Origin of the sequence: Candidatus Nitrotoga sp. BS (assembly GCF_927797785.1) — a bacterium.
Classification (GTDB): Bacteria; Pseudomonadota; Gammaproteobacteria; order Burkholderiales; family Gallionellaceae; genus Nitrotoga.
On record NZ_CAKMLL010000089.1, the window covers coordinates 1 to 49,447 of the forward strand.

Below are 49,447 nucleotides of genomic sequence, written 5' to 3' on the forward strand. Positions count from 1 at the left end.
TTTTTTTCGAGTAACGCAGTATTGTGACGAAAATTGGATTTTTAGAGGTGCCCTTGATATAACAAGTAAGTTCAGATTGCGATCACGAAAGGCGAGTCACAATCTGAACCATTTGTTAGGCAAGCATCGGTCTGGATGAGAGTTTTTTATATTGAAATATATTTTTGATCTGCACGGTTTTCTGAGGGCGGATTTGCTTCATTCGCCACCGTCCCAAACTTTCATCGTTGCCATTGTAGCAACACCTTCATTCCGAACCATATCTGCGGACGAGTTATCCTCCTTCAATAGCTAGCCTTTTTCTCGCAAGAAAATCGTGGGCTTTCGCGTTAATAATAAGCATCGTTATATCTCAAGCATGCCGCCTTGACAGGTCTTTGCGTTCTCCAGTCGCGTCAGGGTTGGCAGCAGGTTGAGGCCAGTATTTTGTTTTAAAATTAGCGCTTGACCCTTCAGATCATTCATCGAAATGCAAATTGGTTCGCCCGCTGTGGCAAAGGCAATGGCGTTGCCGCTGTCGCAGGAAGGAAAAGCCAAGACACGGCCATCGAAAGCACTACGGATGCGTTCGACACTATTTTTGAACCCACGGCTGCGACCCAAAAGATTGACAGCCATGATGCCATTTTCGCTCAGATGGGCGCGTGCAACTTGATAGAACGGCAAGGTATCGAGCGCGCCAGCACGGGCATTGGCATCAAATCCATCCACTAGTATCAGGTCATAGGACTGCTCGCTGTTGGCTATAAATTCGGCACCATCAGCAATCACTATTTTCAATCGCTTGGGGTCTTCCGGCAGCTTGAAGAATTGCCGGGCTGCAGCGACGACCCCGGGTTCGATTTCTACCACAGTGAGTTTGGCCAGTGGTTGGTTGCGATAAAGAAATTTGGTTAGTGAGGCGGCACCGAGACCAATCAATAATACCTTGCGGGGAAAACGGGTCTCCTCGCGAAATAGTAAGCTCGCCATCATTTCTTTGGTGTAATCGAGCTCCAGGTTCCATGGACGCGCGATGCGCATCGCACCTTGGATCCACTCAGAACCAAAGTGCAGGGTGCGTACACCGGACTCCTCGCGAATATCTATAGAGAGGCTCATGCTGTTTACCGAATTTTTTGTTTTTTTCAGCTGCTTTGCGTGGATACAGGTATGTGTAATGAAGTTATTTGCTTTGTATTATCCATTGGTTTATCAGCCAGCGCGCCGATTCTGTCACTTCAGTGGCTGTCATGCCGATTGTAATTTTCTGTTTTGCCATTGCATCGCCTGCTGCGCCATGCAGATGCACTGCCAATAATAAGGCTTGATCCACATCTAATCCTTGGGCGATAAAGGCTGCGATCATGCCAGTCAGTACATCGCCCATACCGGGACTGCTCATGCCGGGGTTGCCGATTTTGTTTACATATATTTTGCCATTGCGAGTGACACACAGGCTGTGTGCTCCTTTCAATACCACGGTGCTATGAAAGCGTTTAGCCAGTTCCTGTACGGCTTCGGAGCGTGCGGCCTGCACTTCTTCAGTGGTGCAGCCGAGCAGGCGTGCGGCTTCACCAGGATGTGGGGTAATGACGCTGGCATTCTGGCGAGAAATCAATACAGTGCGCAAGTCTGGGCGGATGGCAAGAATGTTAAGTGCGTCAGCATCAAGTACCAGAGCGGTATCCAGCTGGAGTGCATCTTGCAAAACTTTCTGGGCAATGTCGTTGTGCCCCATGCCGCAGCCGATGGCTAGCGCATCCAGCTTGGGCAGACGCAATACCGTTTGTGCGTTATGCAGCATTAACTCGGGTTGCAATATATCAACGCTCAGAGCGTTTTCCGCCAGCATGCCGACATGTACGCAGCCAGCCCCCAGTTTGAGCGCCGCTCGCGCAGCCAGCAGAGGTGCGCCAACCATGCCGCTGGCCCCTCCTATGACGGCTGCTGTACCAAAGTTTCCTTTGTGGCTGTCACGCGGGCGAGGGGATAGAAAGGCTGCAACTTGTTTTTGTGTAATGGCGGGGATGCGCGGTGCGGCGGTTGGCATGAATGTATTTTCCTTCGGGTGGAAATGAGGTCGCATAGTATAATGGCAAGCTGTTTTTAACAGCCCCTGAGAACCTTTTTATGTTCCGCGTCTCCCCCGGCAAGTCCGCGCTGTCTTCCTTCCGTCTTGAAAAATTGCGTGCTGTTATCAGCAACGCCCTGCCCAATATACAGATAGCAGATGCATGCCATTGGTATTTTGTGGAGCTCAATGCGGATTTATTAGTCACTGAAGCCAGCTTGTTGGGTACATTGCTCGATTTAGAGGATGCGATAGAAGGGGAGGGAGGGCATAGTGGTGAGAACGGGTTGCAACATCTGCTAGTTGTGCCGCGCTTGGGTACCATCTCGCCGTGGTCATCTAAGGCTACTGATATTGTGCAGCATTGCAGTTTGCAAATAGTTAGGCGCATTGAGCGCGGCGTTGTGTATTCCGTCAAGACTAAGAATGGTAAAGCGCTGACGCAAGCAGAGCTTAAAGCGTTGCTGCCGCTACTGCATGACCGTATGACTGAGTCCGTGTTTGATCCTGTGGATAGTCTCAAAACAGGCTTCTATGATGTGGCAGAAAAGATTTTCCGTCAGGGTGAGCCACTGCCGCTTTCTATTGTGGACATACTGCTAGGCGGCAATGCGGCGCTAGCTGCAGCAAATATTGAGATGGGACTGGCGTTGTCCAGCGATGAGATTGATTATTTGGTGGAGAGTTTCCATCGAATAGGGCGCAATCCTACCGATGTAGAGTTAATGATGTTTGCACAGGCGAACTCCGAACATTGCCGTCACAAGATTTTCAATGCGGATTGGGTGATAGACGATGAGCAGCAGGCGATCTCGCTGTTCGGCATGATCCGCAATACCCATAAGCTTCATCCGGAAGGTACGGTGGTTGCGTATTCTGATAATTCCTCTGTGATTGAAGGCGCGCGCATTGAGCGTTTCTATCCGCGCACCGATGGTGGCTATGCCTATAGAGATGAGTTGACGCACACCTTGATGAAAGTGGAAACGCATAACCATCCCACGGCAATCTCGCCTTACGCCGGTGCTGCCACTGGAGCGGGTGGCGAGATACGCGATGAAGGTGCGACTGGTGCGGGTTCCAAACCCAAGGCAGGGCTAACTGGGTTCTCTGTGTCAAATTTGAATATTCCTGGCTTTGAACAGCCGTGGGAAATTGCCAGCGGCGCTCTCGCTAACTCTCTTCCGGGTGGAGATGGAGCTCATCCGATTTATGGCAAGCCGTCACGCATCGCTTCCGCCTTGCAGATCATGCTGGAAGGACCACTTGGTGGTGCAGCGTTCAATAATGAGTTTGGCCGTCCAAATCTTGCAGGTTATTTCCGCACCTTTGAAGAGACCGTCAACGACGAGGTGCGCGGGTACCACAAGCCCATCATGCTGGCGGGTGGGGTGGGCAGTATCGCGGCGCAGCATACTCACAAACATGCGTTACCTGTGGGCGCGCTACTGATCCAACTGGGCGGGGCAGGGATGTTGATCGGTCTGGGCGGCGGTGCAGCATCCAGTATGGATACAGGTTCCAATACGGAAAATCTGGATTTTGCTTCGGTGCAACGCGGTAATCCGGAGATGCAACGTCGCGCGCAGGAAGTGATTGATCGTTGCTGGCAGATGGGTAACAACAACATTATCTGGTCCATACACGATGTTGGTGCGGGCGGTATTTCCAATGCTTTGCCGGAACTAGTGCATGGCGGTGGACGCGGTGCTCGTTTTGAATTGCGTGCGGTTCCTTCTGAAGAACGCGGTATGTCGCCCATGCAGATTTGGAGCAACGAAGCGCAGGAGCGCTATGTACTGGCGATTGATCCGGCACGTTTAGATGAGTTCAAAGCCTTGTGCGAGCGTGAGCGCTGTCCCTTCGCAGTATTGGGGCATGCAATTACCGATGACCAATTGATCGTGCATGACGAATTATTTAAAAATAATGCGGTGGATATGCCGTTGTCAGTACTGTTGGGCAAGCCTCCTAAAATGACGCGTAATGTAAAGCGTGAGGTTGTGAAGCTTCCTGCATTTGATGTCAGCAAAATAAATCTTAAAGATGCAATTGAGCGCACGTTGCGCTTACCCTCCGTGGCCGACAAAACTTTCCTTGTCAGTATCGGTGACCGTACTGTGGGTGGCTTGACTGCACGCGACCAGATGGTGGGGCCGTGGCAAGTTCCAGTCGCGGATGTGGCAGTTACTTTGATGGGCTTCAATACGGCACTGGGCGAGGCTTTTGCTTTGGGTGAGCGCACACCGCTGGCGGTGTTGAACGCACCAGCTTCCGGGCGAATGGCTGTGGGCGAGGCAATTACCAACATTGCAGCGGCGCGCATCGAAAAAATTGGCGACATCAAGCTATCGGCCAACTGGATGGCCGCCGCTGGCCATCACGGCGAAGATGCAGCGCTGTTTGACACCGTACGTGCGGTGGGCATGGAACTGTGCCCGCAACTTGGCATTAGTATTCCAGTGGGTAAGGATTCCATGTCCATGCGTACAGCATGGCAGGAAGGCACCGAGAAGAAGGCGGTAACGGCTCCATTGTCGCTGATCGTGACAGCCTTTGCGCCGTGCATGGATGCACATTTAACAATGACGCCGCAATTGGCAGCCAATTTAGACACTGTATTGCTACTGATTGATCTGGGCGAGGGCAGAAACCGAATGGGCGGCTCGGCGCTGGCGCAAGTGTATAAGCAGGTGGGTAATATTGGGCCCGATTTGGATGATGCGGGCAAGCTGAAAATATTTTTCGACGTTATTCAGCGCCTGAATGGTGAGGGCAAGTTGCTGGCTTATCATGACCGTTCGGACGGTGGCTTGTTTACCACGCTGTGCGAAATGGCATTTGTTAGCCATATCGGTCTGACCATAAATATTGATGAATTGGCGGGAGATAACCTAAGTATATTGTTTAACGAAGAGCTGGGTGCGGTGGTGCAGGTAAATTGCCGCGATTTGCAGTATGTACTAGACGTGTGCCATAGCGCTGGGCTTGCAGCGGTACGTTCGATAGCTACACTGAATATGAGCGGCATGATAGATATCGTGCAACAAGATAAAGTATTGTTCAGCGAGGCTGGCGTAAAGCTGAGGCGTATCTGGTCGGAAACGACTTACCGGATGCAGAAACTACGTGACAACCCGGCTTGCGCCCAGCAGGAATATGACCGCGTCCTGGATGCTGCCGATCCTGGCTTGCATATGAAACTCACTTACGACCTGAACGAAAATATTACTGCGCCCGCGCTGTTGAAATTACGTCCTCCGATCGCAATTTTGCGTGAACAGGGTGTAAACGGCCATGTTGAGATGGCGGCGGCATTTGACCGAGCTGGCTTTGCTGCGGTAGACGTGCATATGAGCGACATCATCACTGGCCGCGTGAAATTGGCGAATTTTAAAGGGGTGGCGGCGTGTGGCGGTTTTTCTTATGGCGATGTACTCGGGGCGGGTAAAGGCTGGGCAAAATCCATCTTGTTCAATCCGCGCGCGCGTGATGAGTTCGAAGCCTTCTTCAATCGCGATGATACTTTTGCTCTGGGCGTGTGTAATGGCTGTCAGATGATGAGCAATTTGCATGAAATTATTCCAGGAGCAGAACATTGGGCTCATTTTGAGCGGAATGTGTCAGAGCAGTTTGAGGCGCGTTTCGTGATGGTGGAAGTGCAGCCCTCGCCCTCGATCTTGTTTGATGGCATGGCAGGGAGTCGTATGCCGATCGTGGTGGCGCACGGCGAGGGATATGCCAATTTTGGTAACGACAAACGTTTGAAGGCGGCGAAACAACTGGTCACACTACGCTATGTGAACAATTACGGTCAGCCGACAGATATTTATCCGCTTAATCCCAACGGTTCGCCACAAGGTATTACCGGACTGACCACCGCTAATGGACGATTCAGTATTATGATGCCGCACCCAGAACGGCTGTTCCGAGCCTTACAGTATTCATGGCGTCCAGCAGAATGGAAGGAGAATGGAGCATGGTTAAAAATGTTTCAGAATGCGCGCAAATGGGTTAGTTAATCGTTTGCAAATGTGCATGCAAAATAAAAAGGCGACCTAAGGTCGCCTTTTATTTTTACTTAAATCAGTTTATTCAATCTTTGCTTTGGCACGCATGTCAGCGACAGCTTTGAGTATTGCTTGTTGTTGCAAGCGTTTCAATATGTTCCCTTTTACATCCCGGTAATCAGGGAATTTGAAATCACGCACACCTTCTTGCTTAATCAGATGCCAGCCAGCCTCAGATTTTACTGGTTCACTTACCCCATCCTTTTTAAGACTTACCAGCGCATCAGCAAATGTTGGCGTGAAATTGCCTGGCAGAGCCCAACCCAGTGCACCACCATTGTCACGCGAACCCTGATCCAAGGAATGTTTTTTTGCCAGCTCTTCAAACTTTCCCTTCTTTTTTAATTGGGCGGCAATCGATTTCGCTTCACTTTCAGTTTTTACCAAAATGTGTCGTGTGTTGTATTCCTTGCCTCCAGTTGTTTTTTTGATATTTTCAAATTCTTGCTTGATCAAGTCTTCGCTAATTGGGTGATTAATAAGGTAATTCTGTAAAAATGCATTGACAAGAACAGTCTGTTTGGCTAGCTCAAATTGACTAATGGTTTCGGGTAGTTTATCGAAACCCTGCTTTACCGCTTCTTGTGCCATTATTTCACGGTTGACTAATTCCTCTTTAATTGCAGAACGCAGTTCAGGAGAATCTTCGGTTCCTTTAGAAGCGGCAGTCTTAACATGCATGTCAAGGCTAGCTTGCGAGATGATGGTGCCATTCACTACCGCGACAGGTTTGTGTTGCGCATAAGCCTGATTCACTGCAAGTGCAGAAAACAGAGTGATAGTGGCAAGTTTTGAAAATTTGAGCATCGTTCTGTCCTTAAAGTTAGAAAGTTAAATTAAAAATTATATTTCTTCTGGTGTATAGGCAGCAATTGCCAGTGCATGAATTTCATGCTTCATCATGTCTCCCAACGCGGAATATACCATACGGTGACGTGTCAAAGTTGGCATGCTGGTAAACTGTGGGGACACAATCAGAAGGCGATAATGTCCACCACCACCACGAGCGCCAACATGTCCTGCATGCTTATGACTATCATCGACAATTTCTATTTTTGTGGGTTGAAGCGCCGCAAGGAGGCTATTCATCTGCTCTATGCGGATGTTTGAGTGATCGGATGCGGGATGGTTCATATTGGAAATACTTTCTTAAACGGTTTGACCTGCATTTGAACATAAACCCCAGCGGCCATATAGGGGTCAGCCTGTGCCCATGTTTCCGCGTCCTTTAAATTAGCAAATTCCGCCACGATCAAGCTGCCGGAAAAGCCTGCAGCACCTGGGTCAACAGCATCCACAGATGGAAAAGGGCCAGCCAGAATTAAACGCCCTTCGTTTTGCAGTGCCTGTAACCTTGCTAGGTGTGCAGGTCGTGCTGCCAGACGTTTTGTTAGACTGTCAGGTACATCATGGCCAATAATGGTGTATAGCATTTAACTTCTTTCTTCCTCTTCATTCATGTATTTCGACAGCGCCATTGCTTGCAGCAATACGAATACTAGCATCATTCCAGTGGCACCGAAGAGTTTGAAATTAACCCATGCATCTGTAGAAAAATTAATTGCAATATATAAGTTTACGACGCTGAGATGGCGAAGAACAAATCCTAACCGACATAAACTGGATTTTACACTTTAAGCTGGGAGTGGAAGTTTTTCTTGCGGCAAAGTTCGCATCAAAAAGAAAACTGAAAAAACCGAAATGCCTGCGGCGCAGATTACGCTGTTATGAAAGATTGATTTTTATAAGTGATTAGTCCGAATTGCTTTAAAAACGCATCGGACTAATATTTTTGTAATGTCCAAGCAAAATACTTGTTATCGAATTTCACGCAATCGAAAATTCTGCTCAGATTCACGCCAATCGATAATTGCATTTTTACCGGCTGACGGAAAATCAGTGATTACAGCTTCTCGTTTCAGGCCACGAATAAATTCACCTGCAGGAACCACAACGGTGAAACGCGTAGGCTCGCCAATCGCTACGTCCTTCACAAAAAGCTGGAGTGTGTGCTCGCCTTCACCTAAAAGATTAAAATTAAGTAGCTGACTAAAACCCGCGTTTTGATGGCCACAGACTGATGTTACATCGCCTCTGGCTGATTCGCCCCCAACGCGTACACGCTCTCCACCATCAATGCTAATTTCAACACGGTCGGCCACACATGCCCAACCAGAGATCAGCCCCACCCCGCTCTGAGTGCTCCCTGGTGAGGGATTTTCGATAAGCGCTTTTCCGGCTTGCTCTAAGGTAAGCACAACAAATTCTTTCGTTAAGGTAGTCGTGTTCATGGACTGACCGTCTAAATTGTCACCCGGTTCTCCTACGGCGGAAAGTTTGTACACGCCTGGACCAAAATTTCCAAGGAAAATACTTTGGACGACTGGCCCTTCGTTAGCCCCTAAAAATCCACAAAGGGGCGAGAAACCATAGCGGACTCTTTTTACGACAACATTGAATCCATCGATAGTAACCAATGGAGAACCGAGAATTTTTTGCTCATCAAGTTCGGGGATTGTTGTATAGCATGTAACACGATATACCGTTGCGACAACCGCAGTACCGTCGTTGCTAACGCCTGGTTCTGTTGTGATGCTCACAGGGTATTTAGGATATATCTCTATATTGGGTTTATCACGATCAGTGAGTTTGGGTAATACACTTTGCGCATTGGCGTCAACGGTAATACAAGCCGCCAGAAGCATCACCGCTAAATAAAATCGGCTGTGTAGTTTAGTTTCCATATATTTCTACCTCTCTCCAAGCGAGCCACGAACTGCCCGTTGTATCAGATGATATTCGAACTGTAAGGCCTGCAGCCGTGCCACGTGTGCGGGGTGTGTTGCTAGATGTTTTGTTAGACTGTCAGGTACATCATGGCCGATAATGGTATATAAAATTTAACTATTTTCTTCCTCTTCATTCATGTATTTCGACAGCGCCATTGCTTGCAGCAATACGAATACTAGCATCATTCCGGTGGCACCGAAGAGTTTGAAATTAACCCAAGCATCTGTAGAAAAGTTGAATGCGACATATAAATTTACAACACCGAGTATGACAAAAAATAGACTCCAGCCCAAGTTGACTTGGTTCCATACCTTAGTTGGAAGCGTGAGTTTTTCCTGCAGTAAAGAACGCATCAGGTTCTTTTTTAAGAATAGATTGGAACCCAACAGTATGGTGGCGAACACCCAATACAAAATAGTGGGTTTAAATTTAATAAATGTCTCATCGTGAAGAATAAGTGTCGCGCCACCAAATACGGCAATGATGGCAAAGCTTACCCATAGCATGGTATCTACCTTGCCATGCCGCCATTTAACCCACCCAATTTGGGCAATAATGGCGGCAATTGCAGTACCTGTGGCAACATAAATGTTGAACATTTTGAAAGCGACAAAGAACAGAATAACGGGGAACAGGTCGAAGAATAATTTCATGGTGATAAATTATGGAGGGGAATTATTTTCGGTCTAGTGTCAGTGCGGCGGAGTTGATGCAGTAGCGTAGTCCGGTTGGTTTCGGCCCATCTTCGAATACATGACCAAGATGGGCATCACAGCGGCTGCACAACACTTCCGCGCGCTCCATGCCATGACTGTCATCTTTTTTTACAGAGATGCTGTCAGGCTGGTGCGGCTGCCAGAAACTGGGCCAGCCGCTGCCGGATTCGTATTTCACATCTGAATCGAACAGTGAGTGACCACAGCACACACAACGATACAGTCCACTGTCATGGCAATCCCAATACGTACCAGTAAATGCGGGTTCAGTGCCGCACTGGCGGCATACTTTGTATTGTTCAGGGGTAAGCTCGTCGCGCCAGATTGCGTCTGATTTTTGGATTTTTTCGCTCATTTAGGTAATCTTGAAAATAGGGAATCTGGCAAACCTTCTCCCAAACTTCTCATGTCAGTACAAGGTGTTTGGCAGGGTTGAAATTGAGTTAACGAATGATGGTTGCTCACAGCACCTCTCCGGCATGGTCAGCCAGACGTGAACGTTCCCCTCTTTGTAAGGTGACATGCCCACTGTGTTGCCAACCCTTGAAGCGATCCACTACATAAGTCAACCCGGAGCTGCCTTCGGTCAGGTAAGGTGTATCAATCTGTGCGATGTTGCCCATACATACTACCTTGGTGCCTGGGCCAGCGCGTGTGATAAGCGTTTTCATCTGTTTGGGTGTGAGGTTTTGGGCTTCATCAATGATCAGATATTTATTCAAAAAAGTTCGACCACGCATGAAGTTAAGGGACTTTATCTTGATGCGCGAACGGATCAGGTCGCGCGTGGCGGCTCGCCCCCATTCCCCGCTTTCGGCGCTAGGTTGGTTGAGTACATCCAAATTGTCATCTAGTGCGCCCATCCAGGGCGACATTTTCTCTTCCTCGGTACCGGGTAAAAAACCAATGTCTTCACCAACCGGCACGGTGACGCGGGTCATGATGATTTCTGAATACAATTTTTGTTCCAGCATTTGCTCTAATCCAGCGGCAAGAGTTAGCAGGGTCTTGCCGGTACCAGCCTGACCGAGCAGGGTGACAAAGTCAATTTCCGGATTCATCAAAAGATTGAGCACAAAGCTTTGCTCGCGATTCCGTGCCGTAATTCCCCAAATTGCATTTTTCGTATGAGTATGGTCAGTCAAAGTGCGCAACATAGCAGTGTTGTCATTCTGTTCTGTGACTACCGCATAGAAAGGATTGTTGCCGTCCTCTTGATAGACAAACTGATTTAACAGCATGTCTCGGCATAGCGGCCCTTGAATATCGTAAAAAGTGTGTTCACCTTGCGACCCGGATTTCATGTTCTTGCCATGCTTGTCCCAGAAATCCTGCGGTAACGCCAGTACGCCGGTGTAAAGCAGGTCGGTATCTTCCAGCACCTTGTCATTAAAATAATCCTGTGCATCCAGTCCCAACGCACGCGCTTTAATGCGCATGTTGATATCCTTGCTGACCAAGATTACGGAACGCTTGGGCTGCTGATTGTGGAGGAACATGACTACCCCGAGGATAGCGTTGTCGGCTTTGCCGATCGCCATATTGGCAGGCAATTCGCTGGTGATGAACTGGGTTTGTAAAAACAGGCGGCCGGTAGCGGCCTTGTTGCCTGGCGTTTGTAATGGCACGCCGACATCAATGTTTTGTGTGCTTTCGCTTATTAAAGAGTCGAGGAACCGGCTAGCCTGCCGGGCATTGCGTGCGACTTCAGTCATGCCTTTTTTATTATTGTCCAGCTCTTCCAGCACAAATATCGGTAAGTAAATGTCATGTTCCTCAAAACGAAACAGGCTGGTTGGATCGTGCATTAGCACATTGGTATCCAACACAAATAACTTGGTAGTAAGGTTTGCAGCCAATGTTTTTTTTGGGGGCATGATGTTCCTTATGTGGTTAGAGATTGCACGAATTGCAGTACTTCCTGAGCATGGCCGTCAACTTTAACACTGCGCCATTCACCGCGCAGTATGCCGTCTCGATCGAGCACAAAAGTGCTGCGCTCAATGCCTCGCACTTGTTTACCATACAGATTCTTCAGCTTGATTACGCCGAATTGTTCACATACTGTTTCGTCTGAATCGACAAGTAGAGCGAACGGCAGGCTGAACTTGGCTTTGAATTTTTCATGCGATTCTATGCTGTCGCGTGAAATACCAACTACTTCACAATCAGCTTTTTTAAAATCTGCATACAGATCGCGGAATTGCTGGCTCTCAGTCGTGCAACCCGGCGTGTCGTCCTTGGGGTAGAAATAAATCACTAGCGATTTGTCGCGTGCGGCAAAAAGTTTGAAAGTTACGCTGCCCGTGGCTGGTATTTCGAAATCGTCAATCTGTTGATTAAGCATTTAGGTAATTCCACATTTAGGAGATGCCATTGTTGACAAAATTCCCGTACAAGGCAAGCATCTCATGGACTAATGCGTGAAAAGCATATTCGTTCAGCGTGATGAAGGTCAGGTAATTGCCCCGTCCTGTTTGATTAAATCCACTTCTGAGGATGGCACGGAAGCGGGTTGGAGCTGCAGTGAGCAGATGGGATATCAATCTCGACAGGCAAAGACGGGTAATTTGAGCGGAGAACACAAGACAGGATAAATATATCCCCAAGGGCCTACCGTTTTGAGAATGCTTGATGGCCTGATATTCAAATTACATGTGCCAGCACGGAAAATTACGCAAAAAACTCTACCGCCTCACTTAAATCACGCGTGCGCTTGAATGGCGGCAAGCTCTGCCATATGCGCTTGCCGTAGGATTTTGCTATCAAACGCGGGTCACAGATCATCAGTACGCCGCGATCGGTCTCGTCTCGAATCAAGCGTCCCGCACCTTGCTTAAGATTAATTACCGTGCGGGGTAATTGATATTCCATGAAGGCGTTACGTCCCTGGCTGGTTATCAGTGCTAGGCGCGCCGCCAGCACCGGGTCATCCGGTGGAGCGAACGGCAGTTTGTCAATTACAACTAGCGAAAGAGCTTCGCCGCGCACATCTACGCCTTCCCAAAACGACTGGCTGCCCAGCAGTATGGCGTTGCCATGTTCGCGGAAGCGGCTCAACAGCTCATTACGCGAACCTTCGCCTTGCAACATCAACGGAAAGTCAAGATTCTTGCGTTCGAACTCAGCCGTTAAAATCTCATGAGCGCGCTGCATGGCGCGCAAGCTGGTGAACAGCAAAAATGCACGTCCCTTGCTGGCTTCGATCAACGGAAGAGCCGCCTGCACCACCGCTTCGGTATAGCCAAAACTATTAGGGTCTAGCATATTTTGTGGCACATATAGCAACGCCTGTTCAGGGTAGTTGAAAGGGCTATCCCAGCACGCGGTTTGAGCTTCCAATAACCCCATTTCGGATTGATAGTGCGAGAAATCCTGCTTCACTGTGATTGTGGCTGACGTGAAAATCCATGCACGTGGGTGGCCATTAATTTGCTTGGAAAATATTTCCGCTATCGACAACGGCGTTGTGTTGAGTTGCACGGATTGGTGGAATATTTCCAGCCAGCGCACCCTATCCACTTGTTCTTTGTCCTGCCACTGTAAAATTTTCTGCGCTATCACCAGCCCCCGTTGCCAGCAACTTTCCAGTCCCTCGCTACGCTCAGCTTGCTTCTCCAACAAGCTGTTAACCTGCTTAAGCTTTTCGTTCAACACGACTATAGCCTCTGCCCAGCCGGATAAATCTTCAATGGCGATGGCAGTCACGCGCCCCTCGCTCTGTTTGAACACCAGGCGCAAGTCGCGCGCGGCTTTGTCCAGCGCGTCTGTGGCGGTGGGAAGCGCGGCAAAGTCTTTAGCCGAAATCGCCGCCTCCAGCCGCGCATCTCGTGCCAGCTCGATGATTTGTGACGTCGAAATACTCTCGCCAAAAAACAAGCTGGCGGTCTCGGGCAATTGGTGTGCTTCGTCGAAAATAACCGTATTGCAGGCTGGCAGCAATTCCGCCAGACCTTCGTCGCGCAGCATCAAATCGGCGAAAAACAAATGATGGTTCACCACCACCACATCGGCCTTCATCGCCTCTTTGCGCGCTTTAAGTACAAAGCAATCTTTATGATGCGGGCACTCCTGCCCCAGGCAGTTATCGCGTGTGGAAGTCACCTGCATCCAGATAAGAGCATTCTCTGGCACATCGCTCACACCGCTCTTGTCGCCGGATTGGGTGATTTTTGCGTATTTCGCAATTTTGGCTAGATGGCGTGCATCCTCGCGCGTGGTAAAGCGGCCATCAGACTGTGTGCGTTCGAGGTGATAATGGCACAGGTAATTGGAACGACCCTTAAGCAAGGCTATCGAAACCGGTACTTTGAGCGCATCACGCACCGTGGGTAAATCGCGTTGGAACAGTTGATCTTGCAAATTTTTCGTGCCGGTGGAAATAATTACCTTGCCACCGGCGAGCAGGGCAGGGACGAGATAGGCGAAAGTCTTGCCTGTTCCTGTGCCTGCTTCTGCGATAAGTTGTCCGTTTACGGTAATTGCCTGTGCGATGGCTTGCGCCATTTCAACCTGCTGTGGACGCGCGCGAAAATTGGGGATGTGCTCTGCCAACGCACCATCAGGCGAAAATAGTAATGCGATTTTTTTATCTATCATTGTTAAAACAGTAGTCCAACGAGTCAAGCAGCGAAATGATTTGCATGGTATCACTGCATGAAAGCAACAGGTGAAGGATAACCGGGGCAGGCTGCTAGCTGCTCACCCAGAACCCGTTACCCTCTTAAACGACTATTACCGTTAATTGAGAAGGCACTGAACTTCTTCCGCCTTCGACACTCATAACTGCTACAATCTGCTAAGTTTTGTAGCAGATCATATCGAAACCGGGGGCGACTTGGCTTCGACGTGGGTTGCAAAGCAGTGTAGGGCATACCGAGGACCCGCAACCTCGTAAATCAGCTGGAAAACCAATAGTCGCAAACGACGAAAAGTACTCTTTAGCCGCGTAAGTGGTTAAACCTCACACCCTGCTGTCCGTGGAGGGGCTCAAGGTCGTAAGGCCGCGATGAGTGAGGTCATTAACACGGAATCGTGTCATGCAGGGTTACTTTGTATGGCATTAGATTTAGGTAACTCGTTTGGTAGCAGCCTGTCAGTTGGCGTCTATCAGATAAAATTAAAGAACTTGACTAAGTATGTAGAACTGCCTGTAGAGTGCTTGCGGACGCGGGTTCAATTCCCGCCGCCTCCACCAATTTAGTGTTTTAAGCCGTCCAAAGAAGTCCATAAAACCCGCACAGTCACAGGCTCTGCGGGTTTTTTTTGCCCAATCCAGTCTTAAGCCATCTATTGACATCAAGGGGCAGCTGGGGGCAACATTGGGGAATGCTGACTAATAACCGAGAGGTGTTGCCCCCATGTCTCTAACCGATACCGCTGTAAAGAACGTAAAGCCCGGCGACAAGACCGCCCGCCTGTTTGATGGTGGTGGCCTGTATCTGGAAGTTGCCCCCGCTGGGGGCAAGTGGTGGCGGCTCAAGTATCGCTATGACGGCAAGGAAAAACGGCTGTCCCTTGGCGTCTACCCTGACGTGAGCCTGAAAGATGCCAGACAACGCCGGAGTGATGCGCGCAAGTTGCTGGCTGATGGAGTAGACCCCAGCGAAAACCGCAAGGCCGTAAAAGCCGCAAAGACCGAGCGGGGAGCTAACAGCTTTGAAGTAATTGCGCGTGAATGGTTTGCGAAGAATTCCGCCACCTGGTCAGAGAATCACGGCAGCCGAATTATCCGGCGGCTGGAGCGCGATATTTTCCCGTGGATAGGCGGTAGGCCGATTGCCGAGATAAAAGCACAGGAATTGCTGGCAACCCTTCGCAGAGTCGAAGAACGCGGCGCAGTGGAAACCGCACACCGTGCGCACCAAAATTGCGGCCAAGTATTCCGCTATGCCATTGCAACTGGCCGCGCCGAACGAGACCCCTCCCCTGACCTCAAGGGCGCATTGCCCCCGGTGAAACAATCGCACCATGCGGCCATTACCGATCCTAAGGCCGTTGGCGATCTGCTACGCGCCATGGATGGCTATCAGGGTGCTTTCGTTACCAAGTGTGCCCTGCGCCTTGCCCCGCTGGTATTCGTGCGCCCCGGTGAACTGCGCAGGGCGGAGTGGACGGAAATTGACTTTGACAAGGCGGAGTGGAACATTCCCGCCGCGCGGATGAAGATGCGCGAACCGCACCTTGTTCCTCTTTCAACCCAAGCGGTGGAAATTCTGCGCGAACTTCACGCGCTGACTGGTGACGGGCGCTATGTGTTTCCGGGGGCGCGCAGCAATGGCAGGCCGATGAGTGATAATGCAGTGCTGGCCGCACTGCGGCGCATGGGCTTTGCCAAGGATGAAATGAGCGGCCACGGTTTCCGTGCAATGGCACGTACCATCCTTGACGAAGTGCTGGGGGTGCGCCCGGACTTCATCGAACACCAGCTTGCCCATGCCGTACGTGACCCGAACGGGCGCGCATACAACCGTACTGCGCACCTTGCCGAGCGCCGGAAGATGATGCAGCTATGGGCGGACTATCTGGATAAGCTAAAGGTTGGGGCGGAAGTTATACCGCTGTGCGCATAATTTAAAAGGTTTATGCGGGGCAGCATACTTGTAACACAATACTTAAAATTTTTTGAAGGTCACGCAGAAAGGCATAAAAATGCAAAAAACGCGTAAAAATGTACTAAAAAACGATAATATCTCAATAGAATATAAATAGATATGATGAATAAAATCAACACATTATAGCAAGTTAAGTGGCAGTGTCCAATTTTTTGGCGGAAAAATAGAAGTTGAGTTACCATACTCAGCTGCAATGCATCTAGTGGTACACATTGCAACAAACCACTAGGCATAGCGTAAGAGAAAGAAAAGGGTAGGTCTCAAGCTTCCCTTTTCCTTGTTACATGGCAGTAAACCGCCTTTCGGATTTCATTACGGAACTCCAAGGCGATCATAGGCTATTTAAGCACACTTGCGCAACATACCGCATATATGGTATGCGACTCAATTGGACGAGGATAGACTATAACAATCCTTCTTTGAACCTTTTTCTGGTTCTGGTGGGATTGGTTTTGCTGCCTTTCAATGATGTTATTTGAAAGGAATTAATTGAATTACTCAACAAGTAAAAACGACGCGCCAATCCATAAATCTTCCAAACTTTTTCTTCGCCTTACCGATGTCACGCAAATTATTGGCGTATCAGGCTCCAGCATTTGGGCATGGACTAAAGCTGGAAGGTTCCCGAAGCCTCACAAAATATCTGGCAACGTCACGGCATGGGCTTCTGCTGATGTAGAGCGATGGGCTGCTGAACGTATAGCTGATTCGCATAAAAAGTAATCAACCCAGATTGTCCATTCGAGCACGCATCATTGAAAATAATAAAAATTTCTAATGAATACCATTAGATTTATTTTATTGGATTCGTGCCTCTAATGGCCAATCTGGGATCAACTTGGAAGGGTAATAAAACGATTATTTTTAGTTTATATGGGAATTCACTATGGTCATTATGCAAGCCACAATGGAAAGAGGCGCTACTGAGAAGAGCGCCCCACTACAACAACATTCCAAAGAAAATTATTCATTAAAAACGCTCACATTAACTTTATGCAAGGAAGAGGCACGCTTGGACACGCGCTTACTGGCGAAGCATTTGGGCAACACGCCCAAAGCCATAATTAAATTAGTGGACAAGCACAAGCAATGTTTCAGTGAGCTTGGAAAGGTGGTATTTGAAATCTCACCTTTACCGAGTGGACAGCGTGAAAGGTATGGAGCATTAAACGAAGACCAGTGTTATTTGGTGCTTACATTTAGCCGCAACACGGCCAAAGTAAAAGATTTGAAGGTCAAAATGGTTAAAGTGTTTGGTGAGGCACGAAAAGCGCGAGAGCTACGCCATACAGAATACCTGCCAACCTACCACCAGCTTCATGACCAGATTAAAGTTTTGGCCGATGGTTCGCCAAATGAACAGCTAATTCACATGAATTTTAACAAGCTGCTTAACAAAGTTTCTGGAATCAAAGCAGGCATGCGAAGTATGGCAAATCTGCCGACACAATCACTGCTGATAGTAGCTCAATTAATGACACTACAGGCTATGCAATCAGCATCGGATCATAAAGACGGGTACGCCTTAGCAAAGGATGCAACCATGCCTCTGCTGGCGCTTACGGCTGGCAATGTGTTGCAGTTGAAGACCCCGTGATGGTTGCGCTATATGAAAACAAAATCAAACCTTAAACATCCTTACTGTGCAACTGAGCACAGGATAATAGATTCGCCTGCTTATGCTGATATGACGTTTTCCGCACGCTCCCTGCTAGTGCTAATAACCCGACAATTGACTAAGGACAACAACGGCCATTTACAAGCAACATTTACATACATGAAACAGTACGGATTCAGTGTCAACACGCTGAGCCGTGCAACGCATGAATTGATAGCGCACGGTTTTATATACAAAACAAAAAGCGGTGGATTCCATCTAGGGGCTGCGCAGTTTGCAGTAACTTGGCTGACAGTCAAAAACACTCACGGCATTTTTATGACCGGTTTTAAGTCTTGCGCGTGGCGGGACTGGCTACCGTCTGAAAAAAAAACTCGCCCCCCAAAAGTGATGGCTTATAGCCTCAAAAATGGTGAGTTGACCACGCCTACAAGCCCCAAGAGTGAGGCTAGACCGTACCCCAAAAGTGAACATAATGAATATGTACCAATAGATGGGGTTTTTATAGGGGTTAAGTCAGTGAGAAAGAAAGTAACCAGTGAGAACTGTGCAATCGAATATGTAAGAACTCCAGCCCCTGAGTATGAACCTGAATGTTTTGATGGTGAAATTATTAGCCGTGAGCATTACGCTTCTGACTGGGATTATGAACGCGGTGAATTTATCGCTAATGGTGGAACGTAAAAAACACGGTGTTAAATATTGAAATCATAGCGGCTCCAATATTTAGCACTGGAGATAGACGTTTGACCATCAAGACCGCTGAAGCTCATTATCAAGGGCTAGAGTGCGGCGGTTGTAGCAATCTTAAGCAACAAGGCACATGTTGCAATTAAAGACGGACAGCGGCTGTTCCAGTGGGCTTGCAAGGTAGGTTACAGGCAGGCCATTATGTGTAGGTTATGGATTAGAGCGGGTAATGGTTGCGCCGCCTGAATGTGAGCTAAATTAGAAAGGTGAATTATGGCAACGAATAAGAGCAAAGCAAAACCAGAGGTAAAACCTGCTGATGCCAAGCACGATTCCAACACATTAGAGGTAGCTAAAAAAACTGACGAAACCAAAGCAGAAGCTTTAGCACGAAAAGTAATTATGCCCAGCGTAACTGGCGCGGTAACAATGCAAGCCTTCAAAAAGAACTTTGGTGAAGTAGATTTAATGGCGCTTATCGAAGCAACGCAGGTTCAAATCCAAGCGGTGAAAGATGGGGATATGAAGCGCACAGAATCGATGCTGATAACTCAGGCGCATACCCTTGATACGATATTCAACGAACTGGCACGTCGGGCAGCATTGAACATGGGCGAGTATATCAACACCACTGATACCTATTTGCGCCTTGCCCTCAAAGCCCAGTCGCAATGCCGGGCAACACTTGAGACACTGGCTGAGATCAAGAATCCCCAGCCCACGGCATTCATCAAGCAACAGAATATCGGCGTTAATCAGCAAGTAAATAATGATGCCGTGCCTCTCGCGCACGGGAAAATAAAAAATCAGCCAAACGAACTATTAACAAAAGGGGTGCAACATGGCCAGACACTGGACACCAGAGCAGCGGGCGATTCAATCGGCAAAAATCCGGCAATGGCAGCCGTGGGCTAGTTCAACGGGCGCACGGACAGCGGAGGGCAAGGCCGCGTCATCACGCAATGCATACAAGGGCGGGTATAGGACAATGCTGCGGGAAATGGCTGCGTTATTGCATGAGCAGCGGGAAGGATTGAAGCGGGTTTAAACGACACTTAAAGATAGCCGTTAGTGAAAGAGCTGGCGGCTATTATGGCATAGGTGACTTTGCCACTGTCTTCCGTATTTCTTAATGCACCTACTCGCATCCTTTGAAATTTTTCTGCTTACAGTCACTTGCCATCTGCTGTGCTTCTGCGATTTGCTGGGAGGTGATCAACGTTTCAACGATGTCGCGAAGTTTTACAGCCGTTATATCGCCAGATGCAGCGGCAAGATTAAACCACATATGGGCGTGAACGAAGTCCTGCACAACACCTTTTCCTTCAAAATACAATCCGCCGAGATGAAATAATGACTTGGCATCGCCCTGTACCGCTGCCAGACGAAACCAATTCACAGCTTCTGCGTAGTTTTGCACAACACCTTGACCTTTGTAATACATCTTGCCAAGATTGTTTATCGAAGTGGCATGCCCCTGCACTGCAGCCAGACGGAACCACTTCTCCGCTTCTACATAGTTCTGTGCAACACCGTGGCCTGTGTAGTACATACTGCCAATATTGTTTTGCGCACGTACATCGCCCTGTGCTGCTGCCAGACGTAACCACTTCATGGCTTCAGCATAGTCCTGCGCAACGCCTTCACCTTTATGAAACATCACGCCAAGATTGTACTGCGACTCGGCATCACCCTGTGCTGCTGCCAGACGAAACCATTTCACAGCTTCTGCGTAGTTTTGCACAACACCTTGACCTTTGTAATACATCTTGCCAAGATTGTTTATCGAAGTGGCATGCCCCTGCACTGCAGCCAGACGGAACCACTTCTCCGCTTCTACATAGTTCTGTGCAACACCGTGGCCTGTGTAGTACATACTGCCAATATTGTTTTGCGCCTCCGCATCGCCCTGGACTGCTGCGAGTCGCGCCCTTTTAACTGCGCTTTCAAAATCATCCTCATTTATGATCAGCAATGGCATTTTCGACCTGTTTTTTCATTGCGTCCTGCTCTTGTCCGTTGAATTTATCGTCCTTAAATTCGCCTTCGTACGTAGTGCCGTCGGGTAGCGTAAGGGTGCCTTGGCCGTTGAATTTGTCGTTCTTGAACTCACCGACATATTTAGAGCCTGAGCTGTATCTATACTCTCCAAAACAATTCGTCCAAGTTGCAGTCTCGTATGTCCCAGGACAGGACGGTAGTCGGTCATACTTCACGATTGGACTAAACTTGAGGCGCAATTCACGAAAATTATTGAATAGCGCCGCATTCGGCGGCAAGGGCAACGGCTCCGATTTCTTGATGGCGCGTTCCACTGCACTGTCATATGCCGCGCTTCCACTCGGCTTAACCAATTTTGCATTTAACACCATGCCACCAGGTAGCATGGTCACTTCAAACTCCGCAATCACATCAGCTGATATATCCGGCAGCAACACGATATTGCGGCGTATCTTGGCCTGAATCTTAGCCGTATACTCATCCACCACTTTGTTTATAGCAGCTGCTCGTGCAGCGAGTGCTCTCTCTTGTTCAGCTTGTTGAGCTTGCCGCACGGCGCGCGCACGCTCCTGTTCAACTTTCGCTTGCCGCTCAGCCTGCTCCTTCTGCTCCGCCAGCCTCTTCTCCTCGGCCTGCGCCTGCGCTTTCTCTTCAGCTCGTGCCTTCTCTTCAGCTCGTGCCTTCTCCTCGACTCGTGTCTTCTCCTCGGCTAGAATTTTCTGTTCCGCCTTAGCTTTTCGTTCCTCCAATGCTTTTCTTTCCGAATTGATGCTGCGTTTGGCTAACTCTTCCACCCATTCAACGGGAACAGCGAAATTGAGGTTTTGCCCTTCGGTTATAAAAAAAGTAGTCAATCCGACTAACGCGCCGTTCTCATCGAATAGTCCGCCACCGCTGGAGCCAGGAGAGATTGCTGCGGTGATCTGGATGATGAGGTCGCCTTCAACCTCGCGCAGGCTGGAAACGATACCGTCCGAAAGCGTAAGTTCTAGGCCTTTAGGGGCGCCGATTGCAAATACCTTCGCGCCGACTTTGAGCATTTTAGTGCTGCCGACCACAACTGCCGGTGCGCCAAGACCCACGACGCGAAGAGAGCATACATCCCGAACCAAGTCAGAATATTGCAGGACAGCAGGAAACTTTTTATTGTTGCTGCGTACCTTGAGCTGGCTGGCATTTTTGATTACGTGGCAGTTGGTCACTACATCCCCGTCTGGCAGTACGACGCCGCTACCCAATGCAGCAATTCCTCCTTTATTGTTGATGTTTTCTACGACGACCGTACTTCTTGCGGCTTGTTCGTAAATTTCGCTAGCAGTCTTGGCGTGGACAGTGGAAGCCACAAAGAGGAGAACAACGGTAAACGCGGCATGTCGAAACGAGAGGCTCATTCGTTGATTCTCCCGTTGCATGGGATCGGTTAGTTGGTGTAGAGGGCAGGCTTGAACATGATGGCTCCCCTCTGATATTTATTGATCCTGATAATATAGCAGAAGAAATCGTTATTCAATCAAGCCAGGATGATACATGCAAGTATCAGGGCAATCCGCACGTTCGCGTGAAAGGGCATGACTTTTGTGAGCAACGAAATCTAATACAATTAATGAATTGCACTGCTTGGTGAGCAGCCATGCTAGTAGAGTAGTTGAAAAGTGTAGTTCGATTGAGTTGCAAATAAGCCATGAAAACGGGTTGGCGCAACTTGAGCAGCAGGCAAACTCAAGGGGCAACTTTGGGGGCAACAGGTCAAGCACGAACTGCATTTATCCAGCATTCATGCTGGTTGACGCTGTGTATTCGGTAGACGCCGCCCCAACGGGGTGCAACGCCGTCCTAGTGACGGCGTTTTTATTTTGTAATTCTGGGATTTATTGTCCTGTAATGTCTTGCTAAATCCAGCGCCATCCGAACACAGTGGGGGTATTGCACTAAATCGAACCGGAGATAAAGTTATGGCTGGGGGTATTGGGACTGGAAGGCTTACGGATAAAGGCGTCAAGGCATTCGTGGCGAATGCGGTACGCGGCAAAAAACTCGCCGACGGTGGTGGACTATATTTGTCCGAGCCCCTCGCTGCGCCAGCGCTCCAAGGTGACCTCGCTGAGATGCCAGCGCGCGGCCAGTTGCTTTTGATTGAGGTGGACGAAATCCATGCGCCAGCTTATTCACCGCAGTTTTTGCGGCGAATACCGCGATCAATCTCCGCAGGGCAGCCAACCGCACAAGATTGGGTGTAAATGGGCGTCCTAATGGGTGTCTCTCGAAATTGGGTGTAAATGGGTGTAGTATTGGTTCATGCTGAAAACCGACACCCTCCAGATCACCCCGGAGATCCTGAGCCTCATCGCCAGGATTGACGAGTTCAAGGGCGCCTGGCGCGCTTTGGGCAACCTCGCGCCCGATCGCCTGTCGGCGCTGCGTCGAGTGGCCACTATCGAGAGCGTCGGCTCCTCCACACGCATCGAGGGCAGCAAGCTGTCAGACCGGGAGGTGCAGCTGCTGCTGTCGAATCTGGAGATCAAGTCCTTCGCCACCCGCGACGAGCAGGAGGTGGCCGGCTACGCCGAGCTGATGGATTTGGTGTTCGCGTCCTGGCAGGACATCCCGTTCACCGAGAACCACATCAAGCAGTTGCACCAGATCCTGTTGTGCTACAGCGAGAAGGACACCTGGCATCGCGGCAACTACAAGACCAACTCGAACAGCGTCGCTGCCTTCGACGAAACCGGTGTGCAGATCGGCATCGTGTTCCAGACGGCGTCGCCCTTCGACACGCCCCGTCTGATGACAGAACTGGTGGCATGGGTGAACCAGGAGCGTGAGACGGCCCGTCTGCACCCGCTGCTGATCATCGCCCTGTGCGTCGTCGTGTTTCTGGAGATCCACCCCTTCCAGGACGGCAACGGGCGGCTTTCCCGCGTGCTGACCACGCTGCTGCTTCTGCAGGCCGGCTATGCCTATGTGCCGTACAGCTCGCTGGAAAGCGTGGTCGAGCAGAGCAAGGAAGCGTACTACCTCGCTTTACGGCAGACGCAAGGGACGATCCGCACCGAGGCACCGAACTGGCAGCCGTGGCTGATGTTCTTCCTGCGCTCCTTGGCCGAGCAGGTCCGGCGACTGGAGAAGAAGGTCGAGCGCGAGAAGATCGTGCTCGCGGCCATGCCGGAACTTCAGCTACAGATCGTCGAGTTCGCCCGCGAGCATGGTCGCGTCACCATCGGCGAGGCCATCAAGCTGACCGGGGCCAGCCGCAACACGCTCAAGCAGCATTTTCGGGTGCTGGTTGAGCGCGGCACGCTGGACCAGCACGGCAGTGGCCGTGGGGTCTGGTACGGCCTGCGCTGAAGGTTACGGACGCGGGTTCAATTCCGCGTTTTTGAAATGAACCGGGCCGGGAAAGCAGACGAGGTTGAACGGCCTTGCCGGTGACCAATCGCGGCGAAACCTGCTTGATTGACCGAAGCCGGACGGGGCGTCGGCGGGCTTTTCGATTGAGTTCGCAATGGTTCGCAGGAGCCCGCAGCGCTTCGATTCCGTACTTTCAATAGTCGTTTGATGCGGGGTACCATCCCACCACCAATGTTAAAGCCCCGACTATTTCAGTTGGGGCTTTTTCTTGCCCAGTCGACCAGCTTCCTTGATATGGCACGTGTACTTTTCGGATTGCGCAAGACGACTCTCAAAGGCTTCGGCTCACTCTTTGTTTACTCATGTCAGGACGCGGCCTTGTTGCCCATTGGCTCGCCTAAAATTGAGTAATGAGCGCATCCGATGCCCCATTCCTGCCCTCAGCTCATGATGCTGGTTTGCCCCCCAAGGGCAGAGGCGATTGCAGACCCGGCAGTCGTGGCTGCCAAAGCCGGTCTCTGTTAGACTGATAACGATTTAGAACGACTTTGAAGCTTCAATCTGAGCGCCAATGCCATGAATTCCGAACCGTGGGTCACTGCTATCGATGTCGCCCGTCATCTGGGCGTCGTTAAAGACACCGTCTACCGCTGGCGCGAGCGCAAAGGCCTGCCCGCGCACAAGATCGGGCGACTGTGGAAATTCCAGCTGTCCGAGGTTGACGAATGGGTGCGCACAGGCGGTGCCGATGAGGACACAGCGCAAGCTGACCCAATCGCTGCGCACCGCGGTTCAGGAGAGTAAATGGATAAGTACCTGCTCAGCGAACGCGATATCTGCACCAAGTTCATCACCCCCGCCATCCAGCAAGCGGGTTGGCAGCAGCATCAATTCCGTGAAGAAGTCTGCCTCACCGATGGCCGTGTTATGGTGCGCGGCAAACTGGCTGCTCGCATTAAAAATCCTGACGCCAAAGGTGGCCCCAAACGTGCCGACTTCGTACTCTACGCTAGGCCGAATGTTCCCATTGCCATTGTCGAAGCCAAACAGGCAAAATTTTCAGTGGGGCACGGCATGCAGCAGGCATTGGCCTATGCCGAAATGCTGGATGCCCCTTTTGCCATCAGCAGCAATGGCGATGGCTTTCTGATCCATGACCGTACTGGCCTCACCCAGCCTGTCGAACGCGAATTCCAGATTAGCGACTTTCCCTCTCTGGATGATCTTTGGCCACTGTACCAACAGTGGAAAGGGTTGGCTTCGCCCGAAGCTGTCCAACTCATCGAGCAACCTTTTTATACCGATGGCAGTGGCCGTGAGCCACGTTATTACCAGCGCGTAGCCATTAACCGTGCGGTCGAAGCCATTGCCAAAGGCCAGCAACGCGTGCTGTTGGTCATGGCCACCGGCACTGGCAAAACTTACACCGCATTCCAGATCATCTGGCGCATGTGGAAAGCCAAGGCCAAAAAACGCATCTTGTTTTTGGCCGACCGCAACATCCTCATTGACCAGACCATGCAGCAAGACTTCGCCCCCTTTGGCGAGGTCATGCACAAGGTCACCAATCGCGAGATCAAAAAGAACTACGAGATCTACCTTGCCCTTTATCAGGCGGTCACCGGCAAGGAGGAATGGAAGCAGATCTACAAGCAGTTCCCTGCGGATTTCTTCGACCTGATCGTGGTTGACGAATGCCACCGAGGCAGCGCTGCTGACGATTCGGCCTGGCGTGAAGTGCTTGACTACTTCAGCAGTGCCACTCATTTGGGCTTGACTGCCACGCCCAAAGAAACCAAAGATGTCAGCAACATCAGCTACTTTGGCGACCCGATCTACACCTACTCGCTCAATCAAGGCATCGAGGATGGTTTCCTCGCCCCATACAAGGTCATCCGCATCGCCACCGACGCCGATGCTGTGGGCTACACCCCTGAGAAGGGCAAGGTCGATAAGCTGGGCAATACCGTCGAACAACGGCAGTACAATACCAAGGACTTCGACCGCAACTTGGTGCTGGAAAAGCGCACCCAGCTGGTTGCCAGCAAGGTGTGGGAATACCTCAAAGGCACCGACCCAATGGCCAAGACCATCGTCTTTTGCGATGACCAAGATCATGCCGAACGTATGCGGCAAGAGCTGGTCAAGTTGATTCCGGCCGCTGCCAGCAATCGCCGTTACGTCATGCGCATCACCGGTGATGACAACGAAGGCAAGGCCCAGCTCTCGTACTTCATCGACAACGACGAGCTTTACCCGGTCATTGCCACCACATCCAAGCTGCTCACCACCGGTGTCGATGCCAAGACCTGCAAGCTCATCGTGCTAGACCAGAACATCAACTCGATGACCGAATTCAAGCAGATCATCGGGCGGGGCACCCGGCTGCGTGAGGACTACCAGAAGCTGTATTTCACCATCATGGACTTCAAGGGCGCCACGCGCCTGTTCGCCGACCCGGATTTCGATGGCGAGCCAGTGGTGATCTACGAACCCAAACCCGACGAACCCGTGGTGCCACCAGAAGACGAGAATCCACCGGGTATTGGCGAACGCGAAACTCCACCATATCTACCTGGCGCGACAGGTGGCGATGACACCGGCGGTAATATGGGTGGAGGAGGTGGCGGCGAACGCCGCACCAAATACGTAATCGACGACGTGAACGTACGCGTGGCCGTGGTGCGTTCGCAATACCTCGATGCCGATGGCAAGCTCATCACCGAGGACTACCGCGTTCTGCTCAAGGACGACATTAAAAAAGCGCTGCAAGCCGAGTTCGGCACCATGACCGACTTCCTGCGCCGCTGGAACAGTGCCGAGCGCAAACAGGCTGTGCTGGAAGAACTGGCCGAACACGGCGTGCCGCTCGATATCCTGCAACAGGCGGTAACCAACGGCAGCGAGCTTGATGTGTTTGATCTGGTCGCACACGTAGCTTTCGACCAAAAACCACTTACTCGCCGCGAACGCGCCAACAACGTCAAGAAGCGCGATGTATTCGGCAAGTACGGTGAGCAAGCCCGCGCTGTGCTCGAAGCCCTGCTTGACAAGTTTGCCGACCACGGTGTGCAAGACATTGAAGACGCCAAGGTACTGGAGCTGCCGCCGTTTGATCAGTTCGGCAGCAAAACCCAAATCCGGCGCGGCATTTTTGGCGGCGTCGAACAATACACACAGGCCGTACACGAGCTCGAACAAGCGCTCTACGATTTACCCGGACAAAAGCAGGCTTGACCTTTAATCACCATCAGCGCTCAGGCTGAAAAATTAAGAAAAGAATTCAATGAATTTAAGCAGCACCATCAAGTCCATTCAGGACATCATGCGCAAGGACGACGGTGTCGACGGCGATGCCCAGCGCCTGGGTCAGCTCACCTGGATGCTCTTCCTCAAAGTCTTCGATCAGCGCGAAGAAGAATGGGAAGACGACAACAAGAAATACAAATCACCGCTACCCGAGCGTTACCGCTGGCGCAATTGGGCCGCCTATATCGTGGATGCCGAAGGCAAAAAGAAGCCGCAGATCGCCGCAAGCGATTTGGTGCCCTTCGTCAATAACGAGCTTTTTCCGGCCCTGAAAGAAAAAATAGACGCCAGCCAGAGCCCGCAGCACAAGGTCATCAAGCAGGTATTTGAAGACGCCAACAACTACATGAAATCCGGCCCGCAGATGCTCGCCGTGATCGAGAAGCTGGAAGACGCCATCAACTTCCACGACTTCAAAACCCGCGCCAGCCTGGGCGATGTCTACGAGCAAATGCTCAACGACCTGCGCGGCGCAGGCAATGCGGGTGAGTTCTACACCCCGCGCGCCATCACCTCCTTCATGGTGGCGCAGGTCAATCCCAGCTTAAAGAATCGTGAAACACTCATGGACCCGGCCTGCGGCACTGGCGGCTTCCTGACCGCAGCCATCGACCATTTTCGACATGAACTGGAGCGAATGAAGTCTCCTCGTCCGGAAGACAAACGCGCCATTGAAGAACTGATCCACGGCATTGAAAAAAAGCAACTGCCGCACCTGCTGTGCACCACCAATATGCTGCTGCACGGCATCGACGTGCCCAGCCAGATCGAGCACCGCAACACCCTGGGCATAGGCTGGAACGAATGGAGTGCCAACAACAAGGTTGACTGCATCATCACCAACCCGCCCTTCGGCGGCTATGAAGATGATGGTGTGGGTAGCGACTACCCGGCCGACCTGCGCACCCGCGAAACCGCCGACATGTTCATGGCGCTCATCATCAAAAAGCTGCTCAAGGTAAATGGCCGTGCCGCCGTGGTGCTGCCGGATGGGTTTTTGTTTGGCGACGGCATCAAAGGCACGCTGAAAAAGCTGCTGCTGCGCGACTGCAAGCTGCACACCATCATCCGCCTGCCCAAGGGCGTGTTCGCCCCTTACACCACCATCAAGACCAACCTGCTGTTCTTCACCAAGGGCGCCACGGTGGATGACGGCACCGAGCACTTCCACACCGACAGCATCTGGTTCTACGAGCATCCCTACCCGGCGGGCTACAAAAGCTATTCCAAAACCAAACCCATCCGGCTGGAAGAATTCAAGTCTGAGCAGGACTGGTGGGGCGACGAAACCAACGACTTTGCCGACCGTGTGGAAAATGAATTCGCCTGGAAGGTCGATTTCAAAGCCAAACGCGAGCAGGCCGATTCAGCAGCTAAACCTCACTGGAATAACGCAGAGAGACTTCTCAATCAAGCGGCCCATGCACGCAGACAAGCCAAGTATCTAAGCGACTCACTTACAGGTAGAAGAAAAAATGACGGAATATCCGAACTATTGCGAGAGCAAATAGAGGATTTGCAATCTGATCTTAAGAAGGAAAATGACGAACAGTGCATCTACACATCAGTTTTGCTTGACTGTTTGAATTCAGCATTGATCGAAATCATTCCCGAAAAAATTATTGGCAGCTTGACCCGCTCCGCTGAGCATCTTCGCAGCGTAGCCGAAGCGATTGATTTGCAAGCGCGCGATGCGCAGGCGGCAGGCGACCGCCTCTACTGGCCCATCTTCAACCTCGACCTCAAAAACCCCAACGCACCCGAAGAAGAAACCCACGACCCGGATGTGTTGCTGGAGAAATACAAAAAGCTGCTGGGCGAAATTGAAGAAACCGAAAACCAGCTCAAAAGCGAACTGGCCGCCGCGCTGGCGCATCATTTCAACACCGAGGCAGTGGAAAAATGAAGCTGACCACCCCCCCGTCCACACCCGTCGATAAGCAACTGCTGGGTGATATTCGCAGCCTCATCGAACAGAGCCGCCAACAGCTCACCGTCACAGTCAACAGCACGCTAACCATGATGCACTGGCACATCGGCCAGCGTATCCGCAACGAGGTACTGCAAGGCGAGCGCGCCGCCTATGGCGAGCAAATTGTCTCCGCACTGGCGAGACAATTGGAGGCCGACTACGGGCGCGGTTTTTCCAGCAAAAACCTGCGCCACATGCTGCGCTTTGCCGAGGCGTTTCCCGAAGCCGGGATAGTCTCGACACTGTCTAGACAATTGGCCTGGAGCCATTTTCTGGAGCTGATCTACCTGAAAGACCCACTTCAGCGTGAGTTTTATAGTCACATGTGTAGTCAGGAGCGCTGGAGTGTGCGGCTGCTGCGAGAGCGCAAGGAGTCAATGTTGTTCGAGCGCACCGCGCTTTCACGCCAGCCCGAATCGCTCATCGCCACCGAGCTGGCCACACTGCGCGAATCTGGGGAGATCACACCCGCATTACTGCTCAAAGACCCTTATGTGCTCGACTTCCTCGGCCTCACTGACCGTTATCTCGAAAAAGGTCTCGAAGATGCCATCCTGCGCGAACTGGAAAACTTTCTGCTGGAGCTAGGGGCAGGTTTCACCTTTGTCGCGCGGCAAAAACGCATTCAGATCGACAACGACGATTTCTACATCGACCTGCTGTTCTACAACCGTCGCCTCAAACGTCTTGTGGCGATTGATCTGAAACTGGGTGACTTCAAAGCCGAATACAAAGGCCAGATGGAGCTCTACCTGCGCTGGCTGGCCAAATATGAACAAGAGCCCGGCGAAGCCGCACCCTTGGGCATCATTCTATGCAGCGGCAAAAAGCAGGAGCAGATCGAACTGCTGGAGCTCGATGCCAGCGGTATCCACGTAGCCGAATACCTCACCGAACTGCCGCCCAAGGAAGTTCTGCAACAAAAACTGCACGACGCCATTGCCATATCGCGCGCCCGGCTGGAAAACCGCAGCGGGGAGCAAGCCTGATGGATACACAGCAGTTCTTGGCGGAGTTTGGGCATATTGCGAATGCGCCCAATGGTATCGTTCAATTGCGAGAGCTTGTACTTTGCTTGGCGATGCAAGGAAAGCTGATTCCGCAGGGGCCAGAAGAATCTACTTCAGCAGCATTGTTGGCAACGGTTGAGCAGGATAAGGCGCGATTAATTAGTAGTGGAGTAATCAAATCACCAAAGCCCTTGCCCGGAGTTGGCCCGAGCGATATTAGTCATGCCCTCCCATCGACTTGGGCTTGGGTCCGTTTCGGTGACATTGCCCTGCACAACTCGGGAAAGACACTTGACTCTGTCCGTAATAGCGGTTTGCCTCGCGATTACATTACGACCTCCAATCTCTATTGGGGAAGATTTGAGCTTGGCAACGTCAAGAAAATGCTCATCCGAGAGGATGAGCTTGGTAAATGCACGGCTCGAAAGAACGATTTGTTGATCTGCGAAGGTGGCGAGGCTGGTAGGGCTGCCGTATGGGTTGCCGATACAGAGGTTTGTTTTCAAAACCATGTACATCGCGCAAGGTTCTACGGAGGCATAAATCCGTTTTTTGCTTATCGTTTTTTCGAGAAGCTCAATTGCACAGGGGAAATAAACGCACATCGTAAGGGCATCGGCATTTCAAACATGTCGAGCAAGGCATTGGCCATGATTCCGTTTCCCTTGCCACCTGTGGAAGAACAATCCCGCATCGTCGCCAAAGTCGATGAGCTGATGGCCTTGTGCGACACGCTGGAAGCGCAACAGCAAGCCCGCCGCAAACTGCAAAACAATCTAAGACTATCCACCCTGCAAGCCGTCGCCAGCGCCACCAGCCCGCACGAACTGCAATTCACCTGGTTGCGCCTGGCCGAGAACTTTGGGCAGCTGTTTCATGTGCCGGAAGACGTCGTCGCGTTCAAAGGATTGATTCTTGATTTGGCAGTATTGGGCGAGTTGCTGAACATTGAGCATTGTCACAGTTCCACTGGTGACGATCTGATCAATGCAATAGCTATAAAACGCATCGAGTGGTCAAAAAATTCGACTGGGCAGGAACAAAAAGAAGCATTAGCGGTGTTGAGGAAGCTTCGCACGCAACATGTAGCTATTTCCGACGTGGGATTGCCAGAACATTGGACGTGGGCATCAATGTTGCAGGTGTCGCAAGTAATTATTGATTGCGACCATAAGACGCCAGCTTACGCTGATAGCGGAATTCATTTAATCCGCACAACCGATGTTCGCAATGGAAGTATGCGTCTTGATGCCACTAAAAAAATATCTAAGGAAAGCCACCTTGCACGCTCAAGACGGTTGACGCCACAACCTGGCGACATTTTTTTCACGCGCGAAGCCCCAATGGGTGAGGCCGCTATCGTTCCAAACGGGGAGTCCGTCTGCCTTGGTCAGCGACTTATGCTCATCAGGCTTTTTGGCCAGCTTTTCAGCAATAGATTCTTTATATACGTCATTCAAAGTCCGAGCTTTCAAAAGAGACTAAAGGTGTCGGCCATTGGGATGACGGTTAAGCACATAAATGTTGGAGATGTTGAAAATCTAATGATCCCCGTTCCACCGAGGCCCGAGCAGGATCGAATTGTTGCAATTGTTGACGATCTTTTCCGTATGTGTGACCACTATGCGGATCAGCTATCTCGAAAGCAACGTATTGCTACTAATCTTGCTATCAGTGCCGTTTCCAACCTTACAGGCATCGCCATCGAACAAGAAGAGGAACCCATGAAAGCCCCGCAAACCGAACTGATTGCCCCACTACGTTTGGGCACTGCGCCCGACATCAAAGCCCAGGCCCCACTGGCTACCATTCTGGCCCGTAACAACGGCGAAATGAGCGCCAAGGATTTATGGCAACGCTTTGGCGGAGAGGTTGACGCGTTTTATGCACAATTGAAAAACGAGGTGGCTCACGGCTGGATTCTGGAACCTGCGTCCGCCGAAATGCGCGAAAAACAAAACGACGCGGTGAGCGCCTGATATGCAGCTACAGCGCATCCGCATCCCGGCCTTCCGTAACCTGCGCGATCTAGATATCGTGTTCGATACGCACTTGCAGCCTGCTGCGGGCGCACCGCCGGATGCTCAGGCCAAACCTATCCGCAGCCACGCGCTGATCGGCCAGAATGGCACCGGCAAGTCCAATTTGATCGAGGCGCTGATCACCATCTTCCGCGATGTCGATCTGGACAGTAAAGCGGCCTTCGATTACACGCTGGAATACAGTATTCGCGGCCATGCAGTTCGCATCGAAGCGGATACCGCCAAGCAGAAGCGCCCCTTTGTGTGGGTGGACGGTGATCGCGTCAACCAAGACTACCTTAATAAAAACGATCCGCCTGAGAAGTCACCGCGCGATGAACGACGCGGCCCGCGCTTACTGCCGACACATGTCTTTGCCTACTACTCGGGTCGCAATGAGCGTATTGAGACTCTGTTTCAGGAGCATCAGCGCCGTTTCAACCAGCGCCAGGAAATCACCGCTGACGAGGTGCTGTCTGAAGATTTGCTGGAAAACTTTAGCGGCACTGAGGCCGACATTCGCGCCGTGGAAGAGGCCAAACGCCGCCGCGAGTCGCGGCTGAAGCAAGCGGGCGACGACCGTCTTCGCCGCTTGTTTTACTGCCGGGGCGGCCACAGTCAGCTGGTGCTGCTGGCGTGTTTGCTATCCGATGACCCGGTGTTTCAGAAGGTGCTCAATAACCTGCACATCGAGTCACTGGAATCGGCGTTGTTCGTTTTGAAGGAACCCCACCGCCTGCGTGAAAAACGCCGTGGCGGCAAGTTCAACGAACAGGAACTGAACGAGGGCGACCCGCGCTTCTGGTATGCGCGGGGCAATGTGGTGAGCGAATTTCTCGACAAGCTTTGGCAAGTGGCCTGGGCGCCGATTGAGCAAGAGGCCACCAAGCAGATTGACTTTCGGGGCCGCACAGAAAAGCAGAAACAGCTTTATCTGTTTGTGCCAAGCCAGGATAAACTTAAGCAACTGGGAGAATTGGTCGGCAGCACCGACAGCTTTTTCCGCTATGCCGAGGGCGCCTACATCGGCGACCTGATCGACGAAGTGCGCATCACCGTCAAGAAACGCGACGAACATGGCGGCAAGGTGAGCTTCACTCAACTATCAGAAGGCGAGCTGCAAATGCTCACCGTGCTGGGCCTGATGCGCATCACCCGCGAGGACCATTGCCTTTTCCTGCTCGACGAACCGGACACCCACCTCAACCCGATCTGGAAGCTGCGCTACTTCGACGACATTGAAGGCGTGCTGACCTCTGACGACGGCGCAATGGTGCAGGGTGAATCGCAAATCCTCATCACCACCCACGACCCCATGATGGTAGGCAGCCTCAAGCGCGAGCAGGTGCACATCCTGCGCCGCGATGCCAATCGCACGGTGGTGGATACGCCGGATGAACACCCGCAAGGCATGGGCGTGACGGGGCTGCTCAAAAGCGAGCTGTTCGGTTTGTCGTCCACGCTGGACATTGAAACCGAACGGCGACTTTTCCGGCGCAATGAGTTGTTCGTGACATCGCCGCGCACAGTGGAAGAAGACGCAGAACTTTCACGTCTTTCTGCTGAGTTGTCTGACCTCGGCTTCTCGACTTCCGATTTCCGTGATCCGGATTACGCGTTGTTCGTGAGCAAGATGGCGCAACACCGCCGCTTCCGCAAACCCGTATTGACGCCTGAAGAGCAAGCCGAACAGGATAAGATTGCCGATTCCATCATCGACGAAATCTTGCGTGAGGAGGCAGGCGAGTGATCTTCATCGACCTGGAAAATAAGTTGCCGACTGATGCTGACCTGCCTGCGAACATTCGCTGGAAGCAGAGTGACTGGGATTCGTGGCTGGCTAAATCAGCTCGTTTGGTGGGGGAGCTAGCGAAACTAGATGCCGCAGGGCAGATCAAGGATCGCAACGAGTTGATCGATAAGTATGGTGGTCATTGGGGGAAACTCAAGTCTTGGCTGTTGGCGTTGTCAAATGGCAAGTGTTGGTTCACCGAGGCGCGCGACATTGCATCGCACTTGGATGTGGAGCACTTCCGCCCGAAGAAGGCCACGCGAAACGGCAAAGGGCCAGAGCGCGATGGCTATTGGTGGCTCGCTTTCGAGTACACCAATTTACGCATTGCCGGCACCGTGCCCAATCGAAAGAAGGGCGCCTGGTTTCCGCTGCGTCACGGCTCTCGGTGCTCGACCTACGCCCATCGTTGTGAAGGGGACGAGGTTCCTCACTTCCTTGATCCGACAAACGCCCACGATGTGACGCTGTTGGCGTTTGACGAGGAAGGGAAAGCTGTGCCCGCACCGGGCATCCCACGCTGGGAAAACGTGCGGGTAAAGCGCACCGTGGAGCGCCTGAAACTCACTGAGCATCAGGCATTGGCCGAGGAGCGCCGGAAGGTCTGGCAGAGGACTGCAATGCTCATCAACAAGTACCAGCAGGCACTGTCAGAGTCACGAACCTCCGCAGCAGCGCGCGAACGAGTCAAGGCAACGGCTCGCGACATTGTTTGCCTCACCAAGCCGGAGACTGAGCTTTCGTCAGTGGCGAAGTGGTGTATCCGTTTGTGCAACGATCCGCAGCTTTCTAGGCTGGCGGGTTGAGGATTGACGATGATCGAACTTCAAGCCCCCCAGCCTGGTGAATTCCTCCTCTACGAAACCGAAGATGGCCGTGCTCGCGTCGAGTGCCGATTTGTGGAAGACACGCTTTGGCTGTCCCAGGCCATGATGGCCGATCTGTTCCAGACCTCGCCTCAGAACATCACTCTGCATCTGAAGGCGCTATACGCTGAGGGTGAAATCGCACCCGAGGCAACCTGTAAGGGTTACTTACAAGTTCGATCAGAGGGAGCGCGGCAGGTCCGGCGCGGCGTCAAGTTCTACAGTCTCGACGCCATCTTGGCCGTCGGGTATCGAGTCCGCTCCGTGCGTGGTACACAATTCCGCCGCTGGGCAACCGAGCGCCTGTCGGAATACTTGGTCAAAGGCTTCACCCTGGATGACGTGCGTCTGAAGAATCCGCCACTGGCCGGTTCAGCGGTACCAGACCGTTTTGACGAGTTGCTGGACCGCATCCGCGACATCCGTGCCAGCGAGCGCCGGATGTATCTGCGGGTGCGCGAGATATTTGCGATGGCGGCCGATTACTCGCCATCGCTCCCAGAAATCACCCAGTTCTTCCGCTTCATTCAGAACAAGCTGCACTTCGCCGTCACCGGCAAGACGGCCGCCTAACTGATTGCCGAGCGCGTAGACAGCAACTTCCCCAACATGGGCCTGATCACTTGGAAATCGGGCGGCATGCAGAAAGCGGATGTGACCGTGGCCAAGAACTATTTGCACGAGCCGGAGATTGGCGAACTCAATCGTATCGTAACGATGTGGCTGGACTTCGCAGAGGATCAGGCGCGCAGGCGCAAGGATGTATTCCTGAAAGACTGGGCCGAGAAGCTGGACGCATTCCTGCAATTCAACGAACGCGAAGTGTTGGAGGGTGCAGGCCGGGTTTCCAAGAAGCAAGCAGACGCCCATGCGGAGAGCCAGTACGTAGAGTTCGCCGCCCAGCGGCGGGCGCTGCTTGAGGCGGAAGGAGCCGAGTTCAATGTGCGCGCGCTGGAGGATGCCGCCAAGGCACTTCCGAAGCCAAAGAAGAAGTGAAGCAGGGACGGCAGTTTTCCAAAACTTCCGGGTAACTGACCACCAACATACAGCTGCCGCGCCAGTGTTCATAAGCTCGGGAGGTCAGTCGGCACATGGACAACCGTCCGCCACAAATATTGAAGCCCCAACAGTTGTCAGTTGGGGCTTTTTCTTGCCCGATCGTGCCGGTTTTTCCATGTTGTTGAGGCTTTCTGCGGACTGCGCCGGTCAGTCTCTCAGCCCGTTCCGGGGCACATTCCCCGCTCTCTTGGCCGTTCCTCGCGCTCTGAAGCAATCCGGTAAGTCGGGTTAGCGTCAGCGTAACCCGACAAAAATCATTCATACCCAATGCCTTAGGAATAAACAGATTAAGCATACCCCAGTTTTTATCAACAATGCTATCTTGGACATGCCGATGAATACTAGAGTATTTCCAGTCAATCAGAACAGTATTGGGTCAAATCGCTCAATCAGTACATATGAGCAAGGATATCGAATTGACGAATTAAGGTGAAGAGGTCTGTAGGCTAATATGAATCAAGTAACTTGACTCATTACTTGTTCATTCGCGTGCCATCCGCGAAGGCCATTTTTCTTCTATTTGTGTTCCGTTATCCCAACATTCAAACCAGTCTGTCAACGCGTACATTTCGCCAAAGTTGGCGAGTCGGCGATCAATCGCATCGTGATTACCCCAAACCACATCATTCAAGGCGCCATCGGCTACACGGGATTCGATGTCATGGCAATAAAGTCCCAGATCGCGCTGGACGTAGAAGCCATAAGTGCGGCATGCCACCGGACGTTGGGCATAGACAGTGCAGGAGCCGGTAGCAAGATCCAGCAGTGGGCAGGTGACTGGAGCTGACCGTTGGTCGTTCAAGGTGGCCATGTTGCTGCGTATTTCTTGAAGGCGTTCCGGCGGTAGACCTGCCAAACCTTCCCGCAACAAGTCCCATTCTGCTCGCGTTAATTGAGGTACGTCGGCGAGCCGCCGACAACAATTGTCGCAGCCCTTACCGCAAAGCCAGTCGGTACGATCCTGCCGGATGATTTGGACGCGTTCGTCAATGTCGGTATGGAGTTGGGTCAGCGTGGTCATGATTTATCAATCAGATTTAATTAGCTAGATTTGCCTTGGCACTGGCCAAGTCGCTTAATCAGTATATACAAGCAAGAATATCGAATTAACGAATAAAGTAGAAGCAATTTTAAAATTTATTATTAATCAAGTAACTTGATCCATTATTCAGCAACCAAGAGGTACGGTGCATGGCGTAATGTTTCTGCGCGAACACCAAGTTGTGGAAGTTGTATCGGGTCACTTGGATAGATTGAAGAAATTGCTAAATTTACAATTAAAGATTGTGAAAAAGTAGCCGATATCCTTGAAGTGATATGTTCAAATTTTCGGTTGAGCTCCATTCAACCGGGGATTTAATTCTGTATATAACATTTTATTGTTGATGTGATGCTTAGCTCAAGCTAGCCAATTTAGTTTACCTCATGGAGGACGTTTCATAGTGAAGGCGCTAATTGTTGCAATCGTTCTTATAGCCCTTGTTGCTTTTATTCTTTTCTTTCTAAAAAAACGCAGGGCTTCTGGTACAAGTAATGAACCATGGCCCTTCTATGTAAAAACTCCCTTAACTGAACCAGAACAAATTCTTTATCACCGCATTGTTGCAGCAATGCCTCAGTGTATTGTGTTGGCGCAAGTGCAGCTATCCCAGGTGCTCGGAGTGAAAAAAGGGTTTAACTTCATAAAGTGGAACAACCGCATCAACCGCATGAGCATCGATTTTGTCGTGTGTCTCAAGGACTCATCTATCATCGCTGCCGTGGAGCTTGATGACAAAACACACGAGCAAGCATCACGTATTGAGGCCGACGGAAAGAAGGCGAAGGCGCTGTCTGCTGCGGGAGTAGAGCTCATACGTTGGCACGTAAGCGAATTGCCCGATGAAAGAGCTATTCGCCAAGCATTCACCAACTAATCAGCGGGCTGTTTATTTATACATGTGCATATATGCACATGTATAAGCTAGGCTTCCCTAAACTTTATCTCTAGCAGCCTGTCGGACTTAAAGAATCGTAGCGAAAATTGAGCTGAGCGAGGGTAGATTTTGCGAGCTTTCACCTTGCGGCGAAATGCCTGCTTACCCCATTTGATGATTTTGCAGGGTAATAGTTGTTCTATTGCCCAAAAAAGCGGCGAAATATACACCGCTCCGCTCAATTTGCAGCCGATTTCCTTTAAGTCCGACAGGCTGCTAGCTGCGGCGACTTGTTCGTGCGTTGAGCCTGTTGGACTTAATAGGAAATAGGCTGCAAATTTTTCTGTGCGGTATTCTCTATGTTCATCGTGGCTAACTGTATTCCAGAATGAATTAACGTGATGCCGCTTGTCGGAAAACAGAGTCAGTTGCTTGTGGACACTGGGGCAGCAGTTTTTAGAAATATCTGGTGCCGTAAACATACTCGCTTAATACCGCAAAAAACTCCGCTGGAGTGGTTGCATAATGATTGATAAAGGCTGCTTTCCCCGCTGTCACTTGCAGGCAAAGTGCATCGTTGCCCCACTCAATGCTTCGGCCCATTTCCCCTGCTCTTGCCACGAAGCAGTGGCTGCATGCCATTCGTTGCCCATTAAGAGCATCCAGCTTATGTGCGAATTAGTGCAATACGACATTGTGGCCAGCCTGAAAATGTAAAGGTATCCCGCTTCACGTCATCCCAAGATAAAATTACCGAACCGTGCAACCATGATTCGCCGTTTAAAATAATTGCTTCGTTGTGCACCAGGCTAATGGCATCTATCTGTGAATGATTAATTCTGAACGCACCCGGATAGAGAATTACCTCCACCCAACCGTCGAAATACGCCACGCCCAGATCCAGGATTAACAAACAGGCTTGGGCGGCCACCACCACCTTCATAGTCAGCGTTATTTCCAAGCCTTGAGCGCCAGTGATTGATTTTCAGTCCAAAAACCACGTTGTCATTTCGCGCAGGTGGGCCATTTGTACTGCATTCAGCCCTCTTAATACCAACATACGCCGGGTCACTTTTTGCCAGATGCGGTGAGGTATCGGATGACGTTTAAGAATCCTGCACATGCGCCAGCGCCGTAACGTAGTGCCTAGTAGTTGCAGCTCGCTTTCCCGGTGACCAGCGTCATGACGTGATAGCGCACCATATTATTTTTAAAGGCATCTCTAAAAATTCAAATTTATCGTAATTTCTGTGAAGATGATAACCAATAACATACTGATTTTACAGATGTTGGTAAGTGAAATATTTCCACTTTTGCGGGAATGACGAATTACTAGAGATATCCATTATTTATATCTTGAATAAGAATCATTATTAATTGTATAATCATTCGTAACTAATGGCAGATAGCTTCGTGCACAACTTTTAATAGATTTTAATTTATGGAATTGCTAAGCATAGTTTTATCAATATTGATGTTGGTCAACGTTGTCTATCAACCTCATGAATCCTTGAGAGATGGGCTGCAATTTGGCAAATTTATATTTCAGGGTGCAAGTTTGACTCTGAACAGAAGTCGATCTTACGCTAATTGTCACAGTCTACAGTCGGTAGAGGGCGTTGGTAATGTCTTGTTTAGTAAAATAGTATCGGGTTTTGTTGACTCGGATAACGTCAAAAATGGCGCTGCTATTTTGAAAGGCTCGATTTGTAGTGTTACAGGTACATTTAATGCCATATACCGCCTGATTCTGAAAATACTTTCTTAAATCTTTTTGTAACAACAACCGTAACTAGTGGACGAATTAATTCTCCCCACTCAAATAAATAAGGAAAATTGATATGGCAATTGTTATTTATAGTGTGAATACTGAGGAATTTAAAAATGGCTATGTGAATCAGAATGATTTACATATTTACAAAGCATTAGCGGCTAGTCAGCTGGTATTTAATTGCAGTTCTCTAAAAGAAGCTTGGGAGAAGTTAACGAGAATTATGGGTCCAAGCTTTATCTTGTATAAAGGAGGGCATCATTTAGCTATCCTCTTAAGACAAGAAGGAACGACAGAAGGAATCCCGTTAGTCAAGCTTTATTCTACTAAAGATAAAGGGCCGCATCAGTGGGAAGCCTTGCAAGAACTATCTCTTTTGGCAGTAATTTAATGCGTCGCATCGGGGTGAAGAAGACGTTTGACCGATCTTGAAAGTGAATTAAGTAGCCTGCTGTAAAAAGAGCGGGTTGTGAGTGAATCGAAGCGTAAGAATTTCAGTAGTAAATTCAAGACTAGGGTGGCCATCGAAGGAATCCGTGGCATCAAAACGGTGAATGTTGTGGTCAGGAATTTGGGGTGCATCACACACAGGTTAATTTGTGGAAGAAGGAATTGCAGGAGCAGGCAGGAAATTTGTTTGATGCCAAGCGGGGACCGGAGCCCATCGATCCATCGTCCAGTCTGGGTTCAGTCTGGAACGACTGTACTCAGAGATTGGTCGATTGCAGATGGAACAGATCGGTCAAACCCTGGCGAGACTCCCGGCAGAGCCGGGGGGTTTGCATCAGTGCATTAAATTTGTGCACAGTAAGACTATATAATTTAATTATTAGAGGCACCTATGACATTTACGTCGAGTATAGGGTTTGCTTTGCCGAGCTAAAGCCCGCCTTTAACACCACTACAATACTTGAAAAAGAGCCCCCCAAAATAGCGAACATTCCTATTTAGTACTAACAGACATTAAATGGGGTTTGAGTGCTGCTGATGATGGTGGTAGGATGCACAATCACTGTTAGAGATTATACAAACCACTCAAACTCAGTGGTGTTAATAACACGAGGAAGGTGTATTGGAAGATAGAGGGCCGTAGCGATGGTGCAACGCAAAACAAAATCATGTCGAGTTTCATAGACTTAAATTACGAGGGATGAAAATGCACAATACAATTGTGGTAAATTTATTTAGGCTGTTTTTGGTAATGGCTTTTTTTGCAATGAGCGCAAGTGCACAAGCTGATTTGCAAGAAGCAACTGAAGCTTACGAGAAAGGAAATTACCCCGCTGCATATAAAGAGTTTAGACGGCTTGCAGTCAACGGTGATGCAGTTGCCCAATACAATCTTGGTTTAATGTACCATAAAGGTCAGGGTCTTAATCAAGATTTCAAAGAGGCTGCGGTATGGTATCGATATGCCGCTAGACAGGGGAATGCGGACGCACTGAACTCTCTTGGAGTTTTGTACCAGTATGGTGAAGGTGTATCACGTGACTATGATGAGGCAGCTAATCTTTACTACAAAGCAGCCGGGCAAGGTCACTCAGGCGCGCAGCTAAACCTTGGACTGATGTCGCATCATGGCATAGGTCTGCCAAAGAACTACAACGAAGCTGTGTGGTGGTATCGCAAAGCAGCCGCTCAAGGTAACGCAATTGCGCAGTACAACCTAGGCTTGCTATATGAAAATGGTCAAGGCGTACCACAGGATTTCAAGGAATCCGCATCGTGGTATCTTAAATCAGCCGAGCAAGGCAATACAATGGCGCAGCATAGTATTGGAAGGGTGTATGAAGATGGTCAAAGCGTTCCACAGGACTGGATTCAAGCGCACATGTGGTATAACTTGGCAGCGGGGAAAGGGAATAAAGAGGCTGAATCAAGCAGAAAAAGCATTGAACGCAAATTGGCTGCTGTGCAAATTGATCAGGCGCAGGCATTGGCACGAAAGTGGCTGGCAGAGCACTCTAAGAAATAGTTGAAGTATGATGGATGGTGGCGCGTCTTTTGATTAAGAACGCCACCTTGTGATTCTAACGAGGGAAGCCAACGGCTTTGCTTGGGGCTAATCGAAGCGCCATGGGTATTCTTGCGCAAACCCAAGAATCATTGCCTACATAAAAGCGATGCGTCATACGGTAGTATTTTTCAAATCGGATTTCAATTCTGTGGTTAGCTTTATCTGCTGTCGACACACTGACTTTGTCCACCACTTTCTGTTCCACCCAATTCCTTAGTCGTGTGACATTTCACGTTCCATTCGTTCGTGATTGACTGCACTGTCCGCTCGTTTCGAGCACATACCTTGAATAACGCCTGCTCGACAAGTGCTTCTGAATAACGTACCCCATTGTCACCGTTACTTCAGCAATTTAAATTCTGGTGACGAAGAGTAGTCTGGCACTAAGGGAGCCTCTTCTGTAATTGTTGAGGGTAGTGGCCTGAATATGGTGAATAACATAATGGAATTTTTGGTTCATTGGGGTATAACTGCGCTTTCGCTATGGATTGCAGGCTCCCTATTTCACGGAATTTCTTTTGCAAATAAACAGTCATTGTTTATTTCGGCGCTGTTGCTGGGTTTTGCCAACGCAGTCATTAGACCTGTCGTCATATTGCTTACCATACCTTTAACGCTTATCACTTTCGGTTTTTTTCTACTGGTTATCAATGCGCTGATGATGCTTTTGGTGTCAACTCTTGTTCCGGGCTTCAAGGTGTCTGGATTTTGGACGGCATTTTTTGCGAGCATCTTTATTACGATTCTCAGTTTTATTGTGGGAGTATTCATTTTTCAGGCAGGTGACAATCCCATTTTCATCCCCGCTTATAAAGGGGTGTACATCTAAGAGATCAATGCGAAAGTTGGTTGATGAGGGCTCCTATAAAAACTCACATGTCTCATAGCTACCTGCTGTCCATTGGTCACCGCAATTTCAGCGAGCTAAATGGTACCCTTATTCACTGGAACACTGGATAGAGGGGGATACAAGCAAATGAATAAACAGGTGATCTCATGACTTCAAAAGTGATTGTCATAACAGGCGTAAGCCGTGGATTGGGCCGTGCTATGGCCGAGGGGTTTGTTCGCCTCGGTCACAGGGTTTTAGGTTGTGGGCGATCTGTGGACGCGATGCATGAACTCAACAACCTTCATGGGCCAGATAGCCGATTCGAGGTGATTAATGTTACCAATGATGAGGCAGTGCTTGATTGGGCAAAACGTTGCCTGAACTTTGCCGGTTCGCCCGACCTGCTGATAAACAACGCCGCACTCGTCAATCGTAATGCGCCGCTTTGGAAAGTGACTGCCAGTGAATTCTCTATGATTGTCGATGTGAACATCAACGGGGTGGTCAACGTCATCCGGCATTTCGTACCAGCCATGCTAGCCAAGCGGAGCGGAGTCATTATCAATTTCAGCTCTGGCTGGGGGCGCTCGACCAGTGCAGAAGTTGCCCCATATTGCGCGACAAAATGGGCAATAGAAGGTCTGACCAAGGCATTGGCTCAGGAGCTGCCACATGGGATGGCAGCGATTCCCCTGAATCCCGGCATCATTAATACGGACATGCTGCGCACCACCTTCGGTTCGCAAGCACGGGATTATCCTGGCGCAGAGAAATGGGCTAAAACTGCGGTACCGTGGGTGCTCGGCATTGGTCCGAAAGACAATGGAGTTTCGCTAACTGTGGGTGAGTCACATTAATTTTGAGTCGCTTGTTTTTGCGGCACTATCGTACCAGCGGCGTGTGGGTGAGTGCATTGAAGGTACGCTTGCAGTGAATTTAAATTGAATTATGTACGGATAAATAAAGCGGTTTATTTTCAGTATTTGCAGGGAAAGGGCGCTACCTCGTTTGACAAGTGGAGCTTACCCAGCTTCTGGCAACTTATAGCTTCCGCAGTGCGCCTTCCAGCACCAGCATCGGAATGAAGCGGGAATTCAACGCCAACCACAAAGCTATTGGAGCCAAGGCAGGCAGAATAAGTGCTCCAAACTGATAGCCTAAAGCTATGCTTTCAATTTTCCAGGGGGAGAAACCCGTTTGTTCCGATACGACTGGTCCTGCGGTGATTGCTGCTTGCTTTAGTAGGTCGAAACAGATTCCCCATGCCTGAAACGGGATCAGCAGCAGCGCACCCAACGCCAGCTTGCGCCAGCGGTTAGCCTCGTTGCCGGCGAGGAACAGGGCAATAAACAGTGGCAATCCAAAACCGTAGGTCAGTGGATTTACCTCCAGCACCAGGGCGTATTCTCCCTCCGGCATTCCAGGAGCCATGCCAAGTTTAAGGGATGTCGCGATACTGAGGATACGCTGTGACCATTCTACTGATTCCACCCAGCCCGAAAAGAACGACTGCATGACCCAGCCCGATACCATGACGGCAGGGCCGTTGAACCATTCTGCCTTCCAGTACCAGAGTCCAAGGCATATAGGCAGCCAAAAAGCAGCCTTCAATAAAAAAATATATAGGGGGTTACGCGCCATGTCGAGCAGTGCTTTCAACTGGCATGGTGCGTATCCAGATCAGCCATACCACCAGCACGTCCAGCATGATAAGTCCCTGCCATAAATAGAGGTGGGCAAATTCAAAGGCGTCCATACGCCATTGCCCTAAATAAAAGAGACTGATAATGCGCAGGATATTGAACGCCTGCACGACAATCATCCCCATCACGAGCCCCAGTATCTTGTGGCGCCAGGGCGAGGGGAAAGCGAGGATAGCCGCCGCCAGGACGATGCAGGCTTCGACCGCATTGCACCCAGCCTCGATGGCAACAGCAAAGCCGTTGGCCTGGCTTTGAATAACGTTATTGTAAGAAATAACCGTGGAATCGAACAGGGTAATCAGAGTAGTGCTGAAACCAGCCAGCAATGCGGCCCAAGGATGCACTAAAGCCTGACCGGGCGGGGTGAGCTCAAGCGCGAATAGCCCGCCCATAATCAATAGAAAAATTATAAGAAATCGCAGCATATATATCTATCTATCAAGATAAATTCTATCTGCGCCGCTATCCACAAGTGAATTGCGATTCCAATTGTTTACCCTTTTGCAATCAACCCAACTAGCTTGTTGATATTTCTCAGTGCAATGAATGAACAGTTCAGATGCGGTTGTGGAACAGTCAGGCACAATTTTTTGAGTCATGAAGTAGGCTGGCTTAACGAGCTTGGACGGTTTGATTAGCAAACTTTGGCTGGAAGGGCATGAGCAAAAGTTGGTCCAGCCTGGAGTACTTCCGCTCACGGAAGTAGGTTAAGCCCAATGGCATAGTTGTGTGCTGCTCTGCGGTGAATTTGGTTGTAGAGCGGAACAAATAGTCAAATATAGGCAATATGGACGCGTAATTACTGTCAGTATAGCGCTGTTCAGAACTGTGGTGTACCCGGTGAAAGTCTGGTGTAACGATAAAAAGCCTCAATATCCGATCTGCAGATTGCCCCAGTGAAAAGTTGCCATGGTTAAACGCGCTCACGGCGGCATGCAACACGTTGTAGCTCAACAAGACCAAGGGGTCGGATCCCAGTGCAATCATGACCGGTAAGAATACCAGAGTGCTGATTACGTGTTCCAGCGGATGGTGCCGGAGCGATGTGGTGGCATCTATTTCCACGTCGCTATGATGTACGGCATGAATACGCCACAACACCGGTACAGCATGGGAAGCACGATGTAGCCAGTAGCCGACAAATTCGAGGCATAGCAAGGTAAGGATGAAAGACGGAATGTAGCCAATTCCAAAATGATGCAGCAGCCCTGTATTTTCTAAGCCCAAAGTTCGGGCAATCAGAATGAACAGCAGGGGAGCTATACTGAAAAGAATGATGTAACCCACTACAGACAGAGCAAGGTTGCTGACCCAGCGCATTAACGGAGCTTTTGATTCGGCCCGCAACGGCGACATGGATTCAATCAGCATAACAAGCGCCACACCGCCAAAAACTGTCCCCGGCAGAATCTGGGCGCTGTTGGCGATGATGGTATCTGCCATGACCTGTTATATTGGCGCGGCAGTGAAATTTATGTAGCAGGAGGAGTTGTTCTGTACTGCCAACCCTATGATGCACCGTGGTTGTTGAGAAGTTGGGCTGTCTATGGCTGGCGGGGTTACGATCACATTTAGGATCTGTTGGGGCCGGCCGCTGTTATTCAAGACCGGGAACTCTCCTAAAGAATCTATGTTGAGAACACCGCCGGATGAGTTACTGAAGGATAAAGAAGGGGGGATTGCCTGTGCATGCTGAATGAGTTGATTTCCGGATGCCGCACCCAGAACCAAAATTCCCACAGTCACAATGGATGCGAGTGGTTTACTGGCCGAATGAGATCGAAGTACACGAAAAGCCAATACGGCAAATACCAATCCGAGAATCACGAGCATAAATCCGGACAAGGTGGGAATTGACTGCGGTACAGGCCCATAGACTATAGTTCCGATTAGAGGCGTTTGAGCTATGGCATCGGCACAGGACAGTATGGAGGCTAACGTGGGGGCTAAGTAAATTAGCTTTTTAGTATATTGAATCATGGGTTGATTTTCCTTATCGTTGTTGTTGATAAAAAATCTTGATACTCAAAGTATATAATTTCTCGTGCAACGGGCAAATACTATTCCGAACTACATGTAACTGATTTAAGTTAAACATAAAAATCATGATATGTGTAAGAATAATTGAAAACAACAGAGAGTAATTGTTGTCCAAACTACGCTACACCAAATAACCACTGGCTGTTGCACTTCAAATTTGAATCTGCGATCTTCAAAAAGTTAAAATTTACTCGCTATTTTTGCGCTAGAGTTCTATTCCAGAATGTCACTCATCGTGATATTTTGGATTGAGGGAGCAGAAGATGCGCGTAGTGCAAAACCCGCAGAAGCAACACTAAATTTCTTTATGCCTGATTTTTACAATCGTAGAATTGCGATCACCTAGAATCATGGAAATTAACGATTCAGTAACAGGAAAAATATTTGTGGAGTACGTACTGAAACATCAGGAAGGCTGTTTTTTAAAAAACTGGGGTTTTCTGGCAGGCACTAAGTATGAATGCCGATCTTTTTGATGGTCTGCCAGACCTCAATCTGAAACAGGTTTGTCTTGATGACGGCGCATTTTTGTTGCGCGGCTTTGCCAAAAATGTGGATGCTGATTTGATGTGCGCGCTAGAAAAGGTCGTTACTCAATCACCTTTGCGTCACATGATTACCCCAGGTGGTTTTCGGATGTCGGTGGCAATGAGCAATTGCGGTCAGGTTGGGTGGATAACAGATCGTAGAGGATATCGCTATGATGCTTTCGATCCAGAAACTGGACGTCCGTGGCCAGCTTTACCTGAAATATTTATAGACATAGCGAGGAGGGCGGCAATGTGCGCCGGGTATGAGAATTTCTTGCCCGATGCTTGCTTGATTAACTGTTACGAACCAGGCGCCCGGTTATCTTTGCATCAGGACAAGAATGAGCGCGACGAGTCTGCCCCGATTGTCTCAGTATCCCTCGGTTTACCTGCGGTGTTTTTGTTCGGTGGATTAAGTCGCACCATTCGACCAAAGCGCTATCAACTTGTGCATGGTGATGTAGCGGTTTGGGGTGGGCCCGCCAGATTTAATTTTCACGGCATTGCGCCACTCTTGGATGGATATCATCCTATCCTCGGCCGCAAGCGCATCAATTTGACGTTCAGGAAGGCTTTGTGATGGTGGCAGTAGGCACTACCGATACGATTGTTGATCCATTTGGCCCCGCAGTTGCGCATCTGGCAGCTTTAGATCCCGATTGGACAAGTTTAATTGCTCGTGTCGGCAGATGTGGATTGCAGCCAAAACCAGAACGTGAACCCTATGAGGCGTTGCTTCGGGCAGTTGCCTATCAGCAACTCCATGCGCGGGCCGCCGAAGCAATACTTAATCGATTTTTAGCACTTTATCCGGACGTATCCTTTCCGTCGCCGACTAGTGTTCTCGCGACCGACGAAGATATGCTGCGCGCCTGTGGTTTTTCTGCTGCGAAGGTTATGACAATTCGCGGAATCGCGGAAGGGGCTCTGGATGGGGTTGTCCCAGTCAGAAGTGCAGCGTTGGCAATGACAGATGAAGAACTGATCTCCCGGTTGGTTTCGCTGCGTGGTATTGGTCGCTGGACGGTAGAGATGCTTCTTATCTTCACGCTGGAACGCCCTGATGTTTTGCCCATTGATGATTTTGGCGTGCGTGAAGGTTGGCGAGTGATGAAGTCACTGTCCAAGCAGCCCTTGCCCAAGGAGCTGTCCAAAATTGGGCAAGCTTGGAGCCCTTACCGTTCAACCGCTGCCTGGTATTTGTGGCAAGCAGCAGATGAGTTTAAACGTTTGAAGCCCAAGTAGTTCGGATACAAAATATTTGTCTTTTTTAAGTTTTGTCAGGCTCAAACCAGGAGAGTTTCTCTCTGAGTTTCACCACGCCACCTATAATGATTAAAGTAGGCGCTTTAAGTTTTGCTGTCTCAGCTGCTGTCGGTAATGTAGCCAGAGTTCCGCAAACTACACGCTGGTTTTGTGTTGTTCCCTGTTGCACGATAGCGGCAGGGGTGGATTCCTGCAAGCCATGCGCTATTAGTTTGGAGCATAGTACTTCGAGACCATGCAGGCCCATGTAAACCACAATGGTTTGATTGGGATGTGCCAGCATTTCCCAATCGAGATTCATGCCACCATCTTTCAGATGGCCAGTTACAAAAATACAGGACTGAGCATGATCTCTGTGCGTGAGCGGTATACCGGCATAGGCTGCAACACCGGATGCAGCGGTGATACCGGGTACGACCTGAAAATTTATTTTGTGCGCTGAAAGAGTCTCGATTTCTTCCCCGCCACGGCCGAAAATGAAGGGATCTCCCCCCTTAAGTCGCAAGACCCGTTTCCCTTCTTTTGCCAGTCTTACCAAGAGATCGTTAATGCTTTCTTGCGGCATTGTGTGGTGACCACGCATCTTGCCGACAAATATTCTTTGTGCATCGCGTCGCGTCATTTCCAGCACTGGTTTAGAAACAAGGTTGTCATAAAGCACCACATCTGCTTTTTGCATCAGCCGTAACGCTCTGAAGGTGAGTAAATCCGCGGCGCCCGGGCCTGCACCTACCAGGAATACTTCACCGGCTGAGCAATGATTGTTGTCTTTTAGCATAGCCAGTAACATGGCTTCGGCAGACTTTTCGTTGCCCGAAAAAACTTGCTCGGCAATTGGGCTTTCCAGCACGTTCTCCCAGAATATACGGCGTTTATCTGAATTGCTGATATGCGCTTTGACTGATTGTCTGAATTTGGCAGCGAAGGCAGTTAGTCGGCCATATTCTGGCGGAATAAGCGTTTCCAACTTGCCTCGTAAAATTCTTGCTAAAACGGGAGATGCCCCTCCGGTTGAAAAAGCGACCATGAGGGGAGAGCGATTCAGTATTGCGGGCATAATGAAGGTGCAGAGATCGGGGTTGTCGACCACGTTGACGGGTATGTTTCTTTGTTTTGCCTCGTTCGAAATTTCTTCGTTGGTCTCGATATCATCTGTGGCGGCAATGACAAGTGTAATGCCATTCAGATGAGCAGCTTGAAATCGATCTGGAACATATTCAATATTGGGAATATTTTTAAAAGCTTCGCACAGTTCTGGCGAAACTATCTTTACTGATGCGCCCGCCTGCATCAGCACGGAAGCTTTCCTAAAGGAAACCTCACCGCCTCCCACAACGAGGCATTTTTTTTCTTTGAGGTTTAAAAAAATGGGGAAAAATTCCATGTCAAATCACTGCTGTCCGGTTAAATGAATGGTCAAATCGCTGGAAGCCATGATTGACG

General features: G+C 50.2%; 45 protein-coding genes, 1 other RNA gene and 2 pseudogenes. 25 read left to right on the forward strand and 23 right to left on the reverse strand.

The annotated features are described in order from the left end of the window. Nucleotides 1-345: 345 nt before the first annotated feature. Nucleotides 346-1,101, reverse strand: a complete 756-nt coding sequence (locus MJ769_RS11225) for a fused MFS/spermidine synthase (RefSeq protein ID WP_239237231.1) — start codon at nt 1,099-1,101, stop codon at nt 346-348. Nucleotides 1,102-1,165: 64 nt separating this feature from the next. Continuing rightward, entirely contained in the window at nt 1,166-2,032 is an 867-nt protein-coding gene (locus MJ769_RS11230; protein WP_239237232.1) for an NAD(P)H-hydrate dehydratase, read from the reverse strand. A gap of 80 nt (nt 2,033-2,112) precedes the next feature. On the opposite strand from MJ769_RS11230, the gene purL reads away from it, so the two are divergent. Continuing rightward, nucleotides 2,113-6,075, forward strand: coding sequence for a phosphoribosylformylglycinamidine synthase (purL, locus tag MJ769_RS11235; RefSeq protein WP_239237233.1), 3,963 nt, complete (start codon nt 2,113-2,115; stop codon nt 6,073-6,075). Between the two features lie 69 nt (nt 6,076-6,144). Here purL and MJ769_RS11240 read toward each other — a convergent pair whose 3' ends face one another. The 9 genes and pseudogenes from MJ769_RS11240 to MJ769_RS11280 form a co-directional block, all read right to left on the reverse strand. Continuing rightward, a complete protein-coding gene (locus tag MJ769_RS11240) occupies nt 6,145-6,840 on the reverse strand; it encodes a peptidylprolyl isomerase (RefSeq protein WP_239237234.1) in 696 nt (231 codons plus the stop codon). 126 nt (nt 6,841-6,966) lie between these two features. After that, nucleotides 6,967-7,257, reverse strand: coding sequence for a BolA family protein (locus MJ769_RS11245; RefSeq protein ID WP_239237235.1), 291 nt, complete (start codon nt 7,255-7,257; stop codon nt 6,967-6,969). After that, on the reverse strand, nt 7,254-7,556 hold the full coding sequence (locus MJ769_RS11250; protein WP_239237236.1) for a YciI family protein: 303 nt from the start codon (nt 7,554-7,556) through the stop codon (nt 7,254-7,256). Before MJ769_RS11250 ends, MJ769_RS11245 begins: the two co-directional genes overlap by 4 nt. After that, nucleotides 7,557-7,712, reverse strand: a pseudogene (locus tag MJ769_RS11255) (septation protein IspZ); the annotation flags it as partial. 228 nt (nt 7,713-7,940) lie between these two features. Then, a complete protein-coding gene (locus MJ769_RS11260; protein WP_239237237.1) occupies nt 7,941-8,867 on the reverse strand; it encodes a hypothetical protein in 927 nt (308 codons plus the stop codon). A gap of 156 nt (nt 8,868-9,023) precedes the next feature. Next, nucleotides 9,024-9,566, reverse strand: a complete 543-nt coding sequence (locus tag MJ769_RS11265) for a septation protein A (RefSeq protein WP_239237238.1) — start codon at nt 9,564-9,566, stop codon at nt 9,024-9,026. A 22-nt stretch (nt 9,567-9,588) separates the two neighbouring features. Continuing rightward, nucleotides 9,589-9,984, reverse strand: coding sequence for a peptide-methionine (R)-S-oxide reductase MsrB (msrB, locus tag MJ769_RS11270; protein WP_239237239.1), 396 nt, complete (start codon nt 9,982-9,984; stop codon nt 9,589-9,591). 106 nt (nt 9,985-10,090) lie between these two features. Continuing rightward, nucleotides 10,091-11,506: a PhoH family protein gene (locus tag MJ769_RS11275; protein ID WP_239237240.1), complete on the reverse strand. Its 1,416-nt coding sequence runs from the start codon at nt 11,504-11,506 to the stop codon at nt 10,091-10,093. An 8-nt stretch (nt 11,507-11,514) separates the two neighbouring features. Further along, the gene (locus MJ769_RS11280; protein ID WP_239237241.1) at nt 11,515-11,976 is read right to left on the reverse strand and encodes a peroxiredoxin; all 462 of its coding nucleotides are present in this window, start codon (nt 11,974-11,976) and stop codon (nt 11,515-11,517) included. A 76-nt stretch (nt 11,977-12,052) separates the two neighbouring features. On the opposite strand from MJ769_RS11280, the gene MJ769_RS11285 reads away from it, so the two are divergent. Then, a complete protein-coding gene (locus tag MJ769_RS11285; protein WP_239237242.1) occupies nt 12,053-12,226 on the forward strand; it encodes a hypothetical protein in 174 nt (57 codons plus the stop codon). Nucleotides 12,227-12,302: 76 nt separating this feature from the next. Here MJ769_RS11285 and MJ769_RS11290 read toward each other — a convergent pair whose 3' ends face one another. Continuing rightward, a complete protein-coding gene (locus MJ769_RS11290; RefSeq protein WP_239237243.1) occupies nt 12,303-14,228 on the reverse strand; it encodes an ATP-dependent DNA helicase in 1,926 nt (641 codons plus the stop codon). 229 nt (nt 14,229-14,457) lie between these two features. Between MJ769_RS11290 and ssrA the strand changes: the two genes are divergently transcribed. The 6 genes from ssrA (at nt 14,458) to MJ769_RS11320 (ending at nt 19,466) form a co-directional block, all read left to right on the forward strand. After that, nucleotides 14,458-14,826: a transfer-messenger RNA gene (ssrA, locus tag MJ769_RS11295) on the forward strand. A gap of 163 nt (nt 14,827-14,989) precedes the next feature. After that, nucleotides 14,990-16,201, forward strand: coding sequence for a tyrosine-type recombinase/integrase (locus tag MJ769_RS11300; RefSeq protein ID WP_239237244.1), 1,212 nt, complete (start codon nt 14,990-14,992; stop codon nt 16,199-16,201). Nucleotides 16,202-16,732: 531 nt separating this feature from the next. Then, entirely contained in the window at nt 16,733-16,966 is a 234-nt protein-coding gene (locus MJ769_RS11305) for a helix-turn-helix transcriptional regulator (RefSeq protein WP_239237245.1), read from the forward strand. A gap of 163 nt (nt 16,967-17,129) precedes the next feature. Continuing rightward, nucleotides 17,130-17,840 (forward strand): Bro-N domain-containing protein, encoded by a 711-nt coding sequence (locus MJ769_RS11310; RefSeq protein ID WP_239237246.1) that lies wholly within the window; start codon nt 17,130-17,132, stop codon nt 17,838-17,840. A gap of 12 nt (nt 17,841-17,852) precedes the next feature. Further along, entirely contained in the window at nt 17,853-18,545 is a 693-nt protein-coding gene (locus MJ769_RS11315) for a hypothetical protein (protein ID WP_239237247.1), read from the forward strand. Between the two features lie 279 nt (nt 18,546-18,824). After that, nucleotides 18,825-19,466: a hypothetical protein gene (locus tag MJ769_RS11320; RefSeq protein ID WP_239237248.1), complete on the forward strand. Its 642-nt coding sequence runs from the start codon at nt 18,825-18,827 to the stop codon at nt 19,464-19,466. A gap of 223 nt (nt 19,467-19,689) precedes the next feature. Here the strand turns inward: MJ769_RS11320 and MJ769_RS11325 are convergent, their stop codons facing one another. Both MJ769_RS11325 and tolA read right to left on the reverse strand, forming a co-directional pair. Further along, entirely contained in the window at nt 19,690-20,532 is an 843-nt protein-coding gene (locus MJ769_RS11325; RefSeq protein WP_239237249.1) for an SEL1-like repeat protein, read from the reverse strand. Continuing rightward, nucleotides 20,510-21,943 (reverse strand): cell envelope integrity protein TolA, encoded by a 1,434-nt coding sequence (tolA, locus tag MJ769_RS11330; RefSeq protein ID WP_239237250.1) that lies wholly within the window; start codon nt 21,941-21,943, stop codon nt 20,510-20,512. Before tolA ends, MJ769_RS11325 begins: the two co-directional genes overlap by 23 nt. Before the next feature lie 561 nt (nt 21,944-22,504). Between tolA and MJ769_RS11335 the strand changes: the two genes are divergently transcribed. From MJ769_RS11335 to MJ769_RS11380, 10 genes and pseudogenes are all read left to right on the forward strand, one after another. Continuing rightward, nucleotides 22,505-22,789 carry a hypothetical protein gene (locus MJ769_RS11335; protein ID WP_239237251.1) on the forward strand — a complete coding sequence of 95 codons (285 nt, stop codon included), beginning with the start codon at nt 22,505-22,507 and terminating at the stop codon, nt 22,787-22,789. A 58-nt stretch (nt 22,790-22,847) separates the two neighbouring features. Further along, nucleotides 22,848-23,897: a Fic family protein gene (locus MJ769_RS11340; RefSeq protein ID WP_239237252.1), complete on the forward strand. Its 1,050-nt coding sequence runs from the start codon at nt 22,848-22,850 to the stop codon at nt 23,895-23,897. 579 nt (nt 23,898-24,476) lie between these two features. Continuing rightward, on the forward strand, nt 24,477-24,704 hold the full coding sequence (locus MJ769_RS11345; RefSeq protein WP_239237253.1) for a helix-turn-helix domain-containing protein: 228 nt from the start codon (nt 24,477-24,479) through the stop codon (nt 24,702-24,704). Next, the gene (hsdR, locus tag MJ769_RS11350; RefSeq protein ID WP_239237254.1) at nt 24,705-27,137 is read left to right on the forward strand and encodes an EcoAI/FtnUII family type I restriction enzme subunit R; all 2,433 of its coding nucleotides are present in this window, start codon (nt 24,705-24,707) and stop codon (nt 27,135-27,137) included. A gap of 49 nt (nt 27,138-27,186) precedes the next feature. Further along, nucleotides 27,187-29,115 carry a class I SAM-dependent DNA methyltransferase gene (locus tag MJ769_RS11355; RefSeq protein WP_239237255.1) on the forward strand — a complete coding sequence of 643 codons (1,929 nt, stop codon included), beginning with the start codon at nt 27,187-27,189 and terminating at the stop codon, nt 29,113-29,115. Next, nucleotides 29,112-30,170: a PDDEXK nuclease domain-containing protein gene (locus MJ769_RS11360; protein WP_239237256.1), complete on the forward strand. Its 1,059-nt coding sequence runs from the start codon at nt 29,112-29,114 to the stop codon at nt 30,168-30,170. Before MJ769_RS11355 ends, MJ769_RS11360 begins: the two co-directional genes overlap by 4 nt. After that, nucleotides 30,170-32,170, forward strand: a complete 2,001-nt coding sequence (locus tag MJ769_RS11365; RefSeq protein WP_239237257.1) for a restriction endonuclease subunit S — start codon at nt 30,170-30,172, stop codon at nt 32,168-32,170. The genes MJ769_RS11360 and MJ769_RS11365 overlap by 1 nt, the downstream gene beginning before the upstream one ends. 1 nt (nt 32,171) lies before the next feature. Next, complete coding sequence (locus tag MJ769_RS11370) at nt 32,172-33,962, forward strand: AAA family ATPase (protein WP_239237258.1); 1,791 nt, start codon at nt 32,172-32,174, stop codon at nt 33,960-33,962. After that, nucleotides 33,959-34,810 carry a hypothetical protein gene (locus MJ769_RS11375; protein ID WP_239237259.1) on the forward strand — a complete coding sequence of 284 codons (852 nt, stop codon included), beginning with the start codon at nt 33,959-33,961 and terminating at the stop codon, nt 34,808-34,810. Before MJ769_RS11370 ends, MJ769_RS11375 begins: the two co-directional genes overlap by 4 nt. Before the next feature lie 126 nt (nt 34,811-34,936). After that, nucleotides 34,937-35,866, forward strand: a pseudogene (locus MJ769_RS11380) (virulence RhuM family protein). Between the two features lie 544 nt (nt 35,867-36,410). Here the strand turns inward: MJ769_RS11380 and MJ769_RS11385 are convergent. Further along, nucleotides 36,411-36,950, reverse strand: coding sequence for a YkgJ family cysteine cluster protein (locus MJ769_RS11385; protein WP_239237260.1), 540 nt, complete (start codon nt 36,948-36,950; stop codon nt 36,411-36,413). 421 nt (nt 36,951-37,371) lie between these two features. Between MJ769_RS11385 and MJ769_RS11390 the strand changes: the two genes are divergently transcribed. Then, nucleotides 37,372-37,845, forward strand: coding sequence for a DUF2726 domain-containing protein (locus MJ769_RS11390; protein ID WP_239237261.1), 474 nt, complete (start codon nt 37,372-37,374; stop codon nt 37,843-37,845). Between the two features lie 47 nt (nt 37,846-37,892). On the opposite strand, the gene MJ769_RS11395 is transcribed toward MJ769_RS11390, so the two are convergent. Genes MJ769_RS11395 through MJ769_RS14775 form a run of 3 tightly spaced genes read right to left on the reverse strand, consistent with a single transcriptional unit; the run spans nt 37,893 to nt 38,806 of the window. Next, a complete protein-coding gene (locus tag MJ769_RS11395; RefSeq protein ID WP_239237262.1) occupies nt 37,893-38,327 on the reverse strand; it encodes a hypothetical protein in 435 nt (144 codons plus the stop codon). Further along, nucleotides 38,302-38,487 carry a hypothetical protein gene (locus tag MJ769_RS14770; protein WP_445083092.1) on the reverse strand — a complete coding sequence of 62 codons (186 nt, stop codon included), beginning with the start codon at nt 38,485-38,487 and terminating at the stop codon, nt 38,302-38,304. Before MJ769_RS14770 ends, MJ769_RS11395 begins: the two co-directional genes overlap by 26 nt. A gap of 25 nt (nt 38,488-38,512) precedes the next feature. After that, nucleotides 38,513-38,806: a zinc-dependent peptidase gene (locus MJ769_RS14775; RefSeq protein ID WP_239237263.1), complete on the reverse strand. Its 294-nt coding sequence runs from the start codon at nt 38,804-38,806 to the stop codon at nt 38,513-38,515. 880 nt (nt 38,807-39,686) lie between these two features. Between MJ769_RS14775 and MJ769_RS11405 the strand changes: the two genes are divergently transcribed. The 4 genes from MJ769_RS11405 (at nt 39,687) to MJ769_RS11420 (ending at nt 43,322) form a co-directional block, all read left to right on the forward strand. After that, nucleotides 39,687-40,007 carry a hypothetical protein gene (locus tag MJ769_RS11405; RefSeq protein ID WP_239237264.1) on the forward strand — a complete coding sequence of 107 codons (321 nt, stop codon included), beginning with the start codon at nt 39,687-39,689 and terminating at the stop codon, nt 40,005-40,007. 825 nt (nt 40,008-40,832) lie between these two features. Then, nucleotides 40,833-41,591, forward strand: coding sequence for a tetratricopeptide repeat protein (locus tag MJ769_RS11410; protein WP_239237265.1), 759 nt, complete (start codon nt 40,833-40,835; stop codon nt 41,589-41,591). A 484-nt stretch (nt 41,592-42,075) separates the two neighbouring features. Further along, nucleotides 42,076-42,462, forward strand: coding sequence for a phage holin family protein (locus MJ769_RS11415; RefSeq protein ID WP_445083093.1), 387 nt, complete (start codon nt 42,076-42,078; stop codon nt 42,460-42,462). A gap of 167 nt (nt 42,463-42,629) precedes the next feature. Then, nucleotides 42,630-43,322: an SDR family oxidoreductase gene (locus MJ769_RS11420; RefSeq protein WP_239237267.1), complete on the forward strand. Its 693-nt coding sequence runs from the start codon at nt 42,630-42,632 to the stop codon at nt 43,320-43,322. A 184-nt stretch (nt 43,323-43,506) separates the two neighbouring features. On the opposite strand, the gene MJ769_RS11425 is transcribed toward MJ769_RS11420, so the two are convergent. The 4 genes from MJ769_RS11425 to MJ769_RS14780 all read right to left on the reverse strand — a co-directional run bounded on the left by MJ769_RS11425 (nt 43,507) and on the right by MJ769_RS14780 (nt 46,148). Then, on the reverse strand, nt 43,507-44,124 hold the full coding sequence (locus MJ769_RS11425; RefSeq protein WP_239237268.1) for an exosortase H-associated membrane protein: 618 nt from the start codon (nt 44,122-44,124) through the stop codon (nt 43,507-43,509). Next, the gene (gene xrtH / locus MJ769_RS11430) at nt 44,096-44,593 is read right to left on the reverse strand and encodes an exosortase H (RefSeq protein WP_239237269.1); all 498 of its coding nucleotides are present in this window, start codon (nt 44,591-44,593) and stop codon (nt 44,096-44,098) included. Before xrtH ends, MJ769_RS11425 begins: the two co-directional genes overlap by 29 nt. 187 nt (nt 44,594-44,780) lie before the next feature. Beyond that, entirely contained in the window at nt 44,781-45,611 is an 831-nt protein-coding gene (locus MJ769_RS11435) for a sterol desaturase family protein (protein WP_239237270.1), read from the reverse strand. Between the two features lie 6 nt (nt 45,612-45,617). Next, entirely contained in the window at nt 45,618-46,148 is a 531-nt protein-coding gene (locus MJ769_RS14780) for a midcut-by-XrtH protein (protein ID WP_445083094.1), read from the reverse strand. A gap of 516 nt (nt 46,149-46,664) precedes the next feature. Between MJ769_RS14780 and alkB the strand changes: the two genes are divergently transcribed. Next, complete coding sequence (alkB, locus tag MJ769_RS11440; RefSeq protein WP_239237271.1) at nt 46,665-47,318, forward strand: DNA oxidative demethylase AlkB; 654 nt, start codon at nt 46,665-46,667, stop codon at nt 47,316-47,318. After that, nucleotides 47,318-47,983 carry a DNA-3-methyladenine glycosylase family protein gene (locus tag MJ769_RS11445; RefSeq protein ID WP_239237274.1) on the forward strand — a complete coding sequence of 222 codons (666 nt, stop codon included), beginning with the start codon at nt 47,318-47,320 and terminating at the stop codon, nt 47,981-47,983. The genes alkB and MJ769_RS11445 overlap by 1 nt, the downstream gene beginning before the upstream one ends. A 25-nt stretch (nt 47,984-48,008) precedes the next feature. On the opposite strand, the gene cysG is transcribed toward MJ769_RS11445, so the two are convergent. Next, nucleotides 48,009-49,388, reverse strand: a complete 1,380-nt coding sequence (gene cysG / locus MJ769_RS11450; RefSeq protein ID WP_239237272.1) for a siroheme synthase CysG — start codon at nt 49,386-49,388, stop codon at nt 48,009-48,011. Nucleotides 49,389-49,447: the final 59 nt, after the last annotated feature.

Bases quoted from the DNA above. Each gene is read 5' to 3' on its own strand.
- MJ769_RS11225 (WP_239237231.1), bottom strand. From the start codon at position 1,101: ATGAGCCTCTCTATAGATATTCGCGAGGAGTCCGGTGTACGCACCCTG.
- MJ769_RS11230 (WP_239237232.1), bottom strand. From the start codon at position 2,032: ATGCCAACCGCCGCACCGCGCATCCCCGCCATTACACAAAAACAAGTT.
- purL (WP_239237233.1), top strand. From the start codon at position 2,113: ATGTTCCGCGTCTCCCCCGGCAAGTCCGCGCTGTCTTCCTTCCGTCTT.
- MJ769_RS11245 (WP_239237235.1), bottom strand. From the start codon at position 7,257: ATGAACCATCCCGCATCCGATCACTCAAACATCCGCATAGAGCAGATG.
- MJ769_RS11250 (WP_239237236.1), bottom strand. From the start codon at position 7,556: ATGCTATACACCATTATTGGCCATGATGTACCTGACAGTCTAACAAAA.
- MJ769_RS11260 (WP_239237237.1), bottom strand. From the start codon at position 8,867: ATGGAAACTAAACTACACAGCCGATTTTATTTAGCGGTGATGCTTCTG.
- MJ769_RS11265 (WP_239237238.1), bottom strand. From the start codon at position 9,566: ATGAAATTATTCTTCGACCTGTTCCCCGTTATTCTGTTCTTTGTCGCT.
- msrB (WP_239237239.1), bottom strand. From the start codon at position 9,984: ATGAGCGAAAAAATCCAAAAATCAGACGCAATCTGGCGCGACGAGCTT.
- MJ769_RS11275 (WP_239237240.1), bottom strand. From the start codon at position 11,506: ATGCCCCCAAAAAAAACATTGGCTGCAAACCTTACTACCAAGTTATTT.
- MJ769_RS11280 (WP_239237241.1), bottom strand. From the start codon at position 11,976: ATGCTTAATCAACAGATTGACGATTTCGAAATACCAGCCACGGGCAGC.
- MJ769_RS11290 (WP_239237243.1), bottom strand. From the start codon at position 14,228: ATGATAGATAAAAAAATCGCATTACTATTTTCGCCTGATGGTGCGTTG.
- MJ769_RS11300 (WP_239237244.1), top strand. From the start codon at position 14,990: ATGTCTCTAACCGATACCGCTGTAAAGAACGTAAAGCCCGGCGACAAG.
- MJ769_RS11310 (WP_239237246.1), top strand. From the start codon at position 17,130: ATGGTCATTATGCAAGCCACAATGGAAAGAGGCGCTACTGAGAAGAGC.
- MJ769_RS11315 (WP_239237247.1), top strand. From the start codon at position 17,853: ATGAAAACAAAATCAAACCTTAAACATCCTTACTGTGCAACTGAGCAC.
- MJ769_RS11320 (WP_239237248.1), top strand. From the start codon at position 18,825: ATGGCAACGAATAAGAGCAAAGCAAAACCAGAGGTAAAACCTGCTGAT.
- MJ769_RS11325 (WP_239237249.1), bottom strand. From the start codon at position 20,532: ATGCCATTGCTGATCATAAATGAGGATGATTTTGAAAGCGCAGTTAAA.
- tolA (WP_239237250.1), bottom strand. From the start codon at position 21,943: ATGAGCCTCTCGTTTCGACATGCCGCGTTTACCGTTGTTCTCCTCTTT.
- MJ769_RS11335 (WP_239237251.1), top strand. From the start codon at position 22,505: ATGGCTGGGGGTATTGGGACTGGAAGGCTTACGGATAAAGGCGTCAAG.
- MJ769_RS11340 (WP_239237252.1), top strand. From the start codon at position 22,848: ATGCTGAAAACCGACACCCTCCAGATCACCCCGGAGATCCTGAGCCTC.
- MJ769_RS11345 (WP_239237253.1), top strand. From the start codon at position 24,477: ATGAATTCCGAACCGTGGGTCACTGCTATCGATGTCGCCCGTCATCTG.
- hsdR (WP_239237254.1), top strand. From the start codon at position 24,705: ATGGATAAGTACCTGCTCAGCGAACGCGATATCTGCACCAAGTTCATC.
- MJ769_RS11355 (WP_239237255.1), top strand. From the start codon at position 27,187: ATGAATTTAAGCAGCACCATCAAGTCCATTCAGGACATCATGCGCAAG.
- MJ769_RS11360 (WP_239237256.1), top strand. From the start codon at position 29,112: ATGAAGCTGACCACCCCCCCGTCCACACCCGTCGATAAGCAACTGCTG.
- MJ769_RS11365 (WP_239237257.1), top strand. From the start codon at position 30,170: ATGGATACACAGCAGTTCTTGGCGGAGTTTGGGCATATTGCGAATGCG.
- MJ769_RS11370 (WP_239237258.1), top strand. From the start codon at position 32,172: ATGCAGCTACAGCGCATCCGCATCCCGGCCTTCCGTAACCTGCGCGAT.
- MJ769_RS11385 (WP_239237260.1), bottom strand. From the start codon at position 36,950: ATGACCACGCTGACCCAACTCCATACCGACATTGACGAACGCGTCCAA.
- MJ769_RS11395 (WP_239237262.1), bottom strand. From the start codon at position 38,327: ATGTTTACGGCACCAGATATTTCTAAAAACTGCTGCCCCAGTGTCCAC.
- MJ769_RS14770 (WP_445083092.1), bottom strand. From the start codon at position 38,487: ATGGCATGCAGCCACTGCTTCGTGGCAAGAGCAGGGGAAATGGGCCGA.
- MJ769_RS11405 (WP_239237264.1), top strand. From the start codon at position 39,687: ATGGCAATTGTTATTTATAGTGTGAATACTGAGGAATTTAAAAATGGC.
- MJ769_RS11410 (WP_239237265.1), top strand. From the start codon at position 40,833: ATGAGCGCAAGTGCACAAGCTGATTTGCAAGAAGCAACTGAAGCTTAC.
- MJ769_RS11415 (WP_445083093.1), top strand. From the start codon at position 42,076: ATGGAATTTTTGGTTCATTGGGGTATAACTGCGCTTTCGCTATGGATT.
- MJ769_RS11420 (WP_239237267.1), top strand. From the start codon at position 42,630: ATGACTTCAAAAGTGATTGTCATAACAGGCGTAAGCCGTGGATTGGGC.
- xrtH (WP_239237269.1), bottom strand. From the start codon at position 44,593: ATGCTGCGATTTCTTATAATTTTTCTATTGATTATGGGCGGGCTATTC.
- MJ769_RS11435 (WP_239237270.1), bottom strand. From the start codon at position 45,611: ATGGCAGATACCATCATCGCCAACAGCGCCCAGATTCTGCCGGGGACA.
- MJ769_RS14780 (WP_445083094.1), bottom strand. From the start codon at position 46,148: ATGATTCAATATACTAAAAAGCTAATTTACTTAGCCCCCACGTTAGCC.
- alkB (WP_239237271.1), top strand. From the start codon at position 46,665: ATGAATGCCGATCTTTTTGATGGTCTGCCAGACCTCAATCTGAAACAG.
- MJ769_RS11445 (WP_239237274.1), top strand. From the start codon at position 47,318: ATGGTGGCAGTAGGCACTACCGATACGATTGTTGATCCATTTGGCCCC.
- cysG (WP_239237272.1), bottom strand. From the start codon at position 49,388: ATGGAATTTTTCCCCATTTTTTTAAACCTCAAAGAAAAAAAATGCCTC.